Origin of the sequence: Streptomyces sp. NPDC015171 (assembly GCF_043079545.1) — a bacterium.
GTDB lineage: Bacteria > Actinomycetota > Actinomycetes > Streptomycetales > Streptomycetaceae > Streptomyces.
Map to the genome: position 1 here is coordinate 1 of NZ_JBIBUO010000024.1, position 56,818 is coordinate 56,818.

The following is a 56,818-nucleotide window of genomic DNA, read 5'->3' on the forward strand; positions in this document are numbered from 1 at the left end:
CACCAGATCCTGGAACGCCTGCAGGAAGGACCGCTTGGCCGTCGTCGACATGTCCAGGCCGTGGGTGACCCCGTCCCGTTCCAGATAGTCGATCAGCGCCCGTTTCAGCACGGGATTGTTGTGGCCGTAGTTCAACGACCCGGCACCGGCGAAGAAGTCGAGGTACGCGTGACCGTCCTCGTCATGCATACGGCTGCCCTGCGCACGGTCGAACACGGTGGGCCAACCACGGCAGTAGCTGCGCACCTCGGACTCGACGGTCTCGAAGACACTGAGGTCGGGCTGGGTGATGGTCACGGTGAATCGCTCCTCAGGAGGCGGTTGACGTGGTCAGCGGACCGATGCGGTAGAGCACTTCGGGGTCGTGCGGGCCGTCGGGGAACAGGCCGGCGGCGAACAGCACCTCCCGGGTGACCCGTGCGCCGCGCCGCTCGGCGAACGAGGTGAACAGCCGCTCGGAGGCGCTGTTGCCGGGGGTGATGGTGGTCTCCAGTTCGGTGATGCCGTACTCGGCGGTGAGCCGTGCGGTCAGCCCGTCGAGCAGCGCGGCGGCGATGCCGTGGCCCCGGTACGCGGGGTCGACGGCCACCTGCCAGACGAGCAGGGTGCCGGGGCGGTCCGGTCGCAGGTACCCGGTGACGAAACCGACCGGCTCCCCGTCCGCACCGCGCGCCACCGCCGACGTGCCGGCGAAGTCCCGGCACCACAGCAGATAGCTGTAGGAGGAGTTCAGATCGAGGGTTTTCGAGTCTTTGGCGAGACGCCAGAGCGCGGCGCCGTCGCTCGGCGCCGGTCGTTCGATGAGCAGGTCTGCGGGTGCGGCAGTCATGCGGCACGAATTTAGCGAGGCAAATTCAAAAATGCACGGGAGCCGTCACCGGGATTGCCGGGGGCATGGGAGGTATGTCCGCAATGCCCTACGGCAAACTCGTACAAATCGCCCCTGTTGTGGAGTGTGTCACAAGAGGAAATGCGCGGGAAACCTGCCGGAAAACTTCCCTGTTTAGCCTTGCAAAAAGCGGGCAGAAGATGATGGGAAGCTATCGACTGGGGAATTGGTGGGAATTGTGAAAGCGAATTGAATTGACGCTGAATTAGCGCCAGGTGTGCTCCACGGCCCGCCGGGCGGCGGCCGGGTCGACCGGCAGTCCCCGCTCCGCGAGCGCCGCGCCCAGCGCCGCGAGCGACCCCTGCACCGCGTCGGGCGCGGCGTCGGGGCCGTAGTGGTTGACCCGGATCATCTCCTTGGTCAGGGCGCCGCCGCCGGCCGCGAGCGGCAGCGCGGGATCGCTCTCCAGGGCCCGCGCCACCAGCTCCGAGGCCGCGACCCCGGACGGCACCCGCAGCGTCGTCGCGACCGGCGCCGCGTCCCGCTCCGCGTACACGTACGGCGCGAGGCCCCCGCCCAGTGCCACCGCCCCGGCCCGGGTGGCCAGCGCGGCACGCCGGTGCCGGGCCATCACCGCCTCCGGGCCGGTCGCCTCGATCCGCTCCAGGCACGCCTCCAGCGCCAGCATCTCCAGCTGGGCCGGAGCGTGCGGCAGCGCCGTGCGGCCGGCGTCGGTCCAGCGCTCCTTCCAGTCCAGGAGGGAGAGGTAGGAGCGGCGCGGGGCGCCCGGGTTGGCGGCCATCCGGGCCCAGGCCCGCTCGCTCACCGAGATCGCCGACACGCCCGCCGGGCCGCCCATCGCCTTCTGCGCCCCGATCACGCACAGGTCCACGCCCCAGGCGTCCGGCAGCACCGGCTCGGCGCCCACGGAGGCCACCGCGTCCAGATAGAAGAGGGCACCCTGCTCCCGTACCGCCTCGCCGATCTCCGCGACCGGGTTGGTGTTGCCGGTCGCCGCCTCGGCGTGCACCAGCGAGACGAAGTCGATCTCCGGGTGCTCGGCGAACGCCTCCCGGACCTGCCCGGCGGTCACCGCCGTGTGGAAGGGGACGGAGAGGTCGTGCACGGTGGCACCGGCGTCGCGGAGCCAGTTGCCGAAGGTCTGGCCGTACGGGCCCGTGATCACGTTCAGCGCCACCGTGCCGGGACCGGCCGCCGAGCGGATCGCGCCCTCCAGCGGCAGCAGCGCCTCGCCCTGGGTGATCAGGACGTCCTGCCGGGTGTCCAGCAGCCGGGCCACCCGGTCCTCGATGGCGGCGAAACGCTCGGCACTCAGCGGGGGCAGGTCGAGGAAGGGGTGGGTCACGGCGGTGCTCTCTCTTCTGCGCGGAGTTCGGCTCCCCCCGATCTTAGGTCCAACCCCTCCGTTACCATGGGTTTGATTTGAGGAGCTCAAACTCTTCCTTATAATCGGAAGCCCCCGTTCCCCTACCGGGAGATCACCCCCCATGACAACGCTCCTCGGACGCCGGACCCGCGTTCTGGCAGCCATCACCGTGACGGCCGGGCTCGCGCTCGTGGCCGGCTGCTCCTCGGACGGCGGGGGGAGCGGCAAGACCACCGTCAAGGGCGTCCACCTCGCCAAGGCGGGGCAGCTGACCACCTGCACCCACCTGCCGTACCCGCCGTTCCAGTCGGAGATCGACGGCAAGGTGCAGGGCTTCGACGTCTCGCTGATCGACCTCGTCGCCAAGGACCTCGGCGTCAAGCAGGACATCCGCGACACGCCCTTCGAGAACTTCAAGACCGGCGCCTTCCTGAACTCCGGGGAGTGCGACCTGGCCGCCGCCGGCATGACCATCACGCCGGAGCGCAAGAAGAACGTCGACTTCTCCGACCCGTACTTCGAGGCCACCCAGGCCGTCCTCGTCGACAAGAGCAGCGGGATCGACTCGCTGGCCGACGTCAAGGCCAAGGGCAAGAAGCTCGGCGCCCAGGCGCAGACCACCGGCGAGGACTACGTCAAGGGCAAGGGGTACGACCCGATCTCCTTCGAGTCCTCCGACGCCGTCCTCAACGGCCTGCGCACCGGCCAGGTCCAGGCCGTCGTGATCGACTACCCGGTCGTCCAGGGCTGGCTGAAGGACAAGGCCAACGCGGACAAGTTCAAGATCGTCGACAACCTGAAGACCGGTGAGCAGTACGGCTTCACCGTGAAGAAGGGCAACAAGGCGCTGCTGGACGCCATCAACAAGGCACTCAAGACCGCCAAGGCCGACGGCACCTACAAGAAGATCTACGAGAAGTGGATCGGCCCGTACGACGCCTCCGTCGCCTCTCCCGCCGCCTCATGAGCGGTACGGACACGGACGTACCGCTCCAGCCGAAGAAGAAGGGGCTGACCCGGCGGCAGAAGCGCACCCTGTCCCGGGGCGCGCAGTACGCCCTCTTCGTCGCCGCCGTGGCCGCCTTCGCGGCCACGGCGGACTGGGGCCGGCTGCAGAACCAGTTCGCCCAGGCCGACATCGCGCGGCAGATGTTCCCGGACGTCATCACGCTGGCGCTGAAGAACACCGTGCTCTACACGGTGTCCGGATTCCTCGTCGGACTCGTCCTCGGCATGGTCATCGCGCTGATGCGGCTGTCGTCCGTGGGCCCGTACCGCTGGCTGGCGGGCATCTACATCGAGATCTTCCGGGGCCTGCCCGCCCTGCTGATCTTCATCTTCGTCGGCGTCGCCGTGCCGCTCGCCTTCCCGGGCACGGAGATCCCGGGCGGCACCTACGGCAAGGTCGCCCTCGCGCTCGGCCTGGTCTCGGCCGCCTACATGGCCGAGACCATCCGGGCCGGCATCCAGGCGGTGCCCAAGGGGCAGATGGAGGCGGCCCGTTCGCTGGGCTTCTCGCCCGCGAAGGCCATGATCTCCATCATCGTCCCGCAGGCCTTCCGGATCATCCTGCCCCCGCTCACCAACGAACTCGTCCTGCTCTTCAAGGACTCCTCGCTGGTGCTGTTCCTGGGTGTCACCCTGGAGGAGCGGGAGCTGTCCAAGTTCGGCCGCGACCTCGCCAGTACGACCGCCAACTCCACGCCGATCCTGGTCGCTGGCCTGTGCTACCTGCTGGTCACGGTCCCGCTCAGCTTCGTCGTCCGCCGTATGGAGTCCAAGGCCCAGGAGGCGATCCGGTGACCCGCCCCGAGATCGAAGTCCGCGCACTGCACAAGTCCTTCGGCGACAACGAGGTGCTGCGCGGCATCGACCTGGAGATCGGCCAGGGCGAGGTCGTCTGTGTCATCGGCCCCTCCGGCTCCGGCAAGTCCACGCTGCTGCGCTGCGTGAACCTGCTGGAGGAGCCCACAAAGGGCCAGGTCTTCGTCGGCGGCACCGAGGTCACCGACCCGGACGTCGACATCGACGCCGTACGCCGCCGCATCGGCATGGTCTTCCAGCAGTTCAACCTCTTCCCGCATCTGAGCGTCACCGAGAACCTCACGCTGCCGCAGCGCCGGGTCCTCGGCCGGGACAAGGCGACGGCCGCCCGGACCGCCGCCGAGAACCTGGCCCGGGTCGGCCTGTCCGAGAAGGCGGACGCCTACCCCGCCTCGCTCTCCGGCGGCCAGCAGCAGCGCGTCGCCATCGCCCGCGCCCTCGCCATGGGCCCCGAGGTGATGCTGTTCGACGAGCCGACCTCCGCGCTCGACCCGGAGCTGGTCGGCGATGTCCTCGCCGTCATGCGCATGCTCGCCCGGGAGGGCATGACGATGATGGTCGTCACCCATGAGATGACCTTCGCCCGCGAGGTCGCCGACCGGGTCGTCTTCATGGACGGCGGGGTGATCGTCGAGGACGGCAGCCCCGAGAGGGTCATCGGCGACCCGCAGCACGAGCGCACCCGGCACTTCCTGTCCCGCCTGCTCGACCCGGCGATGGCCGAGGTGGAGGAGGGGACCCCCGGCCAGGCGGGCGGCTCCGAACCGTAGGTCGCTAGGGTGCGGTCATGAGCGATGGCGCGGTGCTGCACGTGAAGGGCCGGATCCTGGCGGGCCCCGAGGACGTCCGTGACGAGCTGTGGGTGGTCGGCGGGCGGGTCACCTACGACCGCCCCGCCGGGGCCCGGGAGGTGACGACCGTCCAGGGCTGGGCGCTGCCCGGCCTGGTCGACGCGCACTGCCATGTGGGCCTCGACGCGCACGGCCCGGTCGACGCGGACACCGCCGAGAAGCAGGCGCTCACCGACCGGGAGGCGGGCACCCTGCTGATCCGCGACGCGGGCTCGCCCTCCGACACCCGCTGGATCGACGACCGGGAGGACCTCCCGAAGATCATCCGGGCCGGCCGGCACATCGCCCGCACCCGGCGCTACATCCGCAACTACGCCTGGGAGATCGAGCCGGACGACCTGGTGGCGTACGTCGCCCAGGAGGCCCGGCGCGGCGACGGCTGGGTCAAGCTGGTCGGCGACTGGATCGACCGCGACCTCGGTGACCTGTCCCCGTGCTGGCCCCGCGAGGCGGTCGAGGCGGCCATCGCCGAGGCGCACCGGCTCGGCGCCCGCGTCACCGCCCACTGCTTCGCCGAGAGCTCCCTGCGCGACCTGGTCGAGGCGGGCATCGACTGCGTCGAGCACGCGACCGGGCTCACCGGGGAGCTGATCCCGCTCTTCGCCGAGCGGGGCGTCGCGATCGTGCCCACCCTCGTCAACATCGCCACCTTCCCCAAGCTCGCGGACGGCGGCGACAAGAAGTTCCCGCGCTGGTCCTCCCACATGCGCCGGCTGCACGAGCGGCGCTACGACACCGTGCGCGACGCCTACGACGCCGGCATCCCGGTCTACGTCGGCACGGACGCCGGCGGCTCACTGGCCCACGGACTGGTCGCGGAGGAGGTCGCCGAGCTGGTCACCGCCGGCATCCCGCCGGTCGAGGCCCTCGCCGCCACCAGCTGGGCCGCCCGGCGCTGGCTCGGCCGGCCCGGTCTCGACGAGGGCGCCCCGGCCGACCTCGTGGTGTACGAGGCCGATCCCCGGGCGGACGTACGCGTGCTCGCGGCGCCGCGACGGGTGGTGCTGCGCGGGCGTGTCGTCGAGTAGATGTGCCCGTGATTCGAATCGGCGTGCGCAATATCCACGTTTGAGTGAAGTAACCCTGGATCGCTGAGGATTCACCCACACCGCGTACAAGGTTGACGGGTCCCAAGCCTGTTCCCTCTGGGGGTCCCACCGCCTTGAACAGCAACAACTTCCGCATGTCCGCACGCCGTCTGGCCGCCCTCGCGACGGTCACCGCCCTCGCCGGGGCGCCCGCGATCCTGGGCGCGGGCGCCGCGCACGCCACCACCGGGCACGGTCGCGCCTCCGCCGTCGTCCTGCGCACCGGGCTCGATGTGTCCCTGCTCCACAAGTCCGTGAACGTCCCGCTCAGGGTCACGCTCAACGAGGTCCAGGCACCGCGGAGCGCCGACACAACCGCGCTGACCGCCCGGCTCGACGGCGTCGACGGCGGCAAGCCGTTCACCGTGCTCGGCGCGGACGTCGCCGAGTCGAGGGCCACGGTCACCGCCCGGCGGGCCGAGGGCTCGGTCCGGGTCGCGCACGCCAAGCTGCACCTGCCGGGACTGCCCCTGCTGTCCCTGATCGAGGCCGACACGATCACCGCCAAGGCTACCTGCGAGGCCGGCCGGGCACCGGCCGCCGCCGCGAACGTCCTCGGCGCCGTCACCGTCCTCGGCAAGCGCGTCACCCTGACCGCGGGCGGTACGACCGAGGTGAAGGTGCCCGGCGTCGGCGAGGTCACGCTCGATCTCGCCCGGCGGACCACCACGACCCGTACGGCCGCCGCCACCGCCCTCGAACTCAAGGTCTCCGTCGATCCGTTGAAGCTGGGCGTCGCCGACGTCGAGGGCACGGTCACCCTCGCCAAGGCCACCTGCGAGTCCCCGATGGTGCCGCCCAGCGGGAAGCCGAAGCCGGGCCACGACCCGGCCGGCGGTCCCCGCCCGCAGGGCGCCCCCGCCCAGGCCGACCTCGCGGAGACCGGCGGCAGTTCGGCCACCCCGTACATCGCCGGCGGCGCGCTGGCGCTGGTGCTGGTCGGCGGGGGAGCGGTGACGGTGGCCCGCCGCCGCAGGAGCTGACCGCACGCCGTCCGGCCGCTCCCGGTCCGTCCCCGGACCGGGAGCGGCCTTCCGGCCCGCCCGTCGGGAACATGCGAGGGGCCGGCCGCCCGTCGAGAGCACGGGGGGCGGGCCGGCCCGCCCGTCGAGAACACGAGAACGCGGGGCGGCTCAGCGCGCGGGGCGCCCGGCGGCCCGTCCCGCCCCGGTCGCTCAGCCGGTGGAGACGGGCGGGCGGCCGGGGACGGTGAGCGCGGCCGACAGCGCCTTCAGGAAGCCGTTCACCGTCGCACGGTCCCGCACGGCGATCCGTACCCACTCCGCGCCGAGCCCCGGAAACGTGTCCCCCCGGCGCACCGCGTAACCCAGCTCCCGCAACCGCCGCCGTACCAGCGCCGCATCCGGCATGCGGACCAGCACGAACGGACCGTCCGCCGGCTCCGCCACCCGCACGCCCCGGTCGGCGAGCGCGGCGAGCCCGGACACCAGATGAGCCCGGTCCCCGGCGATGCGATGCGCCGCGTGCCCCGCCTCGGCCAGCGCCCGCGGCGCCACGCACGCCGCCGCAGCGGTCAGCGCCGGTGTCGACACCGGCCACAGCGGCTGCGCCCGCTCCAGCTCGCCGACCACCTCGGGCGCGGCCAGCACGTACCCGATGCGCAGCCCGGCCAGCCCCCAGGTCTTGGTGAGGCTGCGCAGCACGACGAGCCCCGGCACGTCGGTCCGCCCGGCCAGCGCCTCCCGCTCGCCCGGCACCGCGTCCATGAACGCCTCGTCCACCACCAGCGTCCGGCCGGGCCGGGCCAGCCGGACGATCGCCTCCGCCGGGTGCAGCACCGACGTCGGATTGGTGGGATTGCCGATCACCACCAGATCGGCGTCCTCCGGCACGGCCGCCGGGTCCAGCCGGAACCCGTCCGCCGCCCGCAGCAGCACCCGGTCCACGGTGTGCCCGGCGTCCCGCAGCGCGGCCTCCGGCTCCGTGAACTGCGGATGCACCACGACCGGCCGGCGCACCTCCAGCGCACGGGCGAGCAGCACGAACGCCTCCGCCGCCCCCGCCGTCAGCAGCACCCGCTCCACCGGCAGCCCGTGCCGGGCCGCCACCGCCGCCCGCGCGGCCCGCCCGTCCGGGTAGGCCGCGAGGGACGCCAGCGAACCGGCGATCTCCTCCCGCAGCCACGACGGGGGCGTGTCCGCGCGGACGTTGACGGCGAGGTCGACCAGCGCGGCCCCGTCGTCCCGTACCTCGGCGTCCCCGTGGTGGCGCAGATCGTGGCCGGACCCTCCGCTCCGCTCAGTGCGCATGGCTGTGCGAGTGCCCTTCGTGCCGGTGCTGCCCGTTCTCCTGGTCCTGCTGCCGCGGCGGCCCGGCCGATCCCTCGGAGCCCGGCGGCGCGGCCTGGCACGCGCACGCGCCGCGGTGCGTCGGCGGATCGCCCGCGACGGCCTCCGCGTACCGCTCCCGCACCACGTCGAACAGCTCCGGCTCGGGCCCGACGACCCCGGCCGAGCGCACCTCGACCTCCGGGTGCGCGGCGGCCCACCCCTCGGTCTGCTGCCGCACCCGGTCCGGCAGGACACCGCCGAACAGGAAGTACGGCAGGACGACGATCCGCCGCGCGCCCAGCGCCACGCACCGGTCGAGGCCGCTCGGCACGTCCGGCGCCGCCGGCGACAGGAACGCCGTCTCCACCCCGGCGTACCCGCGGCCCTCCCACAGCAGCCGCGCCGCCACGCACACCTCGGCGTTGGCCGCCGGTTCGGTCGAGCCGGGCCCGACGAGCAGCACGGTGACGTCCGCCCGGTCCGCGGGCCTGCGGGCCGTCCCCCCGAGCGCCTCGTCCAGCCGCCGCTCCAGCACGTTCAGCAGCGCCGGATCCGGGCCCGGCGGACGGCCGCAGGTGTACGAGATGCCCGGATGCCGCTCCCGCGCGCGGGCCAGCGCGGCCGGGACTGCGCCGTCGGCGTGCCCGGCGCTGACCAGCGTCAGCGGCACCACGGCGAACCGGCGTACGCCCCGCCCGGCCAGCTCGGTGACCGCGTCGCCCAGCGGCGGCGCGGACAGGGCGACGAAGCCGCCCGCGACGGGGAGTTCGGGGTGGCGGCGCCCCAGCTCCCGGACGAAGTCGCGGAACGCCTCGGCTCCGGTCTCGTCACGGGTGCCGTCTCCGGCGATCAGCAGGGCGGGCGGGGCGGTCACGGAGTCTCCTCGGGTGGAACGGGGTGGAACAGCGGGATACGACGGGGGGTGAGCGCGGGGGCCGGCTCGACGGGCGCCGGCGGGAGGGGAACCACGGTTCACTGCGGCTCCTCCTGCCGGCGGCGGCGCGGCGCCCCCGCGCGCCGCGCGATCTCCCGGGCCGCCGTGGCGAACGCGGTCACGACCGTCATCATGCCGACGGCCCCCGGCCCGGGCGCGGCGAGGGTCGTGATCCGGGCGTACGGGCCCGGCCGGGGACACACCGTGGCCGGGCGGCGCCCCCGGGGCCGTCCGGGCGGCCGGCGCGGCGGTCATCCCGGCACCCCGACCACGTCGATGCCGTCCGAGCCCTCGGCGAGCGCCGGGCAGGCCATGGCGCACCCGCCCGCGTCCCCGCCGCCGATCAGCGCGACGGCGTGCCCCGCACGGGCCTCGGCGACCGCCGTACGGGCCCGCTCCTCCGCCGCGCCGGGCCCCGACTCCAGCACCCGGGTGCCGGGCCGCAGCAGCGCGCGGATCCGGTCCACGTGCCGGTCGAGCCCGACCAGCACCGAGGCCCGCCGCAGTTCGGCCGCCGCGCGCGGGGAGAGCGGGGTCCGGGCGCCGGGACCGAGCCCGACCACCGCGAGCCGCCCGCGCCCCGGCCGCCGGACCACGGCACAGGTCGCATGCGCCGACTTCCGCTTGGGCACGAGGAGTTCACCGCCGCGCAGCAGGGCGGCGGCCTCGGCCACCGAGGGGGTGCCGACGGCCGTGAGCGGCGCGGCGGACGGGTTCGGCACCGCCACGGCCGCCAGCTCCCCGGCCGGGTGGCCCACCAGCGGCACCCCGAGCCGTCCGGCGGCGGCCAGCAGACCGGGCTCCGCGGCCTTGGTGTCCACGGTGGCCAGTTCGGCGACCGACCTCGGCGAGACACCCGCCTCTCGCAGCACCGACTCCACCAGCGCCAGGACCTCCCCGGCCGGTACTCCCTTCGACGCGCCGACCCCGACCACCAGCGACGGCGGCCTGAGCAGCACCTCCCGCTCGCCCGGCGGCACGGCCCGGTCGGTGAGCCGGATCGTGTACGGGCTCTCGGGGGCGACCGGCAGCGGCGGCAGCGGCCACGCCAGCTCGGCCTCCAGCGCGACCGGCACACCGTCCAGCAGCGCCCGCAGGACCGCGGCGACCGCCCCCTCGTACGGCATGCCGAGCGTGTCGAGGCCGGCCGGCCCGACGGCGCCCGTCGCGGTCGTCACCACCGGCCGGACACCCGGCGCGAGCGGCCGTACCGCCGACCCCGTCGCCGGGAGACGGGGAGACCGGCCGGGGAGTGGATCCCGGCGGCCCTCAGCCCTTCCTCGAACGCACGTCGGTACCCGGCGACGGCGTCGGTCATGGGAATCGGTCCTCTCCTGCGAGTCGGTACGTGAGGGGTTGCCGGACATGCGCGAACGGCGGTCCATCGGATAGCAAGGGCCTATGGCGGTCTTCGTCGCGCTCGGCGCGTTCCTGATGACGCTGGCCGGCGGCTGGACGGCACAGCGCGTGACCGACCGCCGCCATCTGGTCCTGGGCCTGGCCGGCGGGCTGATGCTCGGCGTGGTCGGCCTCGACCTGCTGCCGGAGGCGCTGCACGCGGCCGACCGGGAGGTCTTCGGCGTCCCCGCCGCCCTGCTGCTGTTCGTGGCCGGGTTCCTGGTGGCCCATCTGGTGGAGCGCACGCTGGCCGCCCGGCAGGCCGCGCACGGCGGCGCCGAGGGGCACGAGCACCGGGCGCCGGAGGCGGGCCTGGCGGCGGCCGGCGCGATGGTGGGCCACAGTGCCATGGACGGGGTGGCGATCGGCGCGGCCTTCCAGGTGGGCGGCGGCATGGGCACGGCCGTGGCGCTCGCCGTGATCGCGCACGACTTCGCCGACGGCTTCAACACCTTCACCATCACCAGCCTGTACGGCAACGCGCGCCGCCGGGCCGTCGGGATGCTGCTGGCCGACGCCTGCGCACCCCTGCTGGGCGCGCTGTCCACGGTCTTCTTCCACATCCCCGAACCGGTGCTCGGCGGCTATCTGGGCCTCTTCGGCGGCGTACTGCTCTATCTCGCCGCCGCCGAGATCCTCCCCGAGGCCCACCACGAACACCCGGCCCGCTCCACCCTGCTGTGCACGGTGGCCGGTGCCGCGTTCATCTGGCTGGTGGTCGGCATCTCCGGCTGACCGCGCTCGCGGTCTCACGGCGTGCCGCCGCGCCCGGCCGGTCCGCTCGTCCTGCGCGCACACCGCCCGGCCGGAGCCGGCCCCGGCCGGCGGGCCGGTCATGGCGTCCGGCACCTCTCCACGAACCGGTGGGCGACCGCGGGCTCGGACGCCCAGTGCGTGTGCAGATAGCTCGCGTGCACGCCCTGCCGTACGAATCCCTCGACCCGCGGGACCGGGTTGCGCACCCCCCAGGCGGGAGCGGCACCGGCGCCCGGTTCGACGGCGGTGCGGTGGAACTCGTGCCCCCGCATCCGCGTCCCGGCCGCCGCCAGCACGCTGTCGCCGACGGCCACGGCGTCCCGGTAGCCCAGGGTGAGCCGTTCCGTCATCCGCGCGGCGGCGTCCAGCACACCGCACATGGGCCGGCCGTCCAGCTCCCGGCAGAGATAGAGCAGACCGGCGCATTCGGCGGCCACGGGAGCGCCGCCGCCGGCCAGTGCGGCGACGGCCTCGCGCAGCCGCACGTTGGCGGACAGGTCACCCGCGTACATCTCGGGGAAGCCGCCGCCGATCACCAGCCCCGCCGTGCCCTCGGGCAGCTGCTCGTCGCGGAGCGGGTCGAAGGTGACGACCTCGGCACCGGCGGCGGTGAGCAGCTCGGTGTGCTCGGCGTAGGAGAAGGTGAAGGCGGGGCCGCCGGCGACGGCGACCACGGGTGCGGGCCCCGCGGCCGGGAGCGCCGGGACGGGGGCCCACGGGACGCAGTCCCCCGGTACCGGTCCCGCGGCCCGGGCCAGCGCATCCAGCGCCTCCAGGTCGCACCCCCGAGCCACCTGCGCCGCCATGGCCGCGACGGCGTCGACCGCGGCCGAGCGGCGTTCGGCCACCGGCACCAGCCCCAGGTGCCGGGACGGTGTGTCCACCCCGGCAACCCGCCGCAGCACCCCCATGACCGGCACTCCGGAGGAGTCCAGCGCCTCGCGCAGCAGCTCCTCGTGCCGGTCGGAGGCCACCTTGTTCAGGATCACGCCGCCGACCCGCACCTCCGGGTCCCAGGACGCGAAGCCGTGCACCAGCGCCGCCACCGACCGGGACTGCGAGGACGCGTCGACGACCAGCACCACCGGCGCCCGCAGCAGCTTGGCGACATGGGCCGTGGAGGCGAGTTCCCCCTTGCCCCCGGCCCCGTCGTACAGCCCCATCACGCCCTCGACCACGGCCAGGTCGCAGCCGCGCGCCCCGTGCAGGAAGAGCGGAGCGATCAGGTCCGGCCCGCACAGGTACGCGTCCAGGTTGCGGCCGGGCCGGCCGGTCGCCAGGGCGTGGTACCCCGGGTCGATGTAGTCCGGCCCGACCTTGTGCGGGGACACGGCGAGCCCCCGCGCGGCGAACGCGGCCATCAGCCCGGTGGCGACGGTGGTCTTGCCGCTGCCGGACGACGGCGCGGCGATGACCAGCCGGGGGACGGAACTCACCACTCGATGCCCTTCTGGCCCTTCTGGCCCGCGTCCATGGGGTGCTTGACCTTGGACATGTCGGTCACCAGATCCGCGAAGTCCACCAGCTCCCGCGGCGCGTTACGGCCGGTGATCACCACATGCTGGGTGCCCGGCCGGTTCCGCAGCACCTCCACGACCTCGGCCGTGTCCACCCAGCCCCAGTGCAGCGGGTACGCGAACTCGTCCAGCACGTACAGCCGGTACCGCTCGGCGGCCAGGTCCCGCTTGACCTGCTCCCAGCCCTCGCGGGCCTTCGCCTCGTTGTCCATCTGGGCGTCCCGCTGGACCCAGGACCAGCCCTCGCCCATCTTGTGCCAGTCGACGGTGCCGCCCTCGCCCGAGGCGCCGAGCACGCGCAGCGCGTTCTCCTCGCCGACCTTCCACTTCGCCGACTTGACGAACTGGAACACCCCGATCGGCCACCCCTGGTTCCAGGCGCGCAGCGCGAGCCCGAACGCCGCGGTCGACTTCCCCTTGCCGACGCCCGTGTGGACCATGACCAGCGGCCGGTTCCTGCGCTGACGGGTCGTCAGACCGTCCTCGGGTACGACACTCGGCTGTCCCTGCGGCATTACGCGGCCCTCCTCGACGTTCCCTGCACATCCCTGACCAGACCGGCTATCGAGTCGGCCCGCAGCTCGTCCAGCGTCACGGCCGTACCGCCGAGATCGCCGGCGAGCTGTCCGGCGAGCCCGAGCCGCACCGGCCCCGACTCGCAGTCCACGACCACCGAGGCGGTCTCCTGGGCCGCGAACAGCCGCGCCGCCCGCCCCGCGAGGGCGACCGGCTCGGGACCGCCCGTCGCCCGCCCGTCGGTCACCACCACGAGCAGCGGCCGCCGCGCCGGGTCCCGCAACCGCTCCACCCTGAGCACCTCGTGCGCCTTCAGCAGCCCGGCGGACAGCGGCGTACGGCCGCCGGTGGGCAGTGACTCCAGCCGCACCGCCGCCGCGTCCACGGAGGACGTCGGGGGCAGCGCCACCTCGGCCGCCGAGCCCCGGAACGTCACCAGACCCACCTTGTCCCGCCGCTGGTAGGCGTCGAGCAGCAGCGACAGCACGGCGCCCTTCACCGCGCCCATCCGCTGCCGCGCCGCCATCGACCCCGAGGCGTCCACCACGAACAGCACCAGGTTCCCCTCGCGCCCCTCCCGGACCGCCTGCCGCAGATCGTCCCGGCGGACCACCAGCCCGGGGCCGGACCGCCCGCGTGTCCGCTGATGCGGGGCGGCGGCCTGCACGGTCGCGGCCAGATGCAGCTTGGTCAGCGTCCCCCGGGGCCGCCTGGCCCCGGTGGTCCGCCCGTGCTCGGTGCGCGCCCGCGACCGCCGCCCGGCGGCACCCTCGCCGATCCCGGGCACGCTCAGCACCTTGGTCCGGAACGGCTCCGAGGCGCGTACGGGCGACTGCTCCCGGGGGGCGCCGGGCCCCTGCGGGCCCTCGCCCTCACCGGACTCGGGCCGGGCGGTGCCGCCCCCGTCGTCCTGCGGACCGCTGTCCGGCGCGGGCCGCCCGCCGCCACCGGGCCCGTCCGGGTCGGGGTCGTCGTCGCCCGGGCCCTCGCCCCCGCCCTCGTTCTCGCCGGAGTACTGCTCCAGCGTCTCGTCCAGCTTGTCCTCGTCCAGACCCGGCGCGTCGAACGGGTTCCGCCGGCGCCGGTGCGGCAGCGCGAGCAGCGCCGCCTGCCGCACGTCCTCGGCGAGCACGTCGGTCCGCCCGGCCCACGCGGCGAGCGCGGTCGCGGTGCGCGCCATCACGATGTCGGCGCGCATGCCGTCCACCTCGAAGGCCGCGCAGGTCGCCGCGATCTGCCGCAGCGCGTCGTCGCCCAGCCGCACCCGCGGCAGCAGCTCCCGCGCCGCCGCGACACGCTGCCGCACGGCCGTCTCCTCGGCGGCCCAGAGCGCCGCGAAGGCGGCCGGGTCGGCGTCGTAGGCGAGCCGCCGCTTGACGACCTCCACCCGCTGCTCCGGCTCCCGCGAGGCGGCGACCTCCACGGTCAGCCCGAACCGGTCGAGCAGCTGCGGGCGCAGCTCGCCCTCCTCCGGGTTCATGGTGCCGACGAGCAGGAAGCGGGCCGCGTGCCGCACGGACACGCCCTCGCGCTCGACGTACGAGGCCCCCATCGCCGCCGCGTCCAGCAGCAGGTCGACCAGGTGGTCGTGGAGCAGGTTGACCTCGTCGACGTACAGGATGCCGCGGTGCGCGTCGGCCAGCAGGCCCGGCTCGAACGCCTTCACGCCCTCGGCGAGCGCCCGCTCGATGTCGAGGGCACCGACGAGCCGGTCCTCGGAGGCGCCGACGGGCAGTTCGACCATCCGCGCGGGGCGCCGGGTGCCGTCGCCGGCCTCGTGCGGGCCGTCCGGGCACGCGGGATCGGGGGCGGCCGGATCGCACGAGAACCGGCATCCGGCCACGACGGCCACCTCCGGCAGCAGCGCCGACAGCGCCCGTACCGCCGTGGATTTCGCGGTGCCCTTCTCGCCGCGCACCAGCACACCGCCGACCGCCGGTGACACGGCGTTCAGCAGCAGCGCCAGCCGCAGATCGTCCTGGCCGACTACGGCCGTGAAGGGGAACGGGGTGGTCACTTGTCGTCCTCCAAGTCGCCTTCCGGCTCTGTGATCCCGCGCAGCGCCCGCGGGTCGTTCTCGCTCATGAAGTCCCGGCCCCGCGGGCCGGGGACGTACGCGGGGCCGTGCTTCCCGTACGTCCGGACACCGACCGCGCCGGCCGGCCGTGTCGTACCCGGACGGGCGGTGCGCGGCCGCCGCCCCCGCGAAGGCGCCCTCCCCGGCGAGGCGGTGCTCACGCGGGCGCTCCCGGGGGGATGAAGGGCAGCCCTTGGGGCGGCCCCGACTCGATGAGCCGCCACAGCGCGTCCGTGTCCGCGTGCTGTTCGATCAGGTCGCCGAGCCGGTCGAGCTGCTCCTCGCGCAGCGCGGCGAACGAGGTGTCAGGCGCGGGCACGAAGCGGCGGCCCGCACCGGCGGCCACCTCGCGCAGGAAGGCCCGCCGGAAGCCGTCCGACTCCAGCGAGCCGTGCCAGTGGGTGCCCCAGGTCTGGCCGACCCGGCAGCCGTCCAGGCGCTGCCCGTCGTCGTCGGTGAAGAACGCCTCGCCGCCGGTGACGTCGGCGACCCCGTGATGGATCTCGTATCCCTCGACGGGCTCGCCGAGGGCCTGTCCGTCCGGCCGGGTGAGGGTCTTCTCCCGCGCGAAGCGCACCCGGACCGGCAGCACACCGAGTCCGGGGACGGCACCGGCGCGGGACTCGACCTCGTCCTCGATGTGCTCGCCGAGGATCTGGAAGCCGCCGCAGATGCCGAGGACCGGCCGGTGCTCGGCGGCCCGCCGCACGAGCGCGTTCGCCAGTCCCCGCTCCCGCAGCCACGCGAGCGCCCGTACGGTCCCGCGGGTGCCCGGCACGACCACGAGATCGGCGTCCGCCAGCTCCTCGGGGCGGTCCACGAACCGCACCACGACGCCCGGTTCGGCGGCCAGCGCGTCCACGTCCGTGAAGTTGGACATGAGCGGGATCGCGCACACGGCGACCCGCAGGACGTCCTCGCCGACCGGGGGAGTCACGCTGGACTCGCGGACCGTGCCGCGCAGCGAGACCCGCAGCCCGTCCTCCTCGTCGATGCCGAGCCCGTGCCGGAACGGCAGCACGCCGTAGGCGGGCCGTCCGGTGAGCCCGTGCAGCATGTCGAGGCCGGGCTCCAGCAGGGAGACGTCCCCGCGGAACTTGTTCACCAGGAAGCCGGCGACCAGTTCCTGGTCCTTCGCCGAGAGCAGGGCGACGGTGCCGAAGAACGAGGCGAAGACGCCCCCGCGGTCGATGTCGCCGACGACCAGCACGGGCAGCCCCGCGCCCCGGGCGATACCCATGTTGACGATGTCGGTCCGCCGCAGATTGATCTCGGCCGGGCTGCCCGCCCCCTCGCAGATCACCGCGTCATACGTGCCCCGCAACTCGGCCAGGCAGTCCAGCACCGTGCCGAGCAGCCGCTGCTGGCGCCCGCCGTGGTAGCCGCGCGCGCTCATCTCGCCCACCGGCTTGCCCAGCAGCACCACCTGGCTGCTCTGCTCGCCGCCGGGCTTGAGCAGCACCGGGTTCATGAGCGCGGTCGGCTCGACCCGGCAGGCCTGGGCCTGCATCGCCTGCGCCCGCCCGATCTCGGCGCCCTCGCGCGTGACGAAGGAGTTCAGGGACATGTTCTGCGCCTTGAACGGCGCGACCCGCACGCCCTGGCGCACCAGCCAGCGGCAGATGCCGGCCGTCACGACGCTCTTGCCGGCGTCGGAGGTGGTGCCGGCGACGAGGAGGCCACCGTTCATTTCCCGCGTCCTTTCCGCAGTGCGCGCGCGGCGACCGTGGCGCCGAGGGCGAGCAGGCCGACCCGGCGGGAGAGCCGTACGGACCGGTCGATGTCGGTGACCCGGACCGGCCGTCCGTGGGCACCGTTGAGCACGGGACGGTGTTCGACCCGGCCGCCGTAGGAGAGCGTGCCGCCCAGCCTGACCCCGAGGGCTCCCGCGAAAGCGGCCTCCACCGGACCGGCGTTGGGGCTCGGATGCCTGCCCGCGTCGGCCTTCCAGGCGCGCAGGGCGCCCCGGGGATCGGGTCCGGCCACGGCGGCGAGCACGGCGGTCAGCCGGGCCCCGGGCCAGCCGGCCACGTCGTCGAGGCGGGCGGAGGCCCAGCCGTAGCGGCGGTGCCGGGGCGACTTGTGGCCCACCATCGCGTCCAGGGTGTTGACCGCGCGGAACCCGAGCAGCCCGGGCACCCCGCCCACGGCACCCCACACCAGCGCGCCCACGACCGCGTCCGAGGTGTTCTCGGCGACCGACTCGACCACGGCACGGGCCATGCCGTCGGCGTCCAGCGCCTGCGGGTCCCGGCCGCACAGATGGGGCAGCCTGGCCCGGGCGGCCTCGATGTCCCCCGCGGCCAGGGCCTGTCCGACGGTGCGGGCCTCCCGGGCGAGCGAGGTGCCGCCGACGACGGCCCAGGTGGCGGCGGCGGTCAGCGCGACGGAGGCGGTGGGGGAGGGGCGTACGGCGCGGGCGGCCAGCGCGCCGAGCGCGACGGCGCCGCCGGCGCAGACGGCGGTGTGCAGGGCGCCCCAGCCGCGGTGGTCGCGCCACAGGGCGCGCTCCACGGCCGCGGCCGTGCGGCCGAACGCGGCGACCGGATGCCCGCGGCGCGGGTCGCCGAGGAGGAGGTCGCCCAACACCCCGGCGGCGGCACCGTACGCGTACGTGCGATCGGCACCCATCGGCTCAGCCGGCCGTGGGCGCGGGAACGGGCCTGGTACGGGTTCTCGATCGGCGGCCGAGCATGTCGATCTGTGTCCTCACTCAGGGTGTCCGCGCCCTGGTCCGACGTGAATCGGCGGTGAGAGTTCCTGGCTCCCGGGGGTTCTTCCCCGGTGACAGTGGCGGGACCGCGCCGGATTCGCACCGGCTTCCTCTTCTGCCGCCGTAGATGGCCCGGGCAGTCCACCACGCCCCCGGAAGGACCGTCAACTCGCCGTTGACCTGGGACGCCGGACTGTGCCGAGCCCCACATCGGCGGCACGCGGGACGGTGCCCGACGACCCGGTCGCGGTGAATGCCCCTCGCGCCGGGGGGAATTCACCGGGCGCCCGGCGGCGCTCCGCGCGCTCTCCGAGGGCCGGCGGGGCCCGCCCCCGTGCCGCCGGTACGCGAAAGCCCCGCCGGGGCCGCCGAAGCGGGGCCCGGCAGGGCCGGTGTCATGCGCGGGGGGCCGTCAGGACTTGGCCATGATCAGGTACATCCCGTACACCACCGCCGCCGCACAGGCCGCGAAGCACACGTACGCACCGGTCACCGCCAGCGCGGCGGAACCGCCCTCGGCCGTGGCCTTCTCCCGGCGGGACAGGCCGTTGATGCCGAGGGTGAACAGGGCCACCAGGCCCACCGTGAACGCGAGGCTCACACCGAAGACGGAGCCGAGGGCCGCCCAGTCGATCGTCATGGGGATGCTTCCTTCACTAACCGTGCTCGGGATCAGACCGTGGCGGCCGGCGGGGTGGCCGGCGCGGGCTCGGCGACGGGGGCGGGGATCGTGGCCGTCAGGCCCTCGGTGACCGGGCCCGCCGGGGGCGGGGTCACGGCGGCGATGGCGGCGGTGACCACACCGACCGGCTCGGCGCTCTCCTCGACCACATTGGTGTGGTCGACGACCTCGCGGCGGGAGATCTTCCAGATCGCGGCGCTGGCGGCGACCAGGAAGACGGCGACGGCCGCGGTGCCCCAGTCGCCCAGGTCGGTGACGGACTCGGCGCCCGCGCCGACCAGCGCGGCGGCCGGGAGGGTGAGCGCCCAGGCGGCGAACATGCGGGTCGCGGTGGACCAGCGGACCACGCCGCCCTTGCGGCCGAGGCCCGCGCCCATCACCGAGCCGGAGACGACGTGCGTGGTGGACAGGGAGAAGCCGAGGTGGGAGGAGGCCAGGATGGCGGTCGCCGCGCTGGTCTGGGCGGCGAAGCCCTGACGCGGCTCCAGGTCGGTCAGGCCCTTGCCCATGGTGCGGATGATGCGCCAGCCGCCGATGTAGGTGCCGAGCGCGATGGCCAGACCGGCCGAGAGGATCACCCAGGTGGGAGGGTTCGAGCCGGGGGCGATGGCGCCGCCCGCGATCAGCGCCAGGGTGATGATGCCCATCGTCTTCTGGGCGTCGTTGGTGCCGTGGGCGAGGGAGACCAGGCCGGCCGAGGCGATCTGGCCGGCGCGGTAGCCCTTGCGGGTGGCCTCGCCGTCGGCGGTGCCGCCGATGCCGTAGGAGAGCCGGGTGGCCAGCAGCGAGGCGAGGCCCGCGACGAGCGGCGCGGCGACGGCCGGCAGCAGCACCTTGGTGACCAGGACGTCACCGTGTACGGCGCCGAAGCCGGCGGAGGCGACGGTGGCGCCGACCAGGCCGCCCATCAGGGCGTGCGAGGAGCTGGAGGGGAGACCCACCAGCCAGGTCAGCAGGTTCCAGAGGATCGCGCCGACGAGGGCGGCGAAGATGACCTCGGGACGGATGCCGCTCTCGTCGACGAGACCCTTGGAGATCGTGTTGGCGACCTCCACGGAGAGGAAGGCGCCCACGAGATTGAGGGCGGCGGACATGCCTACCGCGATCTTGGGCTTCAGAGCGCCCGTGGAGATGGTGGTGGCCATCGCGTTGGCGGTGTCGTGGAAACCGTTCGTGAAGTCGAACGCGAGAGCGGTTACGACCACTATCGCGAGGATCAGCGAGAAGCTTTCCATTTACCCAGGCAATCTTTCGAGGTCATCGGCCGGACGAACGTAGGCAACCTGGGTGAACGGAAGGTGAACTGAGGGAGGTATCGCGATGTCCGGGAGGGGGGTTTGGACTCCGCTTTGCTCGGTCTTTGCGGCGCCGCCTCAAGTGCCCCTTGGCTAGCGGCCCCGCGCGAAGATCCGCAGCCTGCTCAGGGACCCGTTGAAGAGATTCTGGTCACCCGGCAGCTTGCCCTTGATGCCGTACTGCCAGAACGTCCAGAACTGCCAGCCCCCGGGCAGCGTCCCCGGCCCCGAAGTGCCGTGCCGGGCCACCCACAGGGCGTGCGTGGAGGAGAAGGCGCGGCTGTTCCCGGTGCACAGCTTCCACCACTGGGTCGTGGTGTAGATCACCGGCCGGCGGCCGGTCTCCCGCTTGACCTCGTCGCTGAACGAGCGGATCCAGCCGACCATCCGCCCCTTGCTCAGCCCGTAGCACTTGTGCTTCTTGCTGTACGGGTTGTACTCGATGTCGAGCGCGGGCGGCAGCGTCCAGCCGTCCGCCTGCCAGCCGCCGCCGTGGTGCACGAGGTAGTCGGCCTGCCGGGCGCCGGAGGACTTGTCCGGCAGGGCGAAGTGATACGCGCCCCGGATCAGGCCCGCCTTGCGGGCGCCGGTGTACTGCCCGGAGAAGTAGGGGTTGCGGTAGTCCGTGGACTCGGTCGCCTTGATGTAGACGAACCGCGCGCCCCTCGCCCGGGCGGCCGGCCAGTCGACGCCCTTCTGGTGGGACGACACGTCGTGTCCCCGGGGCCGGCCGGTCGCCGCGCGCAGCGGCCAGACGGCGCCCAGCGTCCCGGCGGGGCCGAGCAAGTCGGCCGGGTCCGGTCCCCCGGGCGGGTCCATGGTCCCGGCCGGGCCCAGCGCCCCGGTCGGGTCCAGCGCCTTGGCGGGATCGAGGGCGCCGCTGCGGTCCAGGATCCCGGCGGGCTTCAGCGGGCCGGCGGGCTTGCGTGATCCGGTCAGGTCAGGTGAGCCGGCCGCCACCGGCGAACCGGCCGCGACCGGTGATCTCCAGGTCGCCGGTGAGTCCGCGAGGAGCGGGGCCGCGGCGGACACCGGTGATCCCGCCGGCCCCGCCGATCTCGGCGGTCCGGCCGACGCGGCCGCGGTGCCCGTGAGGGCGAGGGCCGCCGCAGTGGCCGCCACGAGGACACCGGCGCGGCGGCGGACGAGGGTGCGTTCACGGGCCATGCGTCTCCCCGGGGTGGCTGACGACAGCCCCTGGCCCTCGCGGGCGGCGGCGGTCGTCCAGTGGGCAAGAGAGATCATTGAAGGCTCGCCGCGCGGTGCGTCCCCGCCGATTCCCGGCGTTTCGCACCGGGATCCACCCGTTCGGCCGTACGGGTTTCGGACCGGAACAGCCGGCCCGCCCGCACTGCGCCGGTCCGGCTGGCAGGATCGCCGCATGGCTGAACCGCGGCACACGGCAGACGGGCGACAGGACGCGCGGCAGGACGAGGCAGGGCTCTGGGCGGAGCTGGTGGCGACGGCCCGCCGGTCCGTCGCCGACGGGCTGGTGGTCGGCACCTCGGGCAACGTCTCCGCCCGCGTCGGCGACCTCGTGCTGGTCACCCCGTCCGGCGTCCCCTACGACCGGCTCACCCCCGCCGACATCACCGGCGTCGACCTCGACGGACGCCAGGTGCTCGGCACCCTCGTGCCGACCAGCGAGCTGCCGATGCACCTCGCCGTCTACCGCACCACCGACGCCCGCGCCGTCGTCCACACCCACGCCGTGCACGCCACGGCGGTCGCCACGCTGGTGCCCGAGCTCCCGCTGATCCACTACATGGCCGCCGCGCTCGGCGGGCCCGTCCGCGTCGCCGCCTACGCCGCCTACGGCACCGACGAACTCGCCGAGAACATGCTCCGCGCGCTCGAAGGCCGCTCCGGCTGCCTGCTGCAGAACCACGGCACGATCACCTACGGCGCCACCCTCGACCAGGCCTACGACCGCACGGCCCAGCTGGAGTGGATGTGCCGCCTGTGGCTGACGGCGTCCTCGCTGCCGGGGCGGGCCCCGTCCCTGCTGACCGAGGCGCAGCTGGCCGAGGCCGGGGCCCGCCTGAAGGGCTACGGCCAGCGGAAGTGACGCCGGCCGTGCCGGACCGCGCTCCGGCGTCCCTCCGGGGCCGCTTCCCTGCGTGACCGCGTCCCCCCCCCCCCCCGGGCCCGCTCCTCCCCGTGCCGGTCCCGGTGTCCCCGCCGTGCTCTCGTGCGCCCCCGGCGCCCCCGCCGGATTCCCGCCGGCCGGTCCGTTCCACTGGCCGGTGGCCACGACCGCCACGACACTGGACCCGTGCCCACCGTCAAAGCCACCGCCAGAGCCACGGCCGCCGGGCTCACCGCGTTCCTGGCCGCCGGCATGGCGTCCGTGGCCGCCGGCCGGCTCGCCAGCGACGCCGCGCTGAAGGCGCCCGCCGGCCGGCCGCTGCCCACCGAGCCCCGCCTCACCGTGCACGGCACCGCCGCCGGCCAGATCACGCTCACCCGCGACCTGGCCTCGCAGCGCCCCGGCACCTACGGCCTCGCCGGCGACGGCTCCCACGCGGTCGTCGGCCCCGTGCTGGAGTCCGCCGCGGTCACCGCCGACACCGTCGTACGGCGCCTGGAACGCGTCACCCACGGCACCCTCGCGGCCGGCGACGCGGTATGGCTCACCCCCAACCTGTACGTCGGCAACCCCGGCGCCGCCCTCGGCCTCGACCACGCCGACGTCGACGTGCCCGGCGAACTCGGCGCCCTGCCCGCCTGGTTCGTGCCCGGGTACCGGGACACCTGGGTGATCGCCGTGCACGGCCTCGGCGCCACCCGGGAGCACGCCATGAACGTCCTGGGGTTCCTGCACGGCCGCCGGCTGCCGGTCCTTGCCCTCGCCTACCGCGGCGACCTCGGCGCACCCCGGCCGCCGGACGGGCTGAACCACCTCGGCGAGACCGAGTGGCGCGACGTCGAGGCGGCGATCCGCTACGCCGTCCGCTACGGCGCCCGCCGGGTCGTCCTGCTCGGCTGGTCCACCGGCGCCACCATGGCCCTGCGCGCCGCCGAGCACTCCGTGGTCCGCGACCGCATCGCCGGGCTCGTCCTGGACTCCCCGGTGCTCAGCTGGGAGGCCACGCTGCGGGCCCTCGCCAGGGCCCGCCACACCCCGCAGCCGCTGCTGCCGCTCGCCGTGTGGGCCGCGCAGGGCCGGGCCGGACTGGGCGCCGACGGGTCCGCGGAGATCACCGACCCCGTCCGGCTCCAGGTCCCCACCCTGATCATCCACGGCCCGGACGACCGCGTCGCCCCCTGGGCGCTGTCCCGCAGGCTCGCCCGGCGACGCCCCGACCTCGTCTCCCTGCACACCGTCCCGCACGCCCCGCACGCGGCGATGTGGAACGCCGACCCCGCGGAGTACGAGGAACGGCTGCGCCGGTTCCTGACCCCGCTGATGTGACACCGGACCCGCCGCGCCCCGGCACCGGTGCGAAGCATTCCGTTTAAGGCCGTACGGCTGGCTCGATCCTGCCCCTCCGGCCCTTTCCGTACCCCGTGCGTTGGCCAGCCCCGTCGCCCGCCGTGACATTCCGTTTGGGTTTTCGGACCGTCAACCGGAAGACTGCACCCGTGACGTCCCGTATCCCGCGCGACTCCAGGCTTCGACTCGTCCGACCGCGACCCCTGGCCGCCGCCCCCAGAGCTGTGAACCAGCGGCGCTCACGCCGCCCCGCACCCCGGCCGCCGGAGGGCACACCCGCCCCCGCCGAACTGGCCGGAATGGCCCGCACCGGGCTGGCCGGCGCGGCTCGTGTCGCCCGCTGGGCCGACGCCGCCCTCGGCCCCGGCCGGGACAGCGCCACCACCGACGGCAAGGCCACCCTCTCCGACGCCACCGCCGAACGCGCCGCCGCCGACCTCGGGCTGAGCGCCGTTCAGATCCGCGCCGACTGGGACACCGCCCGCCTCGCCGGACTCGTCGAGGTGCACGGCGACAGCGCGCGCCCCGGCTGGCGCCTGCGCGCCTGGAACCGCGACGACAGTGCCGTGCTGCGCGGCTGGGTCGCCCTCTTCGACGCCTGGTCGCTCGCCAGTCCCGAACCGGAAGGCCTGGAGCCCGCCGCCGTCGCCGAGGTCGTCTCGGCCATGCCCCAGGTGCTCTCCTTCCTTCAGCTCTCCGCCGGCCCGGTGCCGGTCGAGCAGCTGCTCGACCTGCTCCAGCAGCGGGTCACCGAGCTGCGCACCGAACGCTGCGAGGTCTCCTACGAGCCCGGCACGGGCCGGCCGGGCGGATCCCCGGTCCCGGTGGACCCCGCACCCGCCGCCGACGCCCCGCTCGCCCCGCTGCTCGACTGGGCGCTGGGCGCCCTCGCGGCCGTGGGCGCCCTCACCTACGGAGGCGGCCAGGCCACGCTCACCCCGCTGGGCAGCTGGGCGGTGTGGGTCAAGCTGGAGCAGATCTGCGTGGCCGCGCAGAGCCCCGCCGGCAACATCGAGCAGTCCGCCGAGGACATGCTCCGCGGCTGCGCCCAGCTCCGCCCCAACGCGGCCCGCGCCGAGTACCGCGCCTGGCTCGCCGCCCGTCCCGTCGGCAGCGCCGTCACCCAGCTGATCGACGCCGCCCGCGGCGACGACGCCCTCTCCCGCGGCCTCGCCTTCGAGGCGCTGCGCGTCGTCGGCGCCCCCGCCGAGCCCGCCGTACGGTCCGTCGTGGAGGAGCCGGCGCTGCGGCCGTACGCCCTGCTGTGGCTCGCCGAGCACGACGGCGTCGACCCGGAGGACGCCCACGAGGTGCTCACCCGGGAGGAGGCCACCTGGCTGTGGGTGGACACCGCCGCCGCCGTCGCCGACCACGGCGAGGCGCCGATGCTGGTCCGGCATCTGGAGTCCGCGGTGCAGCCCACCGTGCCCCAGCTGCTCGACGAGGTCCGCGCCGTCGGCCACCCGCGCACCGTGCAGGTCCTGGTCGCGCTCGCCGCGGCGCACCCCGACCCGGCCCTGGCCAAGGCCGTGCGCCGGGCCGCTTTCCAGGTGCACACCGGAGGATGACGGGCCCGCACCGGGGGACGGCCGGAGCGGGCGGGAGTCAGACCCCGATCTCGGGGGCGTACGTCCCGAAGCTCCAGATGTTCCCCTCGGCGTCCCGGGCCATGTAGTCCCGCGAGCCGTAGTCCTGGTCCGTCGGGGGCATCAGGATCTCCACCCCGTGCTCCACGGCCCGCTCGTGGTGGGCGTCCACGTCGTCCACCACGACGTACACCCCGGTGGGTCCCGCTTCCTTCATCGCCGTGTCGAAGAGGCCGCCGCGGCCCTTGGAGCCGATCATCACCGCGCCGCCGCCCTGGACCAGCTCGGCGTGCAGCACCTTGCCGTCCTCCGCCTCGTACACCGACAGCTCGGTGAAGCCGAGGGCCTCTGTGAGCTGCCTGATCGCCGCCTTCGCGTCCGCGTACAGCAGCGTGGGAAAGACGCCCGGCCGTGCGCCGCCCGTGCCTGCCATGCCGATCACCCCTTCGCGCATCGGTACTGCCGTGCCACCGAGTCTGGCAGGCGGCACTGACAACGCGTCAGCGGAAGGTGTCGCACCCCGCCATGTCGCCGGTCCGGTAGCCCTGCAGGAACCACTGCTGCCGCTGCTGCGCCGAGCCGTGCGTCCAGGTCTCCGGTGTCACCCGGCCCTGGTACCGCTCCTGGATCCGGTCGTCGCCCACGGCCGCGGCGGCGCTCAGGCCGTCCTCGATGTCGGAGGTCGGCAGGCTGGTGATCAGCGGGCGCCCGGTGGACTCGTCGGGCGTGGTCGTCGCGTGGTGCGCCCACACGCCCGCGTAGCAGTCGGCCTGCAGTTCCGTGCGCACCGAGTTGCTGCTCGCGCCGGTCAGCCCGTCCCGGGAGCGGTCGAGCACGCCGAGCAGGTCCTGCACATGGTGCCCGTACTCGTGCGCGATCACGTACGCCTGGGCGAAGGGGCCGCCGCTGGAGCCGAACTTCGTCCGCAGGTCGTCGAAGAAGCCCAGGTCCAGATAGACCTTGCGGTCGCCGGGGCAGTAGAAGGGACCGACCGCGGCGGTCGCCACGCCGCACGCGGTGCCGACCCGGTCGCTGAAGAACACCGTCGGCGAGCCGGTGTAGCGGCGCCCCTGCCGCTGGAACTCCTGCGTCCAGTAGTCCTGCACGCTGTTCACCACGGCCACCGCCCGGCAGTCGTCCCTGGAGTTCGCGTCCCGGCCGGTACGGCAGGACTGCTGGACCTGGGCGAGCGAGGAGGCGGCGGGCTGGGGCGACTCGCCGCCGGACGACAGGCCCAGCTGGTCCGGGCCGACGCCCAGGAAGAGGCCGAGCAGCAGCGCGATCAGGCCGATGACGCCGCCGCCGACGGTGGCCCGCCCGCCCGGGATCCGGCTGCCGCGCACATCCTGCACCTCGGAGGTGTCCAGGTTCGCGTCGTCGTCGAACTGCACGCGCCACCGCCTTCCGACCACGCCCGTCCCCGGCCCCCGGCGCCATCCTCGCCCGCCCCGCCGCCCTCCGCCGACGAACAGACCACCAAATGGGTGATATTCCACCTTAGGCAGACAAGTCGTGCGCTCGCTCCGGCAGGCGGTGACTACACTCACCGCACCGATCCGGCCGGTGGCTACCAGAGGGGGCAGGGTGCCGCTTCCACCACACAGGCCCCGCCCGCGCCCCGCGATCACTCCGGCCCCGGAAACGCACTCCACCCCGCGTCCCACCGCACTCGCACGCCTCCGCCGTACCCCCCGTACCCGCAGCCGCACGTGCACCGACCGTCGCACGCGCCCCCGCAGCCGCACGCGTACCCACGCCCGCCGCGCCGCCGCAGCCCTCCTCGCGGCCGTCGTGGCGCTCGCCCTGCTCGGGGCGGCCCGGCACCTGCGGCCCGCCCCCTACGGCGACCGGCTCCTCCCCGGCGGACACGGGAAGCGGCACGCGGACGTCTGGGCCGCGCGGGCGCAGGGCGGGGCGGTGGCCGGCTACGACAGCCGCACCGGCACGCTGCGCTGGCGCTACGCGCGCGCGGGGCACCGGCCCGTCTCCGTGCTCCCCGCGCGCGGGGAGGCGATCGCGCTCTGGGACGACGGACTGGTCACCGACACCGACGGCCGATCCGTGCTCTGGCACCGGGCCCTGCCCGACGCGGCGGAGTGGCTCCCGGCCCAGGGCGGCAGCGGCGTCCTGCGCCCCCTCGGCCGCGGCATCCTCGCCGTCGTCACCCCGCGCCGCGTCACCGCCTACCGCACCGCCGACGGCGATCTGCGCTGGGTCCTGCCCGCGCGCAAGGGCTGCGCGTTCCGCCCCGAGGGCGCCGTACGGCGGGGCACCGCGCTGCTCCTCGCCCAGCCGTGCACGGACAGCGCCTGGACCGGCCAGCTCGTGGCCCTGGACGACCTGGGAAGGATCGCGCCGGGGCGCACCCCGCTGGGCAACGACCCGTCCCGCCCGCGGCCCGCACACCTGGACGCCGGAAAAGCGCTTGCCGGGCCCCGTTAGACTAGGGCCCATGGCCATTCTCCTCGCGCATTAGACGGCGGGAACGTCCTCAGCCGCCCACCCGCCAATTTCCCTGCATGCTCTGGAGTCTGTCCGTGATCTCCGCCTCCGGTATCGAGCTGCGCGCCGGCGCGCGCGTCCTCATCGAGAACGCCACCTTCCGTGTGGCCAAGGGCGACCGCATCGGCCTGGTCGGCCGCAACGGCGCCGGCAAGACCACCCTCACCAAGTGCCTGGCCGGCGAGGGCATCCCGGCCGGCGGCACGATCACCCGCTCCGGCGAGGTCGGCTACCTCCCGCAGGACCCCCGCACCGGCGACCTGGACGTGCTCGCCCGCGACCGCGTCCTGTCCGCGCGCGGGCTCGACGTGCTGATCCGCAAGATGCGCGAGAACGAGGAGCGCATCGCCAACGGCAAGGGCTCCACCCGCGACAAGGCGATGAAGCAGTACGAGCGCCAGGAGACGGAGTTCCTCACCAAGGGCGGGTACGCCGCCGAGGCCGAGGCCGCCACCATCGCCGCCGCCCTGAACCTGCCGGACCGGGTGCTGGGCCAGCCGCTGCACACGCTCTCCGGCGGTCAGCGCCGCCGTATCGAGCTGGCGCGCATCCTGTTCTCGGACGCCGACACCCTGCTGCTCGACGAGCCCACCAACCACCTCGACGCGGACTCGATCATCTGGCTGCGGGACTACCTGAAGACCTACCGCGGCGGCTTCATCGTGATCTCCCACGACGTCGATCTCGTGGAGACCGTGGTCAACAAGGTGTTCTACCTGGACGCCAACCGCTCCCAGATCGATGTCTACAACATGGGCTGGAAGCTCTACCAGCAGCAGCGCGAGGCCGACGAGAAGCGCCGCAAGCGCGAGCGTGCCAACGCCGAGAAGAAGGCCGCCGCGCTGCACTCGCAGGCCGACAAGATGCGCGCCAAGGCCACCAAGACGGTCGCCGCGCAGAACATGGCCCGCCGCGCCGACAAGCTGCTGGCCGGCCTCGACGCCGTCCGCGTCTCCGACAAGGTCGCCAAGCTCCGCTTCCCGGACCCCTCGCCCTGCGGCAAGACCCCGTTGATGGCCGAGGGGCTGTCGAAGTCGTACGGCTCGCTGGAGATCTTCACCGACGTCGACCTGGCCATCGACAAGGGCTCCCGGGTGGTCATCCTGGGTCTCAACGGCGCCGGCAAGACCACCCTGCTGCGCCTGCTCGGCGGCGTCGAGAAGCCCGACACCGGCGAGGTCGTCCCCGGTCACGGCCTCAAGCTCGGCTACTACGCGCAGGAGCACGAGACCCTCGACCCCGAGCGCACGGTCCTGGAGAACATGCGCTCGGCCGCCCCCGACATGGACCTGGTCGAGGTCCGCAAGGTGCTCGGCTCGTTCCTGTTCTCCGGCGACGACGTCGACAAGCCCGCCGGTGTCCTCTCCGGCGGCGAGAAGACCCGTCTCGCCCTCGCCACCCTCGTCGTCTCCTCGGCGAACGTGCTCCTCCTCGACGAGCCGACCAACAACCTGGACCCGGCGAGCCGCGAGGAGATCCTGGGCGCGCTGCGCACCTACAAGGGCGCGGTCGTCCTCGTCACCCACGACGAGGGCGCCGTCGAGGCGCTCCAGCCGGAGCGGATCATCCTGCTGCCCGACGGTGTCGAGGATCTGTGGGGTTCCGACTACGCGGACCTCGTCGCGCTCGCCTGATCGAAAGCCTGATCCACGGCGTATGGATCATTCGGCCCATCCGTGATCCATCATCTGTGTGAGATCTCCTGGTATCGGGGTGTGTCGTACACGGATTTTCCGGCCGAGCCCTTGGCCCCCAAGGGCTCGGCCGCTTCGCGTCCCTGACCTGGTACTTCGCGAATCCACCCGGACGGCCCCATGGATCCCGCCCGCTGGAATCATCAATTCCGCTTGTGGGGATCCGCTCCTGTCGTCACAACGATGTCTCACCGACCTTGCCGAATGGGTGGCCATCACGCCCAGGAGGGGTGATCATGAGGAGACCAGAGCGCACTTCCCATGAGGAGGCACGGGTGGCCGAGACTCTGAAGAAGGGCAGCCGGGTGACCGGCGCCGCGCGCGACAAGCTCGCGGCAGACCTGAAGAAGAAGTACGACTCCGGTGCGAGCATCCGGGCGCTGGCCGAGGAGACCGGCCGCTCGTATGGCTTCGTACACCGGATGCTCAGCGAGTCCGGCGTCACGCTGCGTGGGCGTGGCGGAGCGACCCGGGGCAAGAAGGCCGCTACGTCCTGACGCCGGGCGGCCCATCGGCTTCGATGGTGGCCACCCGGTCGGCTGTCCGATCGGCCGGGTGGTTACTGTGCAGTCACTTAGCTTTGCTCAGCTGACCGCACCCATCGGAGGCGCCCCATGGCTTCGCCCGACCAGGACCTCGCTGCCGTACTCGACAAGGACGGCGTACGGCTCACCGTCGACGACGCGCTCGCCACGGTGACGCTGACCAACCCGGCCAAGCGCAACGCACAGAGTCCCGCCCTGTGGCGGGCGCTCGCCGAGGCCGGGCAGCTGCTGCCGGGCTCCGTCCGGGTCGTGGTGCTGCGTGGCGAGGGCAAGTCCTTCTCCGCCGGTCTCGACCGGCAGATGTTCACCCCGGAGGGCATCCCGGGCGAGCCGACCTTCATCGAACTCGCGCGCCGTGACGACGCCGGGCTCGACGAGGGCATCGCCGAATTCCAGGAGGCGTTCACCTGGTGGCGGCGGACCGACATCGTGTCCATCGCCGCTGTCCAGGGGCATGCCATCGGGGCCGGCTTCCAGCTCGCGCTCGGCTGCGACCTGCGGGTCGTCGCCGACGACGTGCAGTTCGCCATGCGTGAGACCAGCCTCGGTCTCGTCCCCGACCTGACCGGCACCCATCCGCTGGTCGGGCTCGTCGGATACGGCCGGGCGCTGGAGATCTGCGTGACCGGCCGGTTCGTCGGGGCCGCCGAGGCGGTGTCGAGCGGGCTGGCCAACCTGGCGGTGCCCGCGGCGGAACTCGACGCGGCGGTGCGGGACCTGGCCGCCGCGGTGCTGGCCGCGCCGCGCGACGCCGTGGTGGAGACCAAGGGGCTGCTGCAGCATGCCGCCGGCCGCACGTACGAGGAACAGCGTGCGGCCGAGCGGGCTGCCCAGGCACGGCGGCTGCGGGACCTGGCGGGCCTCGGCGAATGACCGCGGGGCCCGGCCGGGCCGGCTCACCGCCGTGACCGGGACCGCCACCGTCGGCCGGTCCCGCAACGCCTCACGCACGGCCGCGCGGACCCGCCGGGCCACGTCCACGGTCCGGTGGTCCGCGCCGGCCGCCGGCTCGACGCGTACATGACGGTGGGGCAGCGCGCCGTCCCGGAGGTGCTCCTCGATGTGCACGGCCCGGCCGAGGCCGCCGAGCGTCCCCGTCAGCCGGAGCACTCCGGGGACGGCGCGGGCGCACGGCTGCGCGACCGGGCCCTGGAGAGCGCCCTGGCGGCAGAGGCGGCCGGCCAGGCGGGCACGGCCCGTACCCGGATCCCGCTGCGGGGCCGCCGTACCGGACCGGACGGTACGGGCCTGGCCCGGGCTGGACCCGGAGGCGGCTCCGGCCGCGGCCCTCACCGGCTTCACCACCGAAGCGCCGGCCCGCCCCCGTGAGCCGCCCAGCCGGCCGAGGTCAGGACGGGGGAGGCCGGGCACCGCGCGGAGCGGGTGACATGACCTCCCCGCGCCGGCGGCGCCCTGTGGCCCGTCCGGCAATTCCCGTCTGCCGCGCGGCGCGTGCGCGCCCTAGAACCCGTGCCGGCTCCCGCCGTCCACCGGCACCATGACCCCCGTCACGTACGAGGCCGCCGGGGACAGCAGGAACGCGGCGACCCGCCCGAACTCCGCGGGCACGCCGTACCGGCGCAGCGGGATGCCCGACTCGTTGGCCCGCCGGGTGGCCTCGGGGTCGGCCGACCGCGCGTCCAGCTCACGCATGCGGTCCGTGGCGATCCGCCCCGGCAGCACGCCCACCACCCGGATCCCGCGCGGCCCCAGCTCGTCGGCGAGCGACTTGGCGAACCCGGCGAGCCCCGGCCGCAGCCCGTTGGAGATGGTGAGCCCGCCGATCGGCTCGTACACCGACCCCGACAGCACGAACCCGATGACCCCGCCCTCCTCCAGTTCGGCCGCCGCCGCGCGGGCGAGCCGCACCGCGCCGAGGAACACCGACTCGAACGCGGCCCGCCACTGCTCGTCGGTGTTGTCGGCGACGAACCCCGGCGGCGGTCCGCCCACGCTGATCAGCACACCGTGGAGGCCGCCGAAGCGCTCACGGGCGGCGGCGATCAGCAGCTCGGGCGCCCGCTCGTCCGCGTTGTCCACGGCCACGCCCGCCGCGTTCGGGCCCAGTTCGGCGGCGGCGTCGGCGACCTGCCGCTCGTCCCGCCCGGTGATGACCACCTTCGCGCCGTCGGCGAGGAGTTCCCGCGCGGTGGCGTTGCCCAGTCCCCGGGTGGCTCCGGTGACGATGTACACCCGGTCCTTCAGTCCAAGATCCATGGCTCCTATCCTGCCCCGTGCCCGGCGATCGCGGCCGCCTCGCCCCCGAACAGCGTGAGGGCGCTGTTCACCAGCGCGATGTGGCTGAACGCCTGCGGGTAGTTGCCCACCTGCCGGCCCAGCCCGGCGTCGTACTCCTCGGCCAGCAGTCCCACGTCGTTGGTGAGGTCCACCAGCCGTTCGAAGAGCTGACGGGCCTCGTCGGTGCGGCCCGTCATGTGCAGGGCGTCGGCGAGCCAGAACGAGCAGGCCAGGAAGGCGCCTTCGCCGCCCGGCATCCCGTCGACACCGATGGCGTCGGTGTCGTAGCGGCGCACGAAGCCGCCCTGGTCCAGCTCCGCGCGGATCGCGTCGACCGTGCCGATCACCCGTGGATCGTCCGGCGGCAGGAAACCGCAGCGGGGGATCAGCAGCAGGGAGGCGTCCAGCTCGCGCGAGCCGTAGTACTGGGTGAAGGTCCGGCGCCGGGGGTCGTAGCCCCGCTCGCACACCTCCCGGTGCACCTCGTCGCGCATCGCCCGCCAGCCCGCGAGGTCGCCCTCCAGATCGCCGTACCGCTCCAGGGTCCGTACGGCGCGGTCGGCGGCCACCCAGACCATCACCTTGGAGTGCACGAACTGGCGGCGGCCGCCGCGCACCTCCCACAGGCCCTCGTCGGGCTGCCGCCACGCCGACTGCAGGAACGTCATCAGCGCGCACTGGAGCGACCACATGTGCGGCTTGGTGGAAAGGCCCGACTCGCGGGCGAGGAACAGCGAGTCCAGGACCTCGCCGTACACGTCCAGCTGGAGCTGGTCGACGGCGGCGTTGCCGACGCGCACGGGCGTGGACCCGGCGAAGCCGGACAGCCAGGGCAGCTCCCATTCGGGCAGCCGCCGTTCGCCCGCGAGCCCGTACATGATCTGCAGGTCCGCCGGATCGCCCGCGACCGCGCGCAGCAGCCAGTCGCGCCAGGCCTCGGCCTCCCTGTGGTAGCCGGCGGCGAGCAGGGCGCCGAGGGTGAGGGTGGAGTCGCGCAGCCAGCAGTAGCGGTAGTCCCAGTTGCGCACCCCGCCCGGCTCCTCGGGCAGCGAGGTGGTCGCCGCGGCGACGATCCCGCCCGTCGGGGTGTAGGTGAGGGCCTTGAGGGTGATCAGGGAGCGTACGACGGCGTCCCGGAACGGCCCGTCGTAGCGGCAGCGCGACGTCCAGCGCCGCCAGCCCCTGACGCTGGCGCTCAGCGCACGGTACGGGTCGATGAGCGGGGGGCGCGGCTCGTGCGAGGGGTGCCAGGTGAGCACGAACGCGACCCGCTCGCCCTCGGCGACGGTGACCTCCGCGCGGGTGCTGAAGTCCTCGCCCCAGGTGCGCACGGGGGGCTCGGTGCGCAGCCACACCGAGTCGGGACCGGCGACGGCCACCCGGTGTCCGTCGGAGCGGCGCATCCACGGCACGACGGATCCGTAGTCGAAGCGCAGGCGGACGGTGCTGTGCACGGTGACGCGCCCGCTGACCCCCTCCACGATGCGGACGACATCGGGGGCGCGGTCGCGCTGCGGCATCAGATCGGTGACGCGCACGGTGCCCTCGGGGGTGTCCCACTCGGTGTCGAGGACGAGGGTGTCGGGCCGGTAGGCGCGGCGCGTGCAGGTGCCCGCCCCGGCCGGCGCGATCGTCCAGTGGCCGTTGTCCTCGCCGCCCAGCAGCCGCGCGAAACAGGCGCCGGAGTCGAAGCGGGGCAGGCACAGCCAGTCGATCGAACCGTCCTTGCCGACCAGGGCCGCGGTCTGCTCGTCGCCGATGAGGGCGTAGTCCTCGATGCGCGCGTTCACGGGAAGCCGGTTCCCGGCGGGCCTGAGGGCCAATCAGGTGGTACGCCCGGGGGAGTGACACCGCTCTAGGAGGGGCGCCGGGGGTGAGGGGGCGGGGCAGGCGGCCGGGGCTGGTGCCGGTGTACCGGTGGCTAGGTGTGCGGGCGGCCCGGCCGGGGTCACACGGTGGCCGGTTCCGTCTCCGCCGGTGCCTCGGCCGCCGCGGCCTCCTCGCGGTCGCGGATCTCCCGCCGGACCAGGAACCACCAGCCGACCGGGACGGCCGCCGCGAACAGCCACCACTGGATCATGTAGGCGTAGTTCAGCGGGGCGTCCTCGCTGCCCGGATCGGAGATCTGCTCCGGGGAGCCGTTCCCGGGCCGGGGCGCGGTCTGCTGGATGTAGCCGCCGAGCACCCGCGCGCCGAGCCGCTGTGCCTCCTCGGCGCTGCTGATCAGCATGATCTGCCGGTCGGGCAGCCCCTTGACGTTCTTGATGCCGCTCGCCGCCGTCGTCTCGTCGGCCATCAGCCGCCCGGTGACGGTGGTCCGGCCGGACGGCGGGGCGGGGATCTTCGGGAAGGCGGTCTGCACGCCGTTCGCGGGGATCCAGCCGCGGTTGACCAGCAGCACCTTGCCGTCCGTCAGGACCAACGGGGTGAGGACGTGGAAGCCGACCTCGTCGTCGGAGTTGGTCCGGCGGCGGACCACGACCTCCTTCGCGGTGTCGAAGGTGCCGGTCGCGGTGACCGTGCGGTACTTCTCGGAGCGGGTCACGGCGTGCCCGGGGGAGGTGAGCCGTTCCACGGGGACCGGGTCGGCGTGCAGCGCCCGGGAGACCAGGTCGTTGCGGGCCGTGCGCTGCTGGTACCGGTGCTCCTGCCAGAAGCCGAGCCTGATCATCGTCGGGATCAGCGCGATCGCGACGAGCGTGAGGATCACCCACTGGCGGGACAACAGGAAGCGGTAGCGGTGCACCCCACGACGGTACCCTCCGGGCCGTGGGGCGCATTCAGGCGGGTACCGGGTCACACCCGGTCGACGATGCCCGTCCTCCCCTCCGCGCGGGCGCAGTGCGCCCCGCAGTACCAGTGGCCCTCGACCTCCACGCCCTGGCCGATGATCTGCACCCGGCAGTGCTCGCAGATCGGGGCCATGCGGTGGATCGCGCAGGAGAAGCAGTCGAAGACATGCACCACGCCCTGCGCGTGCACCTCGAAACTCATTCCGTAGTCATTGCCGCAGACTTCACATGTCGCCATGGGCCACAGGGTGGGCCGTCGCCGATTCCCGGGCGAGCGGGGGCCGGGTGAGTCGTGCGGTAATCACCCGGTCGTACGATCGCCCGGCCGGTACGCCCTAGGCGTCCGCGGGCTCGACGTCCCGGAGCAGCTGCCCGAACGCGGCCTCGTCCACGACCGGTGTGCCGTACTGCCGGGCCTTGACCGTCTTCGAGGTGCCCGAATCGGGGTCGTTGGTCACCAGCAGACTGGTCAGCCGGGAGATGCTGGTGGCGACGTGCAGCCCGGCCTCGACGGCGCGGTCCTCCAGCAGCTCGCGCTCGGTCGACGTGTCACCCGAGAAGGCGACCCGCATGCCCTGTTTGAGGGGTTTGCCGTCTTCGTAGCGACCTGGGTTGGGATAGGGGCACACGGGCCTTTTGCGGGAGGGGCGCCAACCCCCCGGCCGGTACCCGCCGTAGCCCCCCGTCGACTGCCGGGGCACCGGCCGGTCCGACCACTCCGTCAGCGGGCGGCACTCCAGCAGCGGCAGCCGTACGCCGCCCGCCGCCGCGGCCCGCAGGCTGGGCCGGAACGCCTCCGCCAGTACGCGCGCGTCGTCCAGCGCGTGGTGCGCCCGCTGCTGGACGACCCCGAAGTGCGCCGCGAGCGACTCCAGCTTGTGGTTGGGCAGCGGCAGGGCCAGCTCCTTCGACAGCGCGATGGTGCACAGCCGCTGCCGCACCGGTGCCTCGCGCCGCACGCGCGCGTACTCCCGCGCGATCATCTGCCAGTCGAAGACGGCGTTGTGCGCGACCAGCACCCGGCCGTCCAGGCGGGCGGCGAACTCGTCGGCGATGTCCCCGAACAGCGGCGCCCCTTCGAGCGCCTCGCTCGTCAGACCGTGTATCCACACGGGGCCCGGATCGCGCTCCGGGTTGACCAGCGTGTACCAGTGGTCCTCGACCTCGCCGCGCCCGTCCAGCCGGTAGACGGCGGCGGAGATGATCCGGTCGTCCCTGGCCAGGCCGGTGGTCTCCACGTCAACGACCGCGTATCCCTTCGGATACGCGGCCGGCCACCCGGTGGGGGAGGACACTGCGGTCGCAAGGTCTTCGAGCATGGTCATTGAGGATACGGGCCGCGACCGACAGCGCGGTCCCTCAGGTCCCGCCCGCCCGCACCGGGCTCGCCCTCCCGCTCGGCCGCCGCACACCCGTGCCCGCCGGTCATGGCACGGCTCGCGCACGCGTACGCCGCGGGCGCGGCCCGGTTCCCGCACGCGCGCGTGCGGGTGAACGGGCGCCCCCGCCCGGCGAGTTCGGCCCGGCCCCACGGCCTCAGCCCAGCGCCGCCACCAGGTCCCCGGCGGCCAGCGGAGCGAGTCCGCAGCCGTCGGCGGGGCCGGGCAGCAGCCGGTACACCGCGCCGGTCGCGGCCTCCGGCGCCACCCCGCCGTGCACCAGCGCCAGCAGCACGTGCCGCTTCGCCGCCGCCGAGGCCGCACGGGCGTCGGCGTCCGCCGCGTCCCGCGCGGCCTCGCGCCGGTCCGGCTCCCGGAGGGCCCGCACCCGGGCGGCGAACGCGGTGTCCGCCTCCCCGTCCCGGCGCCGGTAGGACCACAGCTCGTCGGCGGCGCGCACGGCGGGCGCGCGCCGGACGACCAGCACCTCGCCGCTGCGCGCCGCCGCGTGCCACACCGCGAGGTCCCACAGCGTCGTACGGCCGTGCGCGAAGTACTGGAACAGGTCCCGCGCGACGCGGCCCAGGGCCTCACGGTGCCGGTGCACGTCGTGATAGCCCTCCGCCGACGGCAGATGCAGGTCCGTCCAGAGGAACGTGCGGTGGCGCAGGTCGACCAGCATCGGCACATGGATGCGCGAGTCGCCCTCCAGGTCGTAGCGCTGGCGCACCGCGCGCGGGTGGTACCCGGCGCCGCGCGCCTGGCCGGCCGCGGAGGGCAGCGCCATGAATCCGGCGAAGGCGTCGGGCAGCTCCTCGAAGGGGATGTCGTTGAAGCTGAAGACGACCGGCACCGCGTACCGCACACCCCGCTCGCCGAGCGCGGCGAGGTCCAGGTCGACGTACTCGGTGGCGCCGTCCGGCGCCGGGGCCGACGTCAGATCCCCCGAGTGGACGGCCCACCGGTCGCCGTGCACGAGGTTCGTGTAGTCGCACAGACCGGCGAACTCCCAGTCCTCGTCGTACAGCGCCACCGACAGGTCCAGGTCCACGCGGACCTTCGGCGGCTCCGTCCAGTGCAGGAACAGGCGCAGCACCTCGCCCTCGGGCAGCGGCTGGGTGCTGCCGCGCGGCACCGAGACGAGGGCCTTGGCGGCGGCGCGCTCCACGGACGGCACCGCGAGCCCGGAGAGCGCCGAGTCGAGCACCGCCAGATCGAACCGGGACGCCCCGGCCAGCCGGCGCAGCGCCTCGGCCTCCAGCAGCGCGCACACGCGCGTGGTGACCGCCTCGGCGAGCGGCGCACGCGTGTCGTCGAGCGCGAACGCGTGCGTGACCTGCCCGCGCGGGAAGAACACCCGCCGCTCGCCCGGGAGATGGCGGACGCGCAGCCGGCCCAGCGCGGCCAGCAGCGGTCCCGGGCCCGCCTTGGGCAGCGCCCGGCGCAGCACCTCGGCGAACTCCTCGGGCAGCGTGTCGAGCGCGCGCAGTCGCAGCAGATGGTCCAGCCGGCGCAGCAGTTCGCCCGGCCGCTGCCCCAGGAGGGCGAGCGCGGCGCGGGTGTCCCGCTCGGCCAGCGCCTGCTCCACGCGCGCGCCCCACCGGGCCGGCCGGATCCGGCCGGCCGCGGCCTCGACGGCCTCCGGGTGCGCGGCGGCCGTCCGCAGCAGGGCCTCGCCCAGGCCGGTACCGGCCGTCTCGGTGCCGCGCAGCACGGCGAAGGCGAGGGCGGCCCTGGGATGGCGGGCGTGGTGCTCGAAGGGGTGCAGCGTCTCGGCGGCCCGCTTCCAGCCCGTCGGGTGCCGCAGGACGTCCTCCACCAGCGAGGTCACCGCGAGGGAGTCCAGCAGGCCGAGCAGCCGGCCGCGCAGCGCGCGGGGCAGCGAGCGCAGCCGCGGCGGCGCCAGGAGGTCCGCCGTGCCGCCCGACCACACGCACAGCAGCCGCAGCACGTCCGTCGCCGTCGTCAGGTGGGTGCCGAGCAGTTCGCCGGCCGCCACGCGCGTGTGCCGGTCGCGCAGCAGGGTGCCGAGCACGAGCGCCTTGGTCTCGCGGACCGGGATGTCCGCCGGGAACCAGGCGAGGCCGGCGGGCGCGTGCGCCAGCAGCACCGTCAGGTCCGCCCGGTCCTGGGCGGGCAGGGGGGTGCGCCGGGCCAGCAGGGTGCGCAGCGCGAGGACGGTGTCCGCGCGGGCGTCCCTGCCGAGCGCGAGCGGCTTCAGCGGGCCGGCCGGCACCTCCCGGGGCCGACGCGGCTCACCGGGCACCAGGAACGGGTCGGCGGGGTCGATCCGGCGGTGGCAGAGCGGGCAGCCGGTGTAGTCGGCGCCGTCCCAGCACGCGCGGCACACCAGATGCGCGCACGGCGCCACCGGGTGCACGCTGCCCACCGTGCCGCACAGCACACAGGGCTGGGCGGGCCACTGCAGCAGCAGGGCGAAGACCCGGTCGACGAAGAGCCCGAACGTGTCGTCGGGCACGGAGGCCGGGAAGGTGCGGAACAGCGGCATGTGGGCGCGGTCCGCGCCGAGTTCGGCGTCCAGGTGCCCGATCAGCTGCCGGCCGGCGTCCGCCAGTCCGGCGGGGCCGAGCCAGGCCAGCGCCGCGCGCAGCTCCGCCGTCGGTGTGAAGCCCCGGTCGAGCAGCTCGCCCTCCAGGGCGACGAGTCCCTCGGCCGTCGACGGGTCGCCCGGGCGTGGCCCTGCCTGGTCGACGTAGACGGTACGGAGTCGGCGGAGCAGCACGGACGCCAGTGCGGACAAGCGGGATCCCCCGGTACGGAGAGGTAGTGGAAGCGGGGGCGGAGAGTGGGCGCGCTGTGGATTCCGAAGGGTGAAGAGAAGGAAGCACGCCGGGGAGCCGCCCCCGCGAGCAGGAACATTAGGCGTACGGCGGTTCGGGCGCGACCGATTTTCCGGGACGGCACGGGAACCGGCCGCCGCGTGCCGCGGCACAGGTCCCGCACCGGCGGCAGCACGGCCGCCGGGCAGCCGTCAGGGGCTGCGCCTGTGCCCGTGCCTGGGTCGGTACGGCCCGGACCCCTGCTCGTACTTGAATCGCCATCAGGTCGCCGCCAGGGCCTGCGCCAGGGCCCGTCCCCCAGGTCGCCGGCAGGGGCCGTACTCGTGCCCGTGTCCGCGCCCGTACCTGGGTCCGTACCTGTCCCCGTGGGCCCGATCCGCACCGGTTCCTGGATCGCCGTCAGGCCGCCAGCAGGGACCGCACCAGGGCCCGTACCGCCGTCACGAACAGCCGCTCGGTGTCCACCGGGCGGGCCAGTGCCCGGGCCAGCGCGGGATCGTCCCCGGCGCCCGGGGCCCGCCACAGCTCCTCCTCGCCCGGGTGCTGCGCCGGAGCCCGCTCGCGGTTGCGCTCCACCAGCACATGCCCGACCACCTGGAACTGCACGGCCCGGACGAACTCGGCGGCCCGGGCCCCGCGCAGCCCCGCCGCGTGCGCCTCGCGCACCAGGACCCGCTGGGCGGGCAGGAACATCCGCTCGGTCAGGCCCCGTTCGTGCACCAGGGCCACCAGATGCGGATGGTCGCGCAGCTGGCGCCGCAGGGCGCGCGCGACCGACAGCACGCGCTGCTCCGGTGTGCGCCCGGCCGGACGGATCTCGCCGAGATCGGCCACGGTCCGCTCCACGAGGGCGTCGAGCAGCGCCTCGCGGCCTCCGACGTGCCAGTAGATCGAGGTCACCGCGGTGCCCAGCTCGGCGGCGAGCTTGCGCATGGTCAGCGCGGCCGGACCGTGCTGCCGCACCAGCCCGGCGGCGGCGTCCAGCACCGCCTCCCGGGTCACCGCGCTCCTCGTCCCGCTCGGCATGATCCCCCCGACTCCCGTCCGTGCACGTCCCTTTACCCCGCACCGAGTCTGCTGTAACAGTGTTACAGGTGACGGTCCGTCAGAAGAGAGGCGGTACGGGTATGGCACGCGTACGGTACGGCGCGCGGACCGAGCGGGAGATCGCCGCCACGCGCACCGCGAGCGCACGGCTCCCCGACATCTGGTCCACCGGTGTGGTGGCCGTCTGGGAGACCGATCCGGACGCGGTCGCCGCGGTGCTGCCGCCCCCGCTGAAGCCCGGGGCGCGGCCCCTGGTGCGGGTGAACATCAGCAAGGTCGACCTGCCCGGATACCCGCTCGGCGCGGGCTCCTTCGCGGTCGCCGCGGCCCACGGCACGGTCGACGGCTGGTACCCGCTGGTGATGCCGATGACCCATGAGCGCGCCCTCACCGGCGGGCGCGAGGTCTTCGGCGAGCCCAAGAAGCTCGGCGAGGTCACCGTCGAGCGCGACGGCCTCGTCGTGCGCGCGGCGCTGGCCCGGCACGGCATCGCCTTCGTGGAGGTGCGCGGCGCGGTGAGCGGCCCGCTGCCGCTGCCCGAGCCCGCGCCCAAGACCGACTTCTACTTCAAGTGCCTACCCGCGGTGGACGGGTCCGGCTTCGACGGCGACCCCGTGCTCGTGCACTGCGTACGGAACGAAAGGGTGCGCAGGCTGGAGTGGATCACCGGGGACGTCGTCCTGCGGGAGTCGATGTACGACCCCGTCGCCGACCTGCCGGTCCGGCGGCTGCTGGAGATCACCGTCGGCGAGAAGACCAGCGACCAGCGCGGCCGGGTGGTCGAACGCGTCGACCCGCAGGCCCTGCTGCCCTATCTCCACCAGCGCTACGACGACCCGCTCCAGGTCCTCGACGCGCCGCCCGAGGGGAGCCGCTGATGGATCTCGGGACGGGGCAGGTCGCCGTCGTCACCGGGGCGGCGAGCGGGATCGGACTCGCGATGGCCCGGCGGTTCGCGGCCGAGGGCCTCAAGGTCGTCCTCGCCGACGTCGAGGAGCGGGCGCTGGACGAGGCCGCCGCCGACCTGCGCGCGGAGGGTGCCGACGTGCACGCGCGCGTGGTCGACGTCGGCGAACGCGACCAGGTCATGGCACTGGCCGAGGCGGTGTACGACACCTACGGCGCCGTGCACGTGCTGTGCAACAACGCCGGCGTCGGCTCCGGCGCCGAGGGCCGCATGTGGGAGCACGACCCCAACGACTGGAAGTGGGCCTTCGCCGTCAATGTGTGGGGCGTCTTCCACGGCATCCAGGCTTTCGTACCCAGGATGATCAAGTCGGGTCAACCCGGTCATGTGGTCAATACATCCTCCACCGACGGCGGTGTCGCGCCGCTCCCGACCGCCTCCGTGTACGCGGTCACCAAGGCGGCCGTCGTCACCCTGACCGAGTCCCTCTACGCCCATCTGAAGGCGGAACACGCTCCCGTGGGCGCCTCGGTCCTCTTCCCGGGCCCGCACATGCTGCGCACCGGCCTGTGGGAGTCGCACCGCAACCGCCCCGACCGCTACGCCAAGCAGCGCCCGCGCCGGACCCCGTACCGCAGCCTCGGCCAGTGGGAGGCGGCCATGCGCGCGGCCGGCCGGGAAGTCCGCTTCACGCCCGTCGAGGAGGTCGCCGGTCTCGTCGTGGACGGCATCCGGGAGGACCGCTTCTGGCTGCTCCCGGCGAGCGGCCCCGGCGACGACCGGATCCGCGCGCGGGCCCGCTCGATGCTCGACCGCGCGAACCCGGCGTATCTGGAGAACTTCATCCTGGACTGAGAGGAGGCCGTGGTGAGCGGCCAGGACGACCCGTACCTGATCATCTCCTCCGACTGCCACGCCGGACTGCCCACCGAGCGGTACCGGCCCTATCTGGACGCACGTTTCCACCGGGACTTCGACGAGTTCCTCGCGGGCCGCGAACGCCGCCGCGAGGAGATGACCCGGCTCGGCATCCGCAACGAGGCGTTCGCGGCCAAGTGGTTCCACGACAACGAGGAGGGCCTGCGCGGCGGCTGGGACGCCGCTCAGCGCGTCAAGGAGCTGGACGGCGACGGAGTGGCCGCCGAGGTCGTCTTCCCGGACGCCGACGCCGTGGACAGCCGGACCGCCGCGCCCTTCGGCGTGGGCCTCGGCCTCTCCGGCGACCAGGACCCCGAGCTGGGGATGGCGGGCGCGCAGGCGCACAACCGCTGGCTCGCGGAGTTCGTCTCCGAGCATCCCGAACGGCACTGCGGCGTCGCCCTGCTGCCCGTCACCGCCCCCGTCGACCGGGTCGTCGCCGAGATCCGCCGGGCCCGGGAGTCGGGGCTGCGCGCCCTGATGATCCCCGCCATGTGGGCCGGCCGGGAGCCGTACCACGACCGCCGCTACGACCCCGTCTGGGCGGCCGCCGCCGAGTGCGGCATGCCGGTGCTCACCCACTCCGGCGCCGCCCCGCGCCACGAGTACGGCGAACACCTCGGCATCTACGTCAGCGAAGTGACCTGGTGGCCGGCCCGCCCGCTGTGGTTCCTGCTCTGGTCCGGCGTCTTCGAACGCCACCCGGGCCTGCGCTTCGGCATCGCCGAGTCGGGCTGCTGGTGGCTGCCGAACCTGCTGTGGTTCATGGACCGCCTCTACCTCGGCGCGCACGGCGGCAAGAAGCTCTCCCCGTTCCAGGAGCTCAGACGACCGCCGCACGAGTACCTCGACCGGCAGATCTTCGTCTGCGCCACCAACACCAAGCGGCGCGAACTGGCCCAGCGCTACGAGATCGGCGTCGACAACATCCTCTGGGGCAGCGACTTCCCGCACCCCGAGGGCACCTGGCCCGACACGCGCGCGTGGCTGCGCCGCACCTTCCACGACATCCCGGTGAGCGAGACCCGCCGGATGCTCGGCCTGGCCGCGGCGGAGGCCTTCGGCTTCGACGCGGGGCGGCTCGCGCCGCTGGCCCGGCGCATCGGCCCCACCCCCGCCGACCTCGGCCAGCCGGCCGACCAGAGCGCCGTGGAGGCCTCCTGGGCGCGCTCGCGCGAGGTGGGCCGGCACTGGCTGACCGACCACGACTTCCCGGCGCTGGGGGTGACGCGGTGAGCGACCGGTACACGGTGATCTCCGCCGACTGCCACGCGGGAGCCGATCTCCTCGACTACAAGCCGTACCTGGAGAAGCGCTACCACGACGACTTCGACGTCTGGGCGGCCACCTACGTCAACCCGCACGCGGACCTGCTCGCCGACTCGGCCGACCGGAACTGGAACTCCGAGCGGCGCCTGGCCGAGCTGGCGGCGGACGGGATCGTCGCGGAGGTGATCTTCCCGAACACCATCCCGCCGTTCTTCCCGTCCAGTTCCCTGATGACCCAGCCCGCCACCGCGGAGGACTACGAGCGGCGCTGGGCCGGGCTGCGCGCCCACAACCGCTGGCTGGCGGACTTCTGCGCGGCCGCGCCCGGCCGCAGGGCCGGTGTCTTCCAGATCCTCCTCGGCGACGTCGAGGAGGCCGTCAAGGAGATCAGGCGGGCCGTCTCGGCGGGCCTCAAGGGCGGCCTGATGCTGCCCGGCACCCCGCCGGGCTCCGGCCTGCCCGAGCTGTACTCGCGCCGCTACGACCCGATCTGGGCCGTCTGCGCGGAACTCGGCGTCCCCGTCAACCACCACGCCGGGTCCGCCTCGCCGCCGCTCGGCGACGAGCCGGCCGCCCGCGCGGTCTTCATGGTCGAGACGACCTGGTTCTCCCACCGCGCGCTGTGGCACCTGGTCTTCGGCGGGGTCTTCCGCCGTCACCCGGGGCTGCGGCTGGTCCTCACCGAGCAGGGCTCCGGCTGGATCCCCGGGGTCCTCGACATGCTGGACTACTACCACGGCCGCCTGGTCGCGAGCGCCTCGAAGGCCGGCACCGCCGAGGCCAGGTTCGGCGCCGGTCTCGCCGAGGGCATGGGGGACGCACCCTCCCGTGTCTGGCGTGAGCACTGCTTCGTCGGCGCGAGCTTCATGCGCCCCCACGAGGTGCCGCTGCGCGACCGCATCGGCGTCGACAGGATCATGTGGGGCAGCGACTTCCCGCACGACGAGGGCACCCACCCGTACACCCGGGAGGCCCTGCGGTTCGCCTGCGCGGGCGTCCCGCGCGAGGAGCTGGCCGCCATGCTCGGCGGCAACGCGGCCCGCGTCTACGGCTTCGACCTCGCCGTCCTGGACCCCCTCGCGGCGGAGTTCGGCCCCACGGTCGCGGAGATCGCCGAACCCCTGGCGACACCGCCGCCCGACGCGACCAGCCCTGTGTTCGCACGGGGGGCGTCGGTCCGGGTGTGGTGACGGGGGCGTCGGTCCGGGTGTGGTGACACCGGGCCGGCAGGCCGGCGCCGACGGGCGGAGACTGGCAGGCCGGCGCCGGCGGGCGGACACGGACGGGCGGACACCGGCAGGCCGGCGCCGACAGGCGGGCACGGGGGACACGGACGGACGGGCGGACACGCGCGGCCGCGGGCGGCCCGATGTCGGTACGGCGGGGGCGGGGGCCCGGGTGGGATCCTCCCTGCTGTGACGCAACCCCTGCACGACGAGGCCCATGGCGGCGCGCTCGGTTCACGGCTCAACTGGCTCCGGGCGGCCGTGCTGGGCGCGAACGACGGCATCGTCTCCACCGCCGGCCTGGTCGTCGGCGTGGCCGGCGCGACCGGGAGCCGGTCCGCCCTGCTCACCGCCGGCCTGGCCGGCCTGCTCGCGGGATCGATGTCCATGGCGGCCGGCGAGTACGTCTCCGTCTCCACCCAGCGCGACTCCGAGAGGGCCGCGCTGGATCTGGAGAAGCGGGAACTGCGGGAGCAGCCGGAGGCCGAACTGCGGGAGCTGACCGAGCTGCTGACGGCGCGCGGCCTGTCCGGCGAGGTGGCCCGCGAGGCCGCCGAACAGCTCACCGCGCGGGACGCGCTGAGGGCCCACGCGCGCGTGGAGCTGGGCATCGACCCGGACCAGCTGACCAACCCCTGGCACGCGGCCTGGGCGAGCTTCCTGTCGTTCACCGTCGGCGCGCTGCTCCCCCTGCTGGCCGTCGTGCTGCCGCCGGCCGGCTGGCGCGTGGCCGTCACCGTCGGCTCGGTCCTGGCCGCCCTGACCCTCACCGGCTGGAGCAGCGCCCGCCTCGGCGTGGCCGCCCCGGGACGCGCGATCCTGCGCAACGTGGCGGGCGGAGCGCTGGCGATGGCGGTGACGTACGCGGCGGGGAGCCTGCTGGGCGCGGCGGGGGCCTGAGCGGGACGAGGGCCGAGCGGGACGAGGGCCGAGCGGGACGGGGCCCGGACGACCGGAGCCCCTGGCCGCGCGGTCGGCGAAGGCTCCGGCGTACCGTGAAGTGCGCTCACCACCCCCGGGCGCACCGTTCGACCTCGCACGAGCACGAGAAGGATCCTCGCCATGCGCGCCACCACCATCCACGCCCCGTACGACATGCGCGTGGAGGACGTCCCCGAACCCCTGGTGCAGCTGCCCACCGACGCCGTCGTACGGGTGCTGCGGGCCTGCATCTGCGGCAGCGACCTGTGGGCCTACCGCGGCGAGGCGGCCCGGCAGCCGGGGCAGCGCATCGGGCACGAGTTCCTCGGGATCGTGGAGGAGACCGGCTCCGAGGTGGGCACCGTCGCGCGCGGCGACCTGGTGGTCGCGCCCTTCATGTGGTCCGACGGCGTCTGCGACTACTGCCGCGAGGGCCTGACGACGTCCTGCGAGCACGGCGGCTTCTGGGGCTCCGTCGGCTACGACGGCGGCCAGGGCGAGGCCGTCCGCGTGCCGTTCGCCGACGGCACCCTGGTGGGGCTGCCCAAGGACGCCGCCTCCGACGACCACCTGCTGTCCGCCCTGCTGACCCTCTCCGACGTCCTCGGCACCGGCCACCACGCCGCCCTCGGCGCGGGCGCCCGGCCCGGCGCCACGGTCGCGGTCGTCGGTGACGGCGCGGTCGGCCTGTGCGCCGTGCTCGCCGCCAAGCGGCTCGGCGCCGAGCGGATCATCGCGCTCGGCCGGCACGAGGCGCGCACCGACATCGCGCGTCGCTTCGGCGCCACCGACGTCGTCGCCGAGCGCGGGGACGCGGCCGTCGCGGCCGTGCGCGAGCTGACCCGCGGGCAGGGCGCCCACGCCGTCGTGGAGGCGGTCGGCACCGAGCAGTCCATGCGGACGGCCGTCGACATCACCCGCGACGGCGGCGCCATCGGCTTCGTGGGCGTGCCCCACGGCAGCGGCACCGGCCTGGACCTCAGCGTGATGTTCGACCGGAACATCGCCCTGCGCGGCGGCGTCGCCCCGGTCCGCGCCTACATCCCCGACCTGCTGCCCGACGTGCTCGACGGCACGATCGACCCGTCGCCGGTGTTCGACCTGACCGTGGACATCGAGGGTGTACCGGCCGGCTACAAGGCGATGGACGAGCGCACCGCCCTGAAGGTGCTCGTCACCAACAACGGCTGACCCGCGGCCCCTCGCTGCTCGCTCACCGCCACTCGGGCCGGTCCGACCCCCAGGGCACCGGCTGCCGCGCCCAGTCCGCCGGTCCGCCCGTGAAGGAGACGGCGGGCCGGGCGTACCGAAGGCGGCCCAGGGGACCGTCCGCCTCGGCCAGCCAGGCCGCCGGACCCGGGTACGGGGTGCCGTCGGCCGGCGCCGGGGGGATGCCGTCCGTCAGCCAGCGGGCGGTCCGGGCCAGCGCCAGCCGGACCAGCCGGCTGCCGCCGTCGTACGACTGCTCGGTCAGCGCCCGCAGCACGGCGGCGGCCAGCAGATAGCCCGTGCCGTGGTCAAGCGCCTGCGCGGGCAGCGCCCCCGGCCGCTCCGCCGTGCCCTCGGCGGCCGCGATGCCGGTCGCGACCTGCACCAGGCTGTCGAAGCCGCGCCGCCCGCCCCACGGCCCGTACGCGCCCCACGCCGACACCTGCGCCACGACCAGGCCGGGGTGCCGCTCGGCCAGCGCCCGCGGGGCGAGCCCGAACCGGTCGAGGGCGCCCGGGCGGTACCCGGTCACCACGACGTCGGCGGTGCCCAGCAGCTCCTCGAAGGTGTCGCGGTCCGCGGCCAGGTCGAGCGCGGCGGACCGTTTGCCGACGCCCGTGTCGGCGTGCTGGTCCGCCAGCTCCGGCAGCCAGGGCGCGTCGAGGCGCAGGACGTCGGCGCCCAGCAGGGCCAGTGTCCGGGTGGCGACCGGGCCCGCCAGCACCCGGGTGAGGTCCAGGACGCGCAGCCCGGCGGCGGGCAGCAGGGGAGCGGCGCCCGGGTCCAGGGGCGGCAGCACGCGCGCGGGTGCCGCGTCCAGCCGTGCGCGCTCGACCAGGGGCCGCGCGGCCACCTCGGCGGCCTGCGGGTGCCTGCGCCACTCCCCGGGGGTGCGCAGGGCCACGGCCAGGCCGCCGACGCTCTGGACGGCCTCCTCGGTCTCCACCGCGGAACGCGCGGCGAGCCGGCCGGCGACCTCGTCCGCCGAGGCGTTCGCCGGAAGGCCGAGCGCGCCCAGCAGCCGGGTCCGGTGGTGCGGGTAGTTGGCGTGGGTGCGCACCCAGCCGTCGGCCGTGCGCCAGAACCGCGACAGCGGCGCGAAGGTGTCCGGCGTCCGGCCGTCGACCCGCAGGAGCCGCTCGCTGTGGAAGGCCGTGGCGACCGCCCCGTCGTCCACGGTGACCGCCGGCACCTCGGCGAGCCCCGCCCGCCGCGCCCCCAGTTCGGCGCCGGCCAGCGCGCACGCCGCCACGCACGCGCGTGCCAGCTCGCGTACCGGCAGTACCGCACCGAGCGTGTCCCGGCGTACGACGGCCGAGACCCGCGGTAGGAGACCGGGCGCTCCGCCGACGGCGCCCCACGCGACATTGATTGCAGTCATGACTTCACTATGCAGTATTGATTCAATCAACACTGCATAGTGAAGTCCCCCCCGGCTTCACGGAAGGAAGGGTCTGAGCCCGATGTCCGCTACTTGACCGCGCGCAGCGCGTCGACGATGCCGGAGCCGTAGAAGCCGTTGACCCGCTTGCCGCCGACGCAGGTCGCGTCCACGACGCCGTCCCCGTCACCGTCGTACGGCTCGGCCGGGCAGCCCGGGTTGTCCGCCTGGGCCTTCAGCAGCGCCTGCAGCTGGGCCGGAGTGGCATGCGGGTGGGCCGACTTGAGCAGCGCGGCCACCGCGGCCACGTGCGGGGAGGCCATCGAGGTGCCCTGGAGGAAGCCGTACTGGTCGTTCGGGAGCGTGGACAGGATGCGGCCGTTCTTCGACGGGGTGTCCGGGATCTGGAACCGGTCGCCGCCCGGCCCCGCCACGTCGACCGCGCCCTTGCCGTAGCTGGAGTAGTAGGCCTTGGCGCCCTTCACGCCGACCGCGCTCACGGTCACCACGCCGGGCAGCTGGGTCGGCACGTCGAAGCATGTGTGCGGGTCGATCGTGCGGGTCTGGGCCGTGGAGTCGTCGGGGCTGGAATCGTCCACGATTGCGTCCGCGTCGAGGTCGTGGTTGGAGTTGCCCGCCGAGGCCACATTGAGCGTGCCCTTGCGCTGGGCGTACCGCTGGGCCCTGTTGACCGCGTCAACGATGGCGCGTTGATCGGGATCGTCCATGCAGTTGTACAGCCACGGATCAACGTAATAGCTGTTGTTGGTGATCTCGATGCCGTGGTCCGCGGCGAAGACGAACGCGCAGACCACGCTCTCCGGGTAGAACAGCGACGTCGAGTCCGGCTGGGCCACCGTGATGCTCGCGACCTTCACCCCCGGCGCCACGCCGGCCACGCCGACGCCGTTGCGGGCGGCGGCTATCTCACCGGCCACATGGGTGCCGTGGTAGTGGCCGGCGTCGACCGGCCGCCACGCGCCGTAGGTGGTGTCGGCCTTGCCGCTGACGCAGTTCGCCGACTGGGACGCGGAGAAGTTCGGGGCGATGTCCGGGTGGGTGTCGTCGACGCCCGTGTCGATGACCCCGACCGTGACGTTCCTGCTGCCCGGGTTGATCTTCGCCGCCCGGTCGGCGCCGATCGCCCGCAGGTCCCACTGGTCCGCCTCCAGCGGCTCCTCGCCCGCCGCCGCGCCCGCCGTGAGCCGGGACTCCTGCGCCCGGGACAGGACCTGCACCCCGCCCTCGTCCGTCGTCCCCGCCGCGCTGAGCGGCGCGGTGCGGGTGGCGCCCGCCGAGTCGACCCCGCGCACCGCGCGCAGCCGGGCGCCGAAGTCGGGGTTGGCGGAGTGGACGACGATGACGCCGATCCTGTCGTAGACGGCCACGACCGTGCCGCCGTTGCGCGCGATGGCCCGGCGCACCGACTCGATCGTGCGTTGGTCCTTACGGGTGTTGACGACATAGGCGAGATTCGGGCCGTCCGCCGCCCGTGCGGCCGCACCCGCGGGCGGCGCGGTGGGCGCGGCCGCGGCCACCGACGGCAGGAAACCGAGCGAGGCGGTCAGCGACAGCACGACCGGCACCGCGAGCGCGAGCCGCCGTCTGGAGCGCAGATGAGCCATGGGATCTCCACATCATCCGGATACCGAACCGCCCGGACACAGGTCGTGTTCGGGCAGGTACATGACGGGTGGTGCAGGCCGAAGCTATCTTCCGCGCCGGATCTCCGAAAGAGCCCGGCGCACTTGCGCCGTACGAGCCCCGCCCTCGCTCCCGAAACAGTCGGGCCGACTTGAACCGCTCCGCGCGTGGCGCCGTGACCGTGATCAGGGGGCCCAGCAGGATCGTGGGACCCCCGGGAATCACGTACGGGATCCATTCAGTGACGCCCGGTCACGTGGTCCCTGTCCTGCCAGGTCAGAAACGCGCATGCCCGTCACACCGTATGCCCGTCACACGAGGAGAGTCCGTGGCCACCGAGACACCGCCCCCCGCGACACCGGGGGCTCCACTTCCCTCCACCGAGGAGTTCACCGAGGTGCAGCAGAGCGCGGAGTTCGGTGAACTGCGCCGCTCCTACCGCTCCTTCGCCTTCCCGCTGACCATCGCCTTCATCGCCTGGTACCTGCTGTACGTCCTGCTCTCCAACTACGCAGGCGGCTTCATGGGCACCAAGGTGGCCGGCAACATCAACGTCGCCCTCGTCCTGGGCCTCGCCCAGTTCCTCACCACGTTCCTGATCGCCTGGTGGTACGCGCGGCACGCCGCCGCCCGGCTCGACCCGCAGGCCGAGGCCATCAAGTCCCGGATGGAGGGCGGAGCATGACCCCCGTGCAGCACACCCTGCTGGCCGCCGGCGAGGCGAGCGAGCACCGGACGCTGATCGTCACCCTGTTCGCCGTGTTCGTCGCCGCGACCCTCGTCATCACGGTCTGGGCGGGCCGCCAGACCAAGGACGCCGCCGACTTCTACGCCGGCGGGCGGCAGTTCACCGGCTTCCAGAACGGCCTCGCCGTCTCCGGCGACTACATGTCCGCCGCGTCCTTCCTCGGCATCGCCGGCGCCATCGCCCTCTTCGGATACGACGGCTTCCTGTACTCCATCGGCTTCCTCGTCGCCTGGCTCGTCGCCCTGCTCCTGGTCGCCGAGCCGCTGCGCAACTCCGGCCGCTACACGATGGGCGACGTCCTCGCCTACCGGATGCGCCAGCGCCCCGTCCGCACGGCCGCCGGCACCTCCACGATCGTCGTCTCGATCTTCTACCTGCTGGCCCAGATGGCCGGCGCCGGCGTCCTGGTCTCCCTGCTCCTCGGCATCACCAGCGACGGCGGCAAGATCGGCATCGTCGCCCTGGTCGGCGTCCTGATGATCGTCTACGTCACCATCGGCGGCATGAAGGGCACCACCTGGGTGCAGATGGTCAAGGCGGTGCTCCTGATCATCGGCGCCCTGCTGCTGACCTTCCTGGTCCTGCTGAAGTTCCACTTCAACGTCTCGGACCTGCTCGGCTCGGCCGCCGACAACAGCGGCAAGGGCAGCGCGTTCCTGGAGCCCGGCCTGAAGTACGGCGCCACCGGCACCACCAAGCTGGACTTCCTCTCGCTCGGCATCGCCCTGGTCCTGGGCACCGCCGGACTGCCGCACATCCTCATCCGCTTCTACACGGTCCCCACCGCCAAGGCCGCCCGCAAATCCGTGATCTGGGCGATCGGCCTGATCGGCGCCTTCTACCTGATGACCCTCGCCCTCGGCTTCGGTGCCGCCGCACTGATCAAACCGGACGAGATCATCGCCTCCAACAAGGCGGGCAACACGGCGGCACCCCTGCTGGCGCTGCATCTGGGCGGCGTCGACTCCAGCTGGGGAGCCATCCTGCTCGCCACCATCTCCGCAGTCGCCTTCGCCACGATCCTCGCGGTCGTCGCCGGCCTGACCCTGGCCTCCTCGTCCTCGTTCGCGCACGACATCTACGCGAACGTCATCAAGAGGGGCCAGGCCACCGAGAAGCAGGAGATCGGCGCGGCCCGCTGGGCCACCGTCGGCATCGGCGCCGTCTCGATCGTCCTCGGCGCCCTGGCCCGCGACCTGAACGTGGCGGGCCTGGTGGCGCTCGCCTTCGCGGTCGCCGCCTCCGCCAACCTGCCGACCATCCTCTACAGCCTGTTCTGGAAGCGGTTCACCACCGCGGGCGCCCTGTGGTCGATCTACGGCGGCCTGGTCACCGCGGTCGGCCTGGTGCTGTTCTCCCCGGTGGTCTCCGGCAAGCCGACCTCGATGTTCCCCGACGTCGACTTCCACTGGTTCCCGCTGGAGAACCCCGGCATCATCTCCATCCCGGTCGGATTCCTGCTCGGCGTCGTGGGCACCCTGCTGTCGAAGGAGGCCCCGGACCCCGGCAAGTACGCGGAGCTGGAGGTGCGGTCCCTGACCGGCACCGGAGCGCACTGAGGATTCCTACGGGCGACCGCGCCGGCCTGGACTGTACGGTCCTACGACGCGGTCGCGCCGTACCTCGTGGGATCAGGCCGCTGTCGATGTCAGCGGGGTCACGTAGGCTCGCAGGTGACGCAGGACGCACGACACCATCGGATGACCGGGAGAGGGAGGGGGCCCACGTGCTCATCGACACCTACGGCCGGGTGGCCACCGACCTGAGGGTCTCGCTGACCGACCGGTGCAATCTGCGCTGCACCTACTGCATGCCCGAAGAGGGCCTGCAGTGGCTGGCCAAGCCCGACCTGCTCACCGACGACGAGATCGTCCGGCTCATCGACATCGCCGTGCGCACGCTCGGCATCGAGGAGGTCAGGTTCACCGGCGGCGAGCCGCTGCTGCGCCCCGGCCTGGTCGGCATCGTCGAGCGCGTCGCGGCCCTCTCCGCGCGACCGCGGATGTCCCTCACCACCAACGGCATCGGCCTCAAGCGCACCGCGGCCGCCCTGAAGACGGCCGGCCTCGACCGGGTCAACGTCTCCCTGGACACCCTCCGCCCCGAGATCTTCAAGATCCTCACCCGCCGCGACCGCCACCAGGACGTGCTCGACGGCCTCCGGGCCGCCCACGAGGCCGGTCTCACCCCGGTCAAGGTCAACTCGGTCCTGATGCCGGGCCTGAACGACGACGAGGCCCCCGATCTGCTCGCCTGGGCGGTGGAACACGACTACGAGCTGCGCTTCATCGAGCAGATGCCGCTGGACGCCCAGCACGGCTGGAAGCGCGAGGGCATGGTCACCGCGGGGGACATCCTGGCCTCCCTGCGCACCCGCTTCGACCTCGCCCCCGAGGGGACGGGCGAGCGCGGCTCGGCACCGGCGGAGCGCTGGCTGGTGGACGGCGGCCCGCACCGGGTCGGCGTGATCGCCTCGGTCACCCGGCCGTTCTGCGCGGCCTGCGACCGCACCCGGCTCACCGCCGACGGCCAGATACGGACCTGTCTGTTCGCCACCGAGGAGACCGACCTCCGCGCGGCCCTGCGCTCGGGCGCCCCGGACGAGGAGATCGCCCGGATCTGGCGGCTGGCGATGTGGGGCAAGAAGGCGGGCGCGGGCCTGGACGACCCGTCGTTCGTGCAGCCGGACCGGCCCATGTCGGCGATCGGCGGCTAGGCCCCCTCGGCGGGCCCCCGGCTAGGCCCCCTCGGCCGCCCGCCACTCGTCGAACGCCACGACGTCCTTCAGGAACCCCCGGACTCCGAGGAACTGCGACAGGTGCTCGCGGTGCTCCTCGCAGGCCAGCCATGTCTTGCGCCGCTCCGGCGTGTGGACCTTCGGGTTGTTCCACGCCAGCACCCACACGGCGGCGGCGCGGCAGCCCTTGGCGGAGCAGATCGGGGTCTCGTCACTCACGGCTACGTCTCGGATCCGTCTCACGAAAGGGGGCAAACATGGCGACGCCGGGCAGCCACGGGGGGAGCTGCCCGGCGTCGGTCCGTCGCTCCGACGGGGGATGCGGAGCGCGTACGCAGTATGTCACGGGTACCCCATCGCCCGGCACTGGAACAGCAGGATTGATCTGAGCTTTTCTTGAGCTTGCCGCGAGGCCACGTTCCGCTTTCCCCGCGTCCACCGCGCTCGGACCGGGGCGGGGCTCAGACCGGGTCGGGGTGTTCACCGCGCACTCCGGCCGACGGATTCGTCGGCACGTCCTCCGGCGCGGACTCAGGCGTCGACTCCCGTGCCCGGTCGGCCCGTTCGTCCCCGGCCGCCGGGGGCGTGATCATCGGGCGCATCGGCGCGGTGACGAAGGTGGACGGGAGCGACGGCGGCCTCTCGCGGCCCGCGTTGGCGACCACCACGGCGATATAGGGGAGGAGCGCACCGAGCACCAGCGCGACGATGGCGACGTACCGCTCGACGTTCCACAGCGAGACCGCGAGGATCACCGACAGGGTGCGGACCGACATCGAGATCACGTACCGCCGCTGCCGGCCCCGGACGTCCTCGGCGAGCCCGGTCCGGGCACCGGTGATCCGGAACACCTGGCCGCCGCCGTGCTGTTTCCGCGTCACATTCCACCATCCGCCCGCATCGGACTCTCCCCGGCCCGCACTCTCGTCCACATCCGGCGGGGAACCGGGCCGGGACACGTTCCACGGTACGCCGCGCCCGCGCCGCCTTCGAGACCGGGGCGCCCACTGCCTGCGGCGACACGCACGGGTCGCGTACGGGGCAGCCCGACATGCGCCGTACGGCGGGCCGCACCACACTGGCCCTAATGCTCACGTCGAGCCGTACGAGGAGGCAGCCATGGGCTGGTTGTGGGCGATCATCGTGGGATTCGTGCTGGGCCTCATCGCCAAGGCGGTCATCCCGGGCAAGCAGCACAGCCCGCTGTGGCTGACCACCATCTGCGGCATGCTGGGCGCCATCGTGGGCAACGCGATCGCCCGGTCCCTCGGCGTCGCCGAGACCCGGGGAATCGACTGGAGCAGGCACGCCTTCCAGCTGGTGGCCGCGATCATCATCGTCTTCGCGGTCGACATGCTGTACATGGCGACGCTCGGCAAGAAGAAGCAGCGGGCGCGGGTCTGAGCCCCTGAAGGCTCCCCTGCAGGCAAGGGGCGCGGGGACGGCGCGACCGGCCGCCGGCTCGCCCCACGCCCCTCCTGGGCTCAGGCGCCCACGACCTCCACGGCGGCCAGGTTCTTCTTCCCGCGCCGCAGCACCAGCCACCGCCCGTGCAGCAACTCCTCGCCGCCCGGGACGGCGTCCTCCGCGGTGACCTTCACGTTGTTCACGTAGGCCCCGCCCTCCTTCACCGTCCGGCGGGCGGCCGACTTGCTCGCCACCAGACCGACCTCGGCGAGCAGGTCGACCACCGGAGCCAGCTCGGCGACCCGGACGTGCGGCACCTCGGAGAGGGCCGCCGCCAGCGTCCGCTCGTCCAGCTCCGCCAGCTCGCCCTGGCCGAACAGCGCCTTGGACGCGGCGATCACCGCGGCAGTCTGGCCCTCGCCGTGCACCAGCGTCGTCAGCTCCTCGGCGAGCGCGCGCTGCGCGGCACGGGCCTGCGGACGCTCCTCGGTCTGCCGCTCCAGCTCCTCCAGCTCCTCGCGGGACTTGAAGGACAGGATCCGCATGTACTTCGAGATGTCCCGGTCGTCCACGTTCAGCCAGAACTGGTAGAACGCGTACGGCGTCGTCATGTCCGGGTCGAGCCAGACGGCGCCGCCCTCGGTCTTGCCGAACTTGGTGCCGTCCGCCTTCGTCATCAGCGGGGTCGCCAGGGCGTGCGCCTCGGCGTCCGGCTCCAGCCGGTGGATCAGGTCGAGGCCGGCCGTGAGGTTGCCCCACTGGTCGCTGCCGCCCTGCTGGAGCGTGCAGCCGTAGCGCCGGTAGAGCTGGAGGAAGTCCATGCCCTGGAGGATCTGGTAGCTGAACTCGGTGTAGCTGATGCCCTGGTCGGACTCCAGGCGGCGGGCCACGGAGTCCTTCGTCAGCATCTTGTTGACCCGGAAGTGCTTGCCGATGTCCCGCAGGAACTCGATCGCGGAGAGGTTCGCGGTCCAGTCGAGGTTGTTCACCATGACCGCGGCGTTCTCACCCTCGAAGGACAGGAACGGCTCGATCTGGGCGCGCAGCCTGCCCACCCAGCCGGCCACCGTCTCCGGGTCGTTCAGCGTGCGCTCGGCGGTGGGGCGCGGGTCGCCGATCAGCCCCGTCGCCCCGCCGACCAGCGCCAGCGGCCGGTGCCCCGCCTGCTGGAGGCGCCGCACCGTGAGCACCTGCACCAGATGTCCCACGTGCAGCGACGGCGCCGTCGGGTCGAAACCGCAATAGAACGTGACGGGACCGTCCGCGAGCGCCTTGCGCAGTGCGTCTTCGTCGGTGGACAGGGCGAACAGCCCGCGCCACTTCAGCTCGTCGACGATGTCCGTCACGGTTCTCGTGTCTCCTCGGTGATCATGGGGCGGTCGGGTGACAGCCGCCTACGAGGTTATACGCCCTGGCTGACAGAGCTCATGTTGAAATCGGGGACGCGCAGCGCGGGCATCGCGGCCCGGGTGAAGTAGTCGCTCCACTCGCGCGGCAGCGTCCGCTCCGTGCGCCCGGCCTCCGTGGCCCGCCCCAGCAGGCTCACCGGCGACTCGTTGAACCGGAAGTTGTTCACCTGCCCGGTCACCTCGCCGTTCTCCACGAGGTAGACGCCGTCCCGGGTCAGGCCGGTGAGCAGCAGCGTCGCCGGGTCGACCTCGCGGATGTACCACAGGCAGGTCAGCAGCAGCCCCCGCTCGGTGGCCGCGACCATCTCCTCCAGCGAGCGGTCCTCGCCGCCGTCCAGGATCAGGTTCCCGAGCGCCGGGGCGAGGGGCAGCCCGGTCAGACCCGCGCTGTGCCGGGTCGTGGTCAGATGCTCCAGCACACCCGCGCCGATCCAGTCGGTGGGACGGGCCGGCAGCCCGTTGTCGAACACGGACTGGTCCCCTCCGGAGGAGTGGGCGACCACGAAGGGCGCGCACTGCAGGCCCGGCTCGTCCGGGTCGCTGCGCAGGGTCAGCGGCAGCTCGCTCAGCTTCTCGCCGATCCGGGTGCCGCCGCCCGGCTTGGAGAACACGGTCCGGCCCTCGGCCGCGTCCCGTCCCGAGGCCGACCACAGCTGGTAGATCAGCAGGTCCGCCACGGCGGTGGGCGGCAGCAGCGTCTCGTAGCGGCCGGCGGGCAGCTCCACGCGCCGCTCCGCCCAGCCGAGCCGTACGCCCAGCTCCGCGTCGAGGGCGCCCGGGTCGACGTCCTTGAAGTCCCGCGTGGACCGGCCGGCCCACGCCGAGCGGGTACGGTCCGGCGACTTGGCGTTCAGCTCCAGCGTG

General features: G+C 73.9%; 52 protein-coding genes, 1 pseudogene and 1 riboswitch (1 of these 54 cut by a window edge). Of the genes and pseudogenes, 24 read left to right on the top strand and 29 right to left on the bottom strand.

Annotation, left to right across the window (positions count from 1 at the left end):
• From ACF073_RS37305 to ACF073_RS37315, 3 genes are all read right to left on the bottom strand, one after another.
• A partial coding sequence (locus tag ACF073_RS37305; protein WP_392075939.1) for an aminotransferase class III-fold pyridoxal phosphate-dependent enzyme occupies positions 1–297 on the bottom strand: 297 nt, incomplete at its 3' end.
• Between the two features lie 13 nt (positions 298–310).
• Positions 311–829, bottom strand: coding sequence for a diaminobutyrate acetyltransferase (gene ectA, locus ACF073_RS37310; RefSeq protein ID WP_392075940.1), 519 nt, complete (start codon positions 827–829; stop codon positions 311–313).
• A 265-nt stretch (positions 830–1,094) separates the two neighbouring features.
• Positions 1,095–2,195 (bottom strand): pyridoxal-phosphate-dependent aminotransferase family protein, encoded by a 1,101-nt coding sequence (locus ACF073_RS37315; protein ID WP_392075941.1) that lies wholly within the window; start codon positions 2,193–2,195, stop codon positions 1,095–1,097.
• Between the two features lie 142 nt (positions 2,196–2,337).
• Here ACF073_RS37315 and ACF073_RS37320 point away from each other — a divergent pair, with 142 nt between their 5' ends.
• From ACF073_RS37320 to ACF073_RS37340, 5 genes are all read left to right on the top strand, one after another.
• A complete protein-coding gene (locus ACF073_RS37320; protein WP_392075942.1) occupies positions 2,338–3,183 on the top strand; it encodes a transporter substrate-binding domain-containing protein in 846 nt (281 codons plus the stop codon).
• Positions 3,180–4,019 carry an amino acid ABC transporter permease gene (locus ACF073_RS37325; RefSeq protein ID WP_392075943.1) on the top strand — a complete coding sequence of 280 codons (840 nt, stop codon included), beginning with the start codon at positions 3,180–3,182 and terminating at the stop codon, positions 4,017–4,019. Before ACF073_RS37320 ends, ACF073_RS37325 begins: the two co-directional genes overlap by 4 nt.
• On the top strand, positions 4,016–4,810 hold the full coding sequence (locus ACF073_RS37330; RefSeq protein ID WP_392075944.1) for an amino acid ABC transporter ATP-binding protein: 795 nt from the start codon (positions 4,016–4,018) through the stop codon (positions 4,808–4,810). The genes ACF073_RS37325 and ACF073_RS37330 overlap by 4 nt, the downstream gene beginning before the upstream one ends.
• Positions 4,811–4,827: 17 nt before the next feature.
• Entirely contained in the window at positions 4,828–5,919 is a 1,092-nt protein-coding gene (locus tag ACF073_RS37335) for an amidohydrolase family protein (RefSeq protein WP_392075945.1), read from the top strand.
• Between the two features lie 134 nt (positions 5,920–6,053).
• A complete protein-coding gene (locus ACF073_RS37340; RefSeq protein ID WP_392075946.1) occupies positions 6,054–6,962 on the top strand; it encodes an SCO1860 family LAETG-anchored protein in 909 nt (302 codons plus the stop codon).
• Between the two features lie 192 nt (positions 6,963–7,154).
• Here the strand turns inward: ACF073_RS37340 and cobC are convergent, their stop codons facing one another.
• The 3 genes and pseudogenes from cobC to ACF073_RS37355 all read right to left on the bottom strand — a co-directional run.
• Positions 7,155–8,249 (bottom strand): Rv2231c family pyridoxal phosphate-dependent protein CobC, encoded by a 1,095-nt coding sequence (cobC, locus tag ACF073_RS37345; protein ID WP_392075947.1) that lies wholly within the window; start codon positions 8,247–8,249, stop codon positions 7,155–7,157.
• Positions 8,239–9,144: a sirohydrochlorin chelatase gene (locus tag ACF073_RS37350; protein WP_392075948.1), complete on the bottom strand. Its 906-nt coding sequence runs from the start codon at positions 9,142–9,144 to the stop codon at positions 8,239–8,241. Before ACF073_RS37350 ends, cobC begins: the two co-directional genes overlap by 11 nt.
• 98 nt (positions 9,145–9,242) lie before the next feature.
• Positions 9,243–10,397 (bottom strand): annotated as a pseudogene (locus ACF073_RS37355) (cobalamin biosynthesis protein); the annotation flags it as partial.
• 208 nt (positions 10,398–10,605) lie between these two features.
• On the opposite strand from ACF073_RS37355, the gene ACF073_RS37360 reads away from it, so the two are divergent.
• On the top strand, positions 10,606–11,337 hold the full coding sequence (locus ACF073_RS37360; protein ID WP_392075949.1) for a ZIP family metal transporter: 732 nt from the start codon (positions 10,606–10,608) through the stop codon (positions 11,335–11,337).
• A gap of 98 nt (positions 11,338–11,435) precedes the next feature.
• Here ACF073_RS37360 and ACF073_RS37365 read toward each other — a convergent pair whose 3' ends face one another.
• The 8 genes from ACF073_RS37365 to ACF073_RS37400 form a co-directional block, all read right to left on the bottom strand.
• Complete coding sequence (locus tag ACF073_RS37365; protein WP_392075950.1) at positions 11,436–12,797, bottom strand: cobyrinate a,c-diamide synthase; 1,362 nt, start codon at positions 12,795–12,797, stop codon at positions 11,436–11,438.
• A complete protein-coding gene (cobO, locus tag ACF073_RS37370; protein ID WP_392075951.1) occupies positions 12,791–13,390 on the bottom strand; it encodes a cob(I)yrinic acid a,c-diamide adenosyltransferase in 600 nt (199 codons plus the stop codon). Before cobO ends, ACF073_RS37365 begins: the two co-directional genes overlap by 7 nt.
• The gene (locus tag ACF073_RS37375; RefSeq protein WP_392075952.1) at positions 13,390–15,408 is read right to left on the bottom strand and encodes a putative cobaltochelatase; all 2,019 of its coding nucleotides are present in this window, start codon (positions 15,406–15,408) and stop codon (positions 13,390–13,392) included. Before ACF073_RS37375 ends, cobO begins: the two co-directional genes overlap by 1 nt.
• Before the next feature lie 217 nt (positions 15,409–15,625).
• Positions 15,626–17,158, bottom strand: coding sequence for a cobyric acid synthase (locus ACF073_RS37380; RefSeq protein ID WP_392075953.1), 1,533 nt, complete (start codon positions 17,156–17,158; stop codon positions 15,626–15,628).
• Complete coding sequence (locus ACF073_RS37385; RefSeq protein ID WP_392075954.1) at positions 17,155–18,099, bottom strand: cobalamin biosynthesis protein; 945 nt, start codon at positions 18,097–18,099, stop codon at positions 17,155–17,157. The genes ACF073_RS37380 and ACF073_RS37385 overlap by 4 nt, the downstream gene beginning before the upstream one ends.
• Before the next feature lie 100 nt (positions 18,100–18,199).
• Positions 18,200–18,342: riboswitch (cobalamin riboswitch) on the bottom strand.
• Positions 18,343–18,593: 251 nt separating this feature from the next.
• A complete protein-coding gene (locus ACF073_RS37390) occupies positions 18,594–18,821 on the bottom strand; it encodes a hypothetical protein (protein ID WP_392075955.1) in 228 nt (75 codons plus the stop codon).
• A gap of 32 nt (positions 18,822–18,853) precedes the next feature.
• Positions 18,854–20,098 carry an anion permease gene (locus ACF073_RS37395; RefSeq protein WP_392075957.1) on the bottom strand — a complete coding sequence of 415 codons (1,245 nt, stop codon included), beginning with the start codon at positions 20,096–20,098 and terminating at the stop codon, positions 18,854–18,856.
• Between the two features lie 153 nt (positions 20,099–20,251).
• A complete protein-coding gene (locus tag ACF073_RS37400; RefSeq protein ID WP_392076019.1) occupies positions 20,252–20,977 on the bottom strand; it encodes a lysozyme in 726 nt (241 codons plus the stop codon).
• Positions 20,978–21,539: 562 nt separating this feature from the next.
• Here ACF073_RS37400 and ACF073_RS37405 point away from each other — a divergent pair.
• The 3 genes from ACF073_RS37405 to ACF073_RS37415 all read left to right on the top strand — a co-directional run bounded on the left by ACF073_RS37405 (position 21,540) and on the right by ACF073_RS37415 (position 25,162).
• Entirely contained in the window at positions 21,540–22,226 is a 687-nt protein-coding gene (locus tag ACF073_RS37405; protein ID WP_392075958.1) for a class II aldolase/adducin family protein, read from the top strand.
• 273 nt (positions 22,227–22,499) lie between these two features.
• On the top strand, positions 22,500–23,573 hold the full coding sequence (locus ACF073_RS37410; RefSeq protein ID WP_392076020.1) for an alpha/beta hydrolase: 1,074 nt from the start codon (positions 22,500–22,502) through the stop codon (positions 23,571–23,573).
• A gap of 170 nt (positions 23,574–23,743) precedes the next feature.
• Positions 23,744–25,162, top strand: coding sequence for a hypothetical protein (locus ACF073_RS37415; RefSeq protein WP_392075959.1), 1,419 nt, complete (start codon positions 23,744–23,746; stop codon positions 25,160–25,162).
• A gap of 37 nt (positions 25,163–25,199) precedes the next feature.
• Here ACF073_RS37415 and ACF073_RS37420 read toward each other — a convergent pair whose 3' ends face one another.
• Both ACF073_RS37420 and ACF073_RS37425 read right to left on the bottom strand, forming a co-directional pair.
• On the bottom strand, positions 25,200–25,613 hold the full coding sequence (locus ACF073_RS37420) for a VOC family protein (protein WP_392075960.1): 414 nt from the start codon (positions 25,611–25,613) through the stop codon (positions 25,200–25,202).
• A 67-nt stretch (positions 25,614–25,680) separates the two neighbouring features.
• Positions 25,681–26,571, bottom strand: a complete 891-nt coding sequence (locus ACF073_RS37425) for a neutral zinc metallopeptidase (RefSeq protein ID WP_392075961.1) — start codon at positions 26,569–26,571, stop codon at positions 25,681–25,683.
• 400 nt (positions 26,572–26,971) lie between these two features.
• Between ACF073_RS37425 and ACF073_RS37430 the strand changes: the two genes are divergently transcribed.
• The 5 genes from ACF073_RS37430 to ACF073_RS37450 all read left to right on the top strand — a co-directional run bounded on the left by ACF073_RS37430 (position 26,972) and on the right by ACF073_RS37450 (position 31,250).
• A complete protein-coding gene (locus tag ACF073_RS37430) occupies positions 26,972–27,622 on the top strand; it encodes a hypothetical protein (protein WP_392075962.1) in 651 nt (216 codons plus the stop codon).
• 95 nt (positions 27,623–27,717) lie between these two features.
• Positions 27,718–29,316 carry an ABC-F family ATP-binding cassette domain-containing protein gene (locus ACF073_RS37435; protein WP_392076021.1) on the top strand — a complete coding sequence of 533 codons (1,599 nt, stop codon included), beginning with the start codon at positions 27,718–27,720 and terminating at the stop codon, positions 29,314–29,316.
• Between the two features lie 335 nt (positions 29,317–29,651).
• On the top strand, positions 29,652–29,873 hold the full coding sequence (locus ACF073_RS37440) for a helix-turn-helix domain-containing protein (RefSeq protein ID WP_010355597.1): 222 nt from the start codon (positions 29,652–29,654) through the stop codon (positions 29,871–29,873).
• A gap of 117 nt (positions 29,874–29,990) precedes the next feature.
• The gene (locus tag ACF073_RS37445) at positions 29,991–30,794 is read left to right on the top strand and encodes an enoyl-CoA hydratase/isomerase family protein (protein ID WP_392075963.1); all 804 of its coding nucleotides are present in this window, start codon (positions 29,991–29,993) and stop codon (positions 30,792–30,794) included.
• 114 nt (positions 30,795–30,908) lie between these two features.
• A complete protein-coding gene (locus tag ACF073_RS37450) occupies positions 30,909–31,250 on the top strand; it encodes a hypothetical protein (protein WP_392075964.1) in 342 nt (113 codons plus the stop codon).
• A 132-nt stretch (positions 31,251–31,382) separates the two neighbouring features.
• Here ACF073_RS37450 and ACF073_RS37455 read toward each other — a convergent pair whose 3' ends face one another.
• The 7 genes from ACF073_RS37455 to ACF073_RS37485 form a co-directional block, all read right to left on the bottom strand.
• The gene (locus ACF073_RS37455) at positions 31,383–32,138 is read right to left on the bottom strand and encodes an SDR family oxidoreductase (RefSeq protein ID WP_392075965.1); all 756 of its coding nucleotides are present in this window, start codon (positions 32,136–32,138) and stop codon (positions 31,383–31,385) included.
• 5 nt (positions 32,139–32,143) lie between these two features.
• Positions 32,144–33,949 (bottom strand): glycoside hydrolase family 15 protein, encoded by a 1,806-nt coding sequence (locus tag ACF073_RS37460; RefSeq protein WP_392075966.1) that lies wholly within the window; start codon positions 33,947–33,949, stop codon positions 32,144–32,146.
• Between the two features lie 158 nt (positions 33,950–34,107).
• The gene (locus ACF073_RS37465) at positions 34,108–34,905 is read right to left on the bottom strand and encodes an SURF1 family protein (RefSeq protein WP_392075967.1); all 798 of its coding nucleotides are present in this window, start codon (positions 34,903–34,905) and stop codon (positions 34,108–34,110) included.
• 50 nt (positions 34,906–34,955) lie between these two features.
• Positions 34,956–35,189, bottom strand: coding sequence for a hypothetical protein (locus tag ACF073_RS37470; RefSeq protein WP_392075968.1), 234 nt, complete (start codon positions 35,187–35,189; stop codon positions 34,956–34,958).
• A gap of 97 nt (positions 35,190–35,286) precedes the next feature.
• A complete protein-coding gene (locus tag ACF073_RS37475) occupies positions 35,287–36,270 on the bottom strand; it encodes a DEDDh family exonuclease (protein ID WP_392075969.1) in 984 nt (327 codons plus the stop codon).
• A gap of 217 nt (positions 36,271–36,487) precedes the next feature.
• Positions 36,488–39,091 (bottom strand): MXAN_6230/SCO0854 family RING domain-containing protein, encoded by a 2,604-nt coding sequence (locus tag ACF073_RS37480; RefSeq protein ID WP_392075970.1) that lies wholly within the window; start codon positions 39,089–39,091, stop codon positions 36,488–36,490.
• 439 nt (positions 39,092–39,530) lie between these two features.
• Entirely contained in the window at positions 39,531–40,157 is a 627-nt protein-coding gene (locus ACF073_RS37485) for a TetR/AcrR family transcriptional regulator (RefSeq protein WP_392075971.1), read from the bottom strand.
• 101 nt (positions 40,158–40,258) lie between these two features.
• On the opposite strand from ACF073_RS37485, the gene ACF073_RS37490 reads away from it, so the two are divergent.
• From ACF073_RS37490 to ACF073_RS37515, 6 genes are all read left to right on the top strand, one after another.
• Positions 40,259–41,056 carry an acetoacetate decarboxylase family protein gene (locus tag ACF073_RS37490; RefSeq protein ID WP_392075972.1) on the top strand — a complete coding sequence of 266 codons (798 nt, stop codon included), beginning with the start codon at positions 40,259–40,261 and terminating at the stop codon, positions 41,054–41,056.
• Positions 41,056–41,940 carry an SDR family NAD(P)-dependent oxidoreductase gene (locus tag ACF073_RS37495; RefSeq protein WP_392075973.1) on the top strand — a complete coding sequence of 295 codons (885 nt, stop codon included), beginning with the start codon at positions 41,056–41,058 and terminating at the stop codon, positions 41,938–41,940. The genes ACF073_RS37490 and ACF073_RS37495 overlap by 1 nt, the downstream gene beginning before the upstream one ends.
• Before the next feature lie 12 nt (positions 41,941–41,952).
• Positions 41,953–43,239, top strand: coding sequence for an amidohydrolase family protein (locus ACF073_RS37500; RefSeq protein ID WP_392075974.1), 1,287 nt, complete (start codon positions 41,953–41,955; stop codon positions 43,237–43,239).
• The gene (locus tag ACF073_RS37505) at positions 43,236–44,462 is read left to right on the top strand and encodes an amidohydrolase family protein (protein ID WP_392075975.1); all 1,227 of its coding nucleotides are present in this window, start codon (positions 43,236–43,238) and stop codon (positions 44,460–44,462) included. The genes ACF073_RS37500 and ACF073_RS37505 overlap by 4 nt, the downstream gene beginning before the upstream one ends.
• Positions 44,463–44,687: 225 nt before the next feature.
• Complete coding sequence (locus ACF073_RS37510) at positions 44,688–45,398, top strand: VIT family protein (protein ID WP_392075976.1); 711 nt, start codon at positions 44,688–44,690, stop codon at positions 45,396–45,398.
• A 162-nt stretch (positions 45,399–45,560) separates the two neighbouring features.
• Positions 45,561–46,610: a zinc-dependent alcohol dehydrogenase family protein gene (locus ACF073_RS37515; protein WP_392075977.1), complete on the top strand. Its 1,050-nt coding sequence runs from the start codon at positions 45,561–45,563 to the stop codon at positions 46,608–46,610.
• A 22-nt stretch (positions 46,611–46,632) separates the two neighbouring features.
• Here the strand turns inward: ACF073_RS37515 and ACF073_RS37520 are convergent, their stop codons facing one another.
• Positions 46,633–48,009: a CoA transferase gene (locus ACF073_RS37520; RefSeq protein ID WP_392075978.1), complete on the bottom strand. Its 1,377-nt coding sequence runs from the start codon at positions 48,007–48,009 to the stop codon at positions 46,633–46,635.
• A gap of 89 nt (positions 48,010–48,098) precedes the next feature.
• On the bottom strand, positions 48,099–49,634 hold the full coding sequence (locus ACF073_RS37525) for a S8 family serine peptidase (RefSeq protein WP_392075979.1): 1,536 nt from the start codon (positions 49,632–49,634) through the stop codon (positions 48,099–48,101).
• Positions 49,635–49,981: 347 nt separating this feature from the next.
• Here ACF073_RS37525 and ACF073_RS37530 point away from each other — a divergent pair, with 347 nt between their 5' ends.
• From ACF073_RS37530 to moaA, 3 genes are all read left to right on the top strand, one after another.
• Entirely contained in the window at positions 49,982–50,338 is a 357-nt protein-coding gene (locus tag ACF073_RS37530) for a DUF485 domain-containing protein (RefSeq protein ID WP_392075980.1), read from the top strand.
• Complete coding sequence (locus ACF073_RS37535) at positions 50,335–51,960, top strand: cation acetate symporter (RefSeq protein WP_392075981.1); 1,626 nt, start codon at positions 50,335–50,337, stop codon at positions 51,958–51,960. The genes ACF073_RS37530 and ACF073_RS37535 overlap by 4 nt, the downstream gene beginning before the upstream one ends.
• A gap of 167 nt (positions 51,961–52,127) precedes the next feature.
• Positions 52,128–53,117, top strand: coding sequence for a GTP 3',8-cyclase MoaA (moaA, locus tag ACF073_RS37540; protein ID WP_392075982.1), 990 nt, complete (start codon positions 52,128–52,130; stop codon positions 53,115–53,117).
• A gap of 21 nt (positions 53,118–53,138) precedes the next feature.
• Here moaA and ACF073_RS37545 read toward each other — a convergent pair whose 3' ends face one another.
• Positions 53,139–53,357, bottom strand: a complete 219-nt coding sequence (locus ACF073_RS37545; RefSeq protein ID WP_014671880.1) for a hypothetical protein — start codon at positions 53,355–53,357, stop codon at positions 53,139–53,141.
• Positions 53,358–53,599: 242 nt separating this feature from the next.
• Positions 53,600–54,019, bottom strand: coding sequence for a DUF3099 domain-containing protein (locus ACF073_RS37550; protein WP_392075983.1), 420 nt, complete (start codon positions 54,017–54,019; stop codon positions 53,600–53,602).
• A 238-nt stretch (positions 54,020–54,257) separates the two neighbouring features.
• Between ACF073_RS37550 and ACF073_RS37555 the strand changes: the two genes are divergently transcribed.
• On the top strand, positions 54,258–54,542 hold the full coding sequence (locus ACF073_RS37555) for a GlsB/YeaQ/YmgE family stress response membrane protein (protein WP_392075984.1): 285 nt from the start codon (positions 54,258–54,260) through the stop codon (positions 54,540–54,542).
• An 80-nt stretch (positions 54,543–54,622) separates the two neighbouring features.
• On the opposite strand, the gene tyrS is transcribed toward ACF073_RS37555, so the two are convergent.
• Together tyrS and ACF073_RS37565 are read right to left on the bottom strand one after the other, a co-directional pair.
• Positions 54,623–55,891 carry a tyrosine--tRNA ligase gene (gene tyrS, locus ACF073_RS37560; RefSeq protein ID WP_392075985.1) on the bottom strand — a complete coding sequence of 423 codons (1,269 nt, stop codon included), beginning with the start codon at positions 55,889–55,891 and terminating at the stop codon, positions 54,623–54,625.
• A gap of 56 nt (positions 55,892–55,947) precedes the next feature.
• Positions 55,948–56,818 carry the 3' portion of a metallopeptidase TldD-related protein gene (locus ACF073_RS37565; RefSeq protein WP_392075986.1) on the bottom strand. Its footprint extends 533 nt past the window's final position, so 871 of the gene's 1,404 nt are visible here — the last part of the coding sequence; the start codon falls outside the window, past its right edge — the gene reads right to left on this strand; it ends in the stop codon at positions 55,948–55,950.

Excerpts from the sequence above, each read along its gene's own strand:
- ectA (WP_392075940.1), bottom strand. The coding sequence starts at position 829 with ATGACTGCCGCACCCGCAGACCTGCTCATCGAACGACCGGCGCCGAGC.
- ACF073_RS37320 (WP_392075942.1), top strand. The coding sequence starts at position 2,338 with ATGACAACGCTCCTCGGACGCCGGACCCGCGTTCTGGCAGCCATCACC.
- ACF073_RS37325 (WP_392075943.1), top strand. The coding sequence starts at position 3,180 with ATGAGCGGTACGGACACGGACGTACCGCTCCAGCCGAAGAAGAAGGGG.
- ACF073_RS37335 (WP_392075945.1), top strand. The coding sequence starts at position 4,828 with ATGAGCGATGGCGCGGTGCTGCACGTGAAGGGCCGGATCCTGGCGGGC.
- cobC (WP_392075947.1), bottom strand. The coding sequence starts at position 8,249 with ATGCGCACTGAGCGGAGCGGAGGGTCCGGCCACGATCTGCGCCACCAC.
- ACF073_RS37360 (WP_392075949.1), top strand. The coding sequence starts at position 10,606 with ATGGCGGTCTTCGTCGCGCTCGGCGCGTTCCTGATGACGCTGGCCGGC.
- cobO (WP_392075951.1), bottom strand. The coding sequence starts at position 13,390 with ATGCCGCAGGGACAGCCGAGTGTCGTACCCGAGGACGGTCTGACGACC.
- ACF073_RS37380 (WP_392075953.1), bottom strand. The coding sequence starts at position 17,158 with ATGAACGGTGGCCTCCTCGTCGCCGGCACCACCTCCGACGCCGGCAAG.
- ACF073_RS37385 (WP_392075954.1), bottom strand. The coding sequence starts at position 18,099 with ATGGGTGCCGATCGCACGTACGCGTACGGTGCCGCCGCCGGGGTGTTG.
- ACF073_RS37390 (WP_392075955.1), bottom strand. The coding sequence starts at position 18,821 with ATGACGATCGACTGGGCGGCCCTCGGCTCCGTCTTCGGTGTGAGCCTC.
- ACF073_RS37395 (WP_392075957.1), bottom strand. The coding sequence starts at position 20,098 with ATGGAAAGCTTCTCGCTGATCCTCGCGATAGTGGTCGTAACCGCTCTC.
- ACF073_RS37400 (WP_392076019.1), bottom strand. The coding sequence starts at position 20,977 with ATGGACCCGCCCGGGGGACCGGACCCGGCCGACTTGCTCGGCCCCGCC.
- ACF073_RS37405 (WP_392075958.1), top strand. The coding sequence starts at position 21,540 with ATGGCTGAACCGCGGCACACGGCAGACGGGCGACAGGACGCGCGGCAG.
- ACF073_RS37410 (WP_392076020.1), top strand. The coding sequence starts at position 22,500 with ATGGCGTCCGTGGCCGCCGGCCGGCTCGCCAGCGACGCCGCGCTGAAG.
- ACF073_RS37420 (WP_392075960.1), bottom strand. The coding sequence starts at position 25,613 with ATGGCAGGCACGGGCGGCGCACGGCCGGGCGTCTTTCCCACGCTGCTG.
- ACF073_RS37445 (WP_392075963.1), top strand. The coding sequence starts at position 29,991 with ATGGCTTCGCCCGACCAGGACCTCGCTGCCGTACTCGACAAGGACGGC.
- ACF073_RS37455 (WP_392075965.1), bottom strand. The coding sequence starts at position 32,138 with ATGGATCTTGGACTGAAGGACCGGGTGTACATCGTCACCGGAGCCACC.
- ACF073_RS37470 (WP_392075968.1), bottom strand. The coding sequence starts at position 35,189 with ATGGCGACATGTGAAGTCTGCGGCAATGACTACGGAATGAGTTTCGAG.
- ACF073_RS37475 (WP_392075969.1), bottom strand. The coding sequence starts at position 36,270 with ATGCTCGAAGACCTTGCGACCGCAGTGTCCTCCCCCACCGGGTGGCCG.
- ACF073_RS37485 (WP_392075971.1), bottom strand. The coding sequence starts at position 40,157 with ATGCCGAGCGGGACGAGGAGCGCGGTGACCCGGGAGGCGGTGCTGGAC.
- ACF073_RS37490 (WP_392075972.1), top strand. The coding sequence starts at position 40,259 with ATGGCACGCGTACGGTACGGCGCGCGGACCGAGCGGGAGATCGCCGCC.
- ACF073_RS37495 (WP_392075973.1), top strand. The coding sequence starts at position 41,056 with ATGGATCTCGGGACGGGGCAGGTCGCCGTCGTCACCGGGGCGGCGAGC.
- ACF073_RS37515 (WP_392075977.1), top strand. The coding sequence starts at position 45,561 with ATGCGCGCCACCACCATCCACGCCCCGTACGACATGCGCGTGGAGGAC.
- ACF073_RS37520 (WP_392075978.1), bottom strand. The coding sequence starts at position 48,009 with ATGACTGCAATCAATGTCGCGTGGGGCGCCGTCGGCGGAGCGCCCGGT.
- ACF073_RS37525 (WP_392075979.1), bottom strand. The coding sequence starts at position 49,634 with ATGGCTCATCTGCGCTCCAGACGGCGGCTCGCGCTCGCGGTGCCGGTC.
- ACF073_RS37535 (WP_392075981.1), top strand. The coding sequence starts at position 50,335 with ATGACCCCCGTGCAGCACACCCTGCTGGCCGCCGGCGAGGCGAGCGAG.
- ACF073_RS37555 (WP_392075984.1), top strand. The coding sequence starts at position 54,258 with ATGGGCTGGTTGTGGGCGATCATCGTGGGATTCGTGCTGGGCCTCATC.